Source organism: Janthinobacterium rivuli, assembly GCF_009208735.1.
Lineage (GTDB): Bacteria > Pseudomonadota > Gammaproteobacteria > Burkholderiales > Burkholderiaceae_D > Janthinobacterium.
Genome location: NZ_WFLJ01000016.1, coordinates 113639 through 170486 on the forward strand (window position 1 = coordinate 113639; position 56848 = coordinate 170486).

Sequence of the window (56848 nt, forward strand, 5' to 3'; positions counted from 1 at the left end):
TAAAATCAAAAGCGATTGTGCCGCCTGCGGCTGGAAAAACGGCAGGCGGCAATGGCAATCGGCCCACCAACTGATCGATTGCCGTTTGCGTAGTGAGCAGTCGCGGATGCCCCGGAGAAATCGACAGCGGCATTGCGGCGATATTTGCAGCAGTCAATAGCAATGAAGAAAACAATAGAGATTTCGCCTTTGCGCTTTTTCCGATATTTTCTGCAAAATACCAACGCCGGTTCTTCTCACCATGAAAAAATATGGTCATCCCCACTCCTTATTCAAAGATCCTTAAAAATTACCGCCAATAACAATGACGATATCATTTTTCTAAGTATTTGTGGTGGTGGTTATTAAATAAATAATTTCACAGGAAGAAAGTGCACCTTTCTACGGCGCTGCCACGCTATCGCCTGGATTTGTCGTCTGTATCCATCCCGCCCTCGTGCTTCAGGCGCTCTTCCTCCAGTTCGTCCATCCCCAGCTTTTCCTCGTCGATCAACGCGTGCTCGCGCCGCGCGCGCTCCAGGTCCTGTGCCAATTCCTGCTCCAGGCTGTCATCGTCGACGTCCCGCTCGATTTTCTCCGGCATGTTGTGCTCCTCCACGGTGGTTGACTACCAATCTCCGGCAAGCTGGCCCGCCTGCGCCACGGCGTCGTGCGGATGCAGGCTTTCCATATGCCGTACGGTAACACGCGCCCGCGCATACTGTGGAGCCAGTGGCGCCAGCGCCGCCTGCACACGGCGGGCCGCGTCTTCCACATACATCAGGTTAGCACCATTGAGGCGCGCGAACGCCTGTTCGTCGATCCGTTTCACGGCCATCTGCAGCGGCGTCGCCAGCGCCGCTTCCACCAGGTCGATCAAGGGAAACAGGTCCAGCTCGGCCTGTTCCGTCAAGGGTACGGTGACCGTCGCCGTGCTGCGCTGGCTGTGCGGCGTGGCCAGGCTCGCGTGTTCCCGCAGCCAGTCGCGCGCAGCCGCGCCGTCGATGCCGCCCGCGCCGAAGCGTGCCGCGAAGGCGTCGGCGAGCAGTTGCCGCGCCAGCGCCGCCGAACATGGGCAGGTCGACGAGTAGCCGATCTCCACCGTCAGGGACAGGGTAAAACCCTGCGGCGAAACACTGGCCTGCAAGCGCACGGGATACGATTTCCAGCCCGACAATCCCGCCGTCAGCAGCGCCGGCTGGCGCCGCAGCACGGGAAACGCCAGCGCCAGGCGCGCCTGCGTGCTGCCGCAATCGGCGTGGCTCTCCACCATACGCCGCAGCACGGCGGCCAGCGCGCCCGCATCGAGCGGCTGCGCGCCGGCAAACGCGTCGAGCAGCAGATACAGGCGCGACATGTGGATGCCCTTGACTGTCGGGTCGGGCAAGTCGACCTGCACGTCGACCCAGGCATGCACTTGCTGCGCCTGCCCACCCTCTTCCAGCCACAGCGGCAAGGCGATGCCCTGCATGCCCACCCACTCGAGCGGCAAGGGATGGCCCAGATGGGGGCCGGCCGCCACGTCGGGCAGGGGCGAGGAAATCGAATCGCGCTTCATGGTCAGGGCTCCATATGCAAACAAGTTGCATATCATGAAGAAGAACCGCCGCATTTGCAAGTATCTTGCATTAAATGAGAGACAGGATTTTGCTTGACGCGCCAACACATGTCAGATAATGTTGACACATGACAGACATACATACACCACCGACTGGCGACCGCTTGCTGGCCATGCTGGCGGCGCTCGACAACCCGCACCGGCTGCGCATCATCGCCGCGTTGGCCAGCGGCGGGCGCAACTACATCAGCCAGCTGGCGCGCGACCTGGGCATCAGCCGGCCCCTGCTGCATTTGCACCTGCAAAAGCTGGAACACGCTGGACTGGTCACCAGCCAGCTGGAACTGTCGCACGACGGCAAGGCCCTCAACTACTTCGAAGCCAGCCCATTCGAATTGCGGCTGACACCGGCCAGCATCGCCGCGGCGGCAGCCACGCTCACCTCCAACCCCGATCCATCCTGAACTGTAGAGGTCATCATGTCTGAGAATGTCTTTTTCGCCGCCTTCTTCTTCACCTGCACGGCCGCCGTCATCATCTTCGCCCTCAAATATGCGTCCGGCATCGTGCAGGCGCGCGCCCGGCTGGCGCAGGATGGCGCCTACCAGGAACTGGCCAGGTCCATGGCCGCCGCGCAGGCGGAAACGGCGGCCTCGCTGGCCGCGCTGAGCGCCTCCGTGGCGCAGATCCAGGCGCGTTTGAGCAGCCTAGAGACCATCCTCAAGGAAGTCGAATAAACCCTTTCGCTGCCACCCCACGACCAGGAGAACGCACCATGAATACCGTATCGACCGCCCGTCTGTATGCGCTGCGCGCCATGTATCTGCTGGTCGTCCTGGGCCTCGGCAGCGTGCTGTGGCCCGGCATCGTCACGCCGCACGCGCCGTGGGAGCTGGCGCGCGGCACCGTCAACTGCATGCTGGCCGCGTTCTCGCTGTTGTGCCTGCTTGGCTTGCGCTACCCGCTGCAGATGCTGCCCCTGCTGCTGTGGGAAGCGCTGTGGAAGACCATCTGGCTGCTGCTCGTGCCGCTGCCGCAATGGCTCAATGGCAACATCGATCCCGCCACCACGGCCACCGCCTTCGAATGCGCCTTTGTCGTGCTGGTGTACCTGGCCATTCCGTGGCGCCACGTCCATGCGCAGTATGTTCTGAAGCCGGCCACGCCCTGGCGCCAGCTCAGGCAGCCTTGCGAAACGTCAAATTGATGCGCTGCGCGCCCAGCAGCGCGTGTTCGCCCTCCTTCAGCGGCGCCACGCCGTGGAAGCGCAGGCGGTCGGCGCCGCCCCACACCACCACGTCGCCGTGCAGCAGGCCGATGCGCGCCGCCTTGTCGGCCCGCTCGGCGCCGCCGAACAGGAAGGTGGCGGGCAGCCCCATCGAGACGGAGACGATGGGCGCGTTGAAATCGCATTCGTCGCGGTCCTGGTGCAGGGCCATGCGCGCGCCGGGCGCATAGCGGTTGACCAGGCAGGCGTCGGGGGTGAAGCCCGGATAGCCGGCTGCCAGCGCCGCCTCCTGTGCCAGGCGCAGGAATACGGGCGGCATGGGCGGCCACGTAAGGCCGCTGGCCGGATCGTGCCGCGCATAGCGGTAGCCGCGCCCATCCGTGATCCAGCCCAGGGCGCCGCAATTGCTCATGGCGACCGACATGCGCAAGCCGCCCGGCGTGGCCATGTGGCGCAGGGGCGCCGCCAGCACGATGGCGTCAAGCGCCGGCAGCACCTCGTGCAGATACGGCAGCGCGAAGCCGCGCAACAGGACCGACGCGGACGACCCGGGCACCAGCGGCGCGGGAGCGGCCGGGGCCTGGTCTTCATCGGCAAACAGGGACAGGTTCATGCCAGCTATTGTAGGCCCGCCATGGAAAAAGCGCGCGCGACTGGCCCATGGTGCGCTACAGTAACGCTTCCAGCCACTACCACCCTCCTCCACGATGGATCATTACGCCGATTTGCTGCACACCCTCGCGCAGCAGGAAGAATCCCTGCAATTCGAACGCTTCGACAACGACGCCGCGCTGGCCGTGGGTCTGTGGATCGTCGAGGAAGTGCGCAAGCGGGGCAAGGCCGTCACCGTCAACATCACGCGCAACGGTCAAGTCCTGTTCCACCACGCCATGACGGGTGCCACGGCGGACCAGGCCGACTGGATACGCCGCAAGAACAACACGGTGCGGCGCTTTTGCCGCAGCTCCTACTACATGGGCATCTCGTACAAAAGCCGCGGCAGCACCTTCGAAGACGTGAAATACCTTGATGACATCGAATACGCGGGCCACGGCGGCGCCTTCCCGCTGCTGATACGCGGGGTGGGACTGGTCGGCACGGTGACCGTTTCCGGCCTGGCGCAGGCGGACGACCACGCGCTGGTGGTGGCCGCGCTGCAGGCGCAGCTCGACACGCAGCCAATCACATAGTCAGGCCGCCAGCGCGCGGCGCAAGGCGGCACGCGCCAGCAAGCGCGTGGAATCGAGCGTCGGCAGCGGCGAGTTGGCGTCGCTGATGATCAGCGGGATTTCCGTGCAGCCGAGGATGACGGCGTCGCAGCCCTGCTCGCGCAAGCTGCCGATGATGGCCTGGAAGCGCGCCACGCTGCCCGGTTTGACCACGCCCGGCACCAGCTCTCCCATGATGATGCGGTTGATCTCGTCGCGCTCGTCCTCGCCCGGCCGCACGCATTCGATGCCGCGCGCGGCCAGCCTGTCCGGATACACGGCGCTGTCGACCAGCCAGCGCGTGCCCGTCAAGCCCACGCGTCGGTAAGCGCGCGCCGCCGCTTCGGCGGCCACGACGTCGGCGATATGCAGCCATGGCAGCGGCGAACGGGGCGCCATCAGCTCGAATGCCTGGTGGATGGTGTTGTCGGGGCAGATCAGGAAATCGGCGCCGGCCGCGGCCAGCTTGCGTGCCGACGCCAGCATCAGTTCGGCCACGCCGGCCAGGTCGCCCGCGTCCAGGCAAGCCACATAGCGCGCCAGCGGCGGCGTGTGCAGCGTCACTTCCGGATGTTCATAGGCGCCCAGCGCATGCGCGCCCTCTTCGCAGATGGTGCGGTAGCACAGGGCCGCGCCTTCGGCCGAGCAGCCGACGATACCGATATGTTGGGTCATGCGATCTTCCTTTTCAATCAAATGCGCTGGCCGCCGTCGATGGGAATTTCCGCGCCCGTGATGTACGAGGCGCGCTCGCTGCACAGGAACTCCACCAGATCGGCCACTTCGGCCGTCGTGCCCAGGCGGCGCAGGGGGATTTGCGTGTCGACGATGTGCGAGGTGCCGGGCGACAGAATGGCCGTGTCGATCTCGCCCGGCGCGATGGCGTTGACGCGCACGTTCAGCGGCGCCATGTCGTTGGCCATCTCGCGCGTCAGCGACGCCAGCGCCGCCTTCGAGCTGGCGTAGGCGGAACCGGCAAACGGGTGCACGCGGTAGCCGGCGATCGAGCACAGGTTCACGACGGCGCCATGCGCGTTCGACAATTCCTGCGCGAAGCCGCGCGTCAGGGCCAGCGGCGCGAAGAAATTCGTGTTGTACATTTCCTGCCACGTCTGCATATCGGTGGTGAGCGAATTGACGCGCGAGCCGCCCGGCCCCTTCGGCGACACGCCCGCATTGTTCACCAGCGCGTGCAATTTGGCGTCGCCCAGCATCGGGCGCAGCGTCTCGACCATCTGCCCGATCTGGCTCAGGTCCGACAAATCCATGCACACATGCGTGTTGCGCTCCTGGCTGCGCGGGCAGCCGCCCGGAATCGGGCTGCGCGAGACGGTGATGACGCGCCAGCCCAGGCTGCGAAAGCGCTCGGCCACGGCATGGCCGATGCCGCGGCTGGCGCCCGTGACGATGGCGGTCTTCCGTTCGATTTTCTGTTCAATTTTTTGCTGGAGGTGCGTCATGTTCGTCCTTGTCTTGTTCGTTTGCGCCGGCGTGCATGCGCTCCTGGCGCATGACATAGGCCAGCATCTGCGTGCCGCCGTCGAGGATGTCCTGTTCGATGGCGCGCCGCGCGGCCGCGCTGTCGCGCTGGCGCAGCGCGCTGATGATGGCGTGGTGGTGGCCCACCCGCATGTCGGGCGAAAAGCTGGCGTAGCCGGCGGCGATCAGGGGCGCCGTCTGCATCCACAAATGGTCGACGAAGCGTTTTAATGTCGGCATGCCGGCCGCCTGCGCCAGGCCCAGGTGAAACGCCTGGTTGCATTGCAGGGCCGCCGCCAGGTCGTGGCGGGCGATGGCCTCTTCATTCGCCTGCAGCAGGCGTTCCAGGTCGGCCAGGGTGGCGGCGTCGATGCGCTGCGCCGCCTCCGCCGCGCCCAGGCCTTCCAGCTCCAGACGCAGCGCGCGGATTTCCAGGTAGCGCGCCACGCTCAGCACGGGCACGCGGAAGTCGCGCGGCGAGCGCAGCACCAGCGCCTCTTCCTGCACCAGCTGCAGCATGGCGTCGCGCACGGGCGTGACGCTGGTGCCCAGCTGCAGCGCCAGCTCGCGGATGCGCAGCCGGTCGTTCGGCTGAAAGCGCCCGGCCGCCAGCGCTTCGCGCAGCATGGCGTACACGGACTTGCCCAGGTTGACGTGCACCAGACTGTCCAATGGATGGTTCATGCGTGTTTTTGATCGTTGAGAAATTATGATGCATCATACATCAATGGGAAAAACAGTGTTTTTGCAGGTGTGCGCGGCAGACAGAAAGCGCCGCGAGACCGTACAATCAACCGCCACCGTATCGAAAGGAGCGCAATTGAACTGGGACTATCCGCACGCCCACACCCTGCCCGTCACGCCCGAAGCGGGCGACATCGACGGCTTGCAGCACACGAATAACGCCGTCTACGTGCGCTGGTGCGAGCATATCGCCTGGCACCACTCGGCGACCCTGGGGCTGGACCTGGACGACTACCGGCGCCTGGACCGGGCCATGGCGATCCGCCGCGGCGAATACGATTACCTGCTGCCGACGCGGGCCGGCGAAGCGCTGACCCTGGCCACCTGGCTGTGCGCCAGCGATGGCCGTTCCAGCATGGAGCGGCGCTTCCAGCTGATCCGCGACAGCGACGGCGCCACCGTCGTGCGTGGACGCTGGGACTTGATCTGCATCGAGTTGAGCAGCGGCCGCGCGCGCCGCCTGCCGCCCGAGTTCCTGGCCACGTACGAACCGGCCATCGTCGCGGCCGGCGCGTAAAAACGGATGCCTGGAGCGCCGTTTTGCGCGCCGTTCGGCGAAGATACGGGGCTTTTCTTGCGCCCCCGCAGTGCAACATGCATTTCGCTCCTGCTTTGCCCGTCCATGCTTTAGAATCAGCGACCTCAGCCCCGTAAAAACAGGACAAAACATATGACGGCAGTCGGGAATACCGAACCACAAGAGCTCAAGCGCGGCCTGAAAAGCCGCCACATCCAGCTCATCGCCCTGGGCGGCGCCATCGGCACCGGCCTGTTTCTGGGCATCGCGCAAACCATCAAGATGGCCGGCCCCTCGGTACTGCTCGGCTATGGCATCGCCGGCGTCATCGCCTTCCTGATCATGCGCCAGCTGGGCGAGATGGTGGTCGACGAACCCGTCGCCGGCTCCTTCAGCTATTTTGCCGACAAATACTGCGGCCACCTGCCCGGCTTCCTGTCGGGCTGGAATTACTGGGTGCTGTATGTGCTCGTCAGCATGGCCGAACTGACGGCCGTCGGCATCTACGTGCAGTATTGGTGGCCGGGCGTGCCGACCTGGGTCTCGGCGCTCATCTTCTTTTGCGTCATCAACGCCATCAGCCTGCTCAATGTGAAGGCCTTCGGCGAGATGGAATTCTGGTTCGCCCTCGTCAAGGTGGTCGCCATCATCGGCATGATCGTCTTCGGCGCGTATCTGCTGGCCTCCGGCGACGCGGGCCCGCAGGCGTCCGTGGCCAACCTGTGGCAGCACGGCGGCTTCTTCCCGAATGGCTGGCAGGGGCTGATGATGGCCATGGCCGTCATCATGTTCTCGTTCGGCGGCCTGGAACTCGTCGGCATCACGGCGGCCGAGGCGGACGATCCGAGCACGACGATTCCGCGCGCCACCAACCAGGCCATCTACCGCATCCTGATCTTTTACATCGGCGCGCTCGGCATCCTGCTGTCGCTGTACCCGTGGCAAAACGTCGTCACCGGCGGCAGCCCCTTCGTGCTGATCTTCCATGCGCTCGACAGCAACCTGGTGGCTACGGCCCTGAACGTGGTGGTGCTGACGGCCGCCCTGTCCGTGTATAACAGCGGCGTGTACTGCAACACGCGCATGCTGTTCGGCCTGGCCAAGCAAGGCAATGCGCCGCGCGCGCTGCTGCACCTGAACCGCCGCGGCGTGCCGCTGGTGGCCCTGGGCGTCTCGGCCCTGGCGACGGGCGCCTGCGTGGTGGTCAATTACTTCATGCCGGGCGAAGCGTTCGAAGTGCTGATGGGACTCGTGGTGTCGGCGCTGATCATCAACTGGGCCATGATCAGCTGGATCCACCTGCGCTTCCGCGCGCAGAAAAAAATCGAAGGCAAGACGACCCTGTTCCAGAGCCTGGGCTACCCGTTCACCAACTACCTGTGCCTGGCCTTCCTGGCCGGCATCCTGGTGATCATGTACCTGACGCCGGGCCTGCGCATCTCCGTCTACCTGATCCCCGTGTGGCTCGCCGCGCTGGGCGTCGGTTACTGGATCAAGCAAAGCAAGGCCAAAGCGTAAGCTGTTTGCGCCGCATCAAACAAAAAGCCCGTCTTCGCAGACGGGCTTTTTGCATTCAACGCGGTCTCGCGCCTATTTCTAAACGGCGGCGGTCTCGCCCTCTTCCGGCAACAGGTCGGCTTGCCACAGGCTGATGGTCTGGCCCGCATACGATTGCAGCAGCACGTCGTCGCTCAAGGTCAGCATCGCCTGCTGGCGCTGCTCCGCCTTCTTCTCGGGCGTCATGCCCAGCTCGCCCGTCCGATACGGCCCCAGCACGGGCAGCAAATCGCGCAGCACGGAATAATTGCCCGGCGTGGTCTTGTCCGATTCCAGCTTGCCCAGGAAATATTTCATGACATGCTCGGACTGATTGGCCTCCTGCCGCAGGCTCGCCTTGACCATCTTGCCATCCTTGTAGGCCACCTGCGCGTCGCTGCTGGCCGTATCCTCGATCTGGTGGTAGGTATAGTTCTGCGATTCCGTGTTGGCCGTCAGTCGCAGCGGCACGCCGGGGACGAGCGTCTGATGGAAGCTGGCGCTCAGCTTCGATTGCTGTTGCTGCCGCAGCGACCGCGCGTCCTGGCTGGCGCCGGCCTGCTCCGTCTTTTGCGACACTTCATAATTGAAGCCATCCTTTTCCGTGCTGCGCATGGGATTGCTGAATTTCACTGCTTGCGACACGGAGGCGCTGAAATCGGCCAGCCCCGTGAGGATGGACTTGTCCTCGGCCGCCAGGCGCCACTTGCCCGTCTCGGGACTGTCCGTGGCCGCTTGCGGCGCGGCGGTATTGCTGTGCAAGGCAGTGAAACCATCCTTGAGCATGGCCACCAGGCCCGCGTCGCCATGGCCGCGCGACGCGGCCTGGTCGAATTGCTTCATATAACTGTCCAGCGCCTTGGCTTGCCGTTCGCGGCTGCCCAGGGTATTGAGCGCGCTGGCGTCGACCTTCAGGTCCAGGCTGCCGGCCACGCCGCTGAAGCTGACCTTGCGCTGCGCGCCATCGGCCTGGAAATCCAGGGTTTGAATACTTTCCGGCTCGCCGCGCACCTTGACTTCCGCATGCAGCTTCACCGATTCCAGCACTTTCTGGTCGAACTGCATCAAGCCTTCGAGCTTGAGTTTCGGCGTACTCTGTCCCATGCCGTCGATGGCTTCCTGAAAACCTTTCGCCAGCTCGCCCAGGGCGCTCGCTTCAGCGTCGCTGAGGTCGCCGCTGGTCGTCATGTTTACGGCCAGGCCATCGCCCTGGCTGTCGAGCGACAGCTTGACTTCCACGCCGCTCTTGGTGGTGATGCTGAGGGAAACCCGGTCTTCGCCATTGCCATGCAGGCTGCCCGGCGCGATGCCGGACGCCGCATAGATGTTCGGCGTGGTGCTCGGCGGCGGCTGACGCATCGCCTGCGAGAAATTGTAGTTTCCCAGCTTGGCTTGTCCCAGCATGGCCGCGCCCAGTCCGCTGAAGCGGCCGCCAAACGCAAACGACGAGAAACTCTTCGTCATCGCCTCGCTGACCTTGTCGCGCGTTGCGCTTTCCCACACCATCGGTGGTTTCACCAACGCCGCCGGCGTGCTGTCGTTCACGCTCTCCGGGCTGAGAGCGACGATGGTGGACGGCGTGGGTGCGGGCGGCGGCGCCTGCGTGCGATTCGGCGTGACGGCGGAGGCCCGCGACGGGGTGCTATTCCAGCTGGAAAGTGGAGAAATGGAAATCATGGCGCTGTCACCTTGCAAGTGGCGGAAAGAGGCATCATAAAATATCGATATGGTTAATTTTTTTGCAATCACCTGGCGCCAGGCAAACCTTGCGTCACGTTATCTAGCGTGGTGGCAAGTACTGCATGGCAATACTGCATTAACGGCAAGAAACGGCAAAGCATGAGCGTCGGGTAAATGAAACATTTTCATGCCGCCGGCCTTGCCGACCCCAACAAGTTGAATCACTGCCGGGAATGTCCATTAAAATGCCACCATGGAACATAAGATTCTGCGCGCCCCGCTGGCCAGCTTTACCGACTTGTTGCTCGACGCCGTGTGCATGGTCGACGTGGACGGACGCTTCGTCTTCGTCAGCGCCGCCTGCGAACGCATCTTCGGCTACACGCAGCAGGAAATGGTCGGCAAGCAGATGCTCGACATGGTCGCCCCGGCCGACCGCGCCCGCACCCTGGCCGCCGCGCGCGCCATCATGGATGGCCATGCGCAGACGCACTTTGAAAACCGCTACGTGCGCAAGGATGGCAGCCTGGCGCACATCATGTGGTCGGCCCGCTGGTCCGCCGCCGACCAGTTGCGCGTGGCGGTGGCGCGCGACATCACCTTGCTGAAACAGGCGCAGGCAAAGCAGGCTGCGCTGTACGCCATTTCCGAAGCCATGCAGGCGACGCAGGACTTGCCCGCCTTGCTGCATTGCATCCAGCACATCATCGGCGAACACTTGCCGACGCACAGCCTGACCTTGCTGCTGCATGACGAACACGGCATCCAGCCGCCCATCACCTGCCACGCGGACGACAGCGCGCCACAGCCGACCTCGTCCCTGGCCAGCCTGCTGTGCGACGAAGTCCTGCGCAGCGGCCGTCCCCTGCTACTGCAGGCGGGACAACTGGCCGGCCTGCCGGCGGCGCTGCAAACGGCGGCCGGCGCCCTGTCCTCGTGCTGGCTGGGCGTGCCGCTGTATTCCTCGCTGGGCAGCATCGGCGTGCTGGCCTTGCAAGGCGAGCAGGCTGCCGTCATCGGCACGGAGCAAGACCTGGATTTGCTGCAGTTCGTTGCCAAGCAACTTGCCACCGCCATCGAGCGCCGGCAGTTGCAGACGCAAATGCAGTTCATGGCCATGCACGATGAGCTGACACGCCTGCCGAACCGCCGCCTGTTCCACGACCGCCTGCACACGGCGTTCGCGCGCGCGCACCGCCAGGAAGGCCGGCTGTCGCTGCTGTTCCTGGACTTGAACAACTTCAAGCGGGTCAACGACGAGCACGGCCATGCCTGCGGCGACCTGCTGCTGCAAACGGTGGCGAGCCGCCTGCGCGATTGCATGCGCGAAACCGACACCCTGGCCAGGATGGGCGGCGATGAATTCGTCGTGCTTCTGGAAAGCAATGTCACGCCGGCGGACGTCAAGCTGATCGAGCAAAAGATCCACGCGGCCCTGGCCGCGCCGCTGCACCTGGGCGACGGGCAGTCATTGCAGATCGCCGTCAGCATCGGCGTGGCCCACTACCCGGAAGATGGCGATAGCATGCAACTGCTGCTGCGCCATGCGGACCGGGCCATGTACGCCTCAAAAATGCTGGCCACCGCCTCGCGCTAGCGGGCGCCTGCCCTCCTGGCGACAGTGCCCCCATGCTATACTTTTGCGCGATGCTAAGACTCTTCAAAACATGGCTGATCCTGCTGCTGATCGTGGCGGTGCCGCTGCAAGCGGCGGCCGCGGGCGCCATGCGGACGTGCGCCGCGTCGCCTGCCGTCGCAGTGGCGGCGGCCTGCCAGCATCAGGCCGCGCAGTCCGCTGCCGTTCCGCACAACGCCGACACGCCAGAAGAAAACACGAAGCCTCCTGCCAAGCACGCCGCATGCGGCGCCTGTTCCAGCTGTTGCCTGGGCACGCTGATGGCGCCCTGCCCCGCCCTGCCTGCCGCCGCCTGCACCGGCGCGCAGCAAGTCGCCATCGCCACGGCCACCATGCTGACGGGCTTCATTCCCGACGGCCCGCGCCGGCCGCCGCGACCGCTTTCCGCATAAATTCCAAGCTCGTCCCAAGCAAGCCACCAAGGTGGCCACCATAGCCCTATTCCGTCTGAAAGCAACACCATGATCAAACACGTCTTACTGCGCGGCGCCTTCGCCGCCATGCTGGGCTTGCCCACATTCGCCATGGCGGCCCTGCCCGTCATTGAAGTCTACAAGAGCGCCTCGTGCGGCTGCTGCTCCGACTGGATCAAGCACCTGGAAGCGAACGGCTTCACGGTGCGCGCGAAAAACGTCGAGATGCCGGCGCAATACCGCAAGCTGGCCGGCATTCCCGACGCGCTCGGTTCCTGCCATACGGGCCTCGTCAACGGCTACGCCATCGAAGGCCATGTACCGGCCAGCGAGATCAAGCAACTGCTGCGCGAGAAACCCAAGGCGAAAGGCCTGGCCGTGCCGGCAATGCCGATGGGCTCGCCAGGCATGGAAGGACCGCGCAAGGATGCGTATGACGTCTTGCTGGTCAAAAACAATGGCGGCACCGAGGTCTACAAGCACTACAAGTAAACCTGAACGGAAATGAAAAACGCCGCCGGAATCGCTTCCGGCGGCGTTTTTTTTTAATCAGGCAGCGCTAAAAGCCCGCTGCCGATCAAGCTTACATCAGATGCTGTCGAGCACGGCATTCAGGCTGGCGCTAGGACGCATGACCGCTTCCGTCTTCGCCGGATCTGGCAGGTAGTAGCCGCCGATATCCGTTTCCTTGCCTTGTACTGCTTTCAGCTCGGCAACGATCTTTTCTTCGTTCTCGGCCAGGGCCTTGGCCACTGGCGCGAAGTGCGCCGCCAGTTCCGCGTCATCCTTCTGTGCCGCCAGGGCTTGTGCCCAGTACATGGCCAGGTAGAAATGGCTGCCGCGGTTGTCCAGCTCGCCCGTGCGTGGCGATGGCGACTTGTTGTTGTCCAGCAGCTTGCCGGTGGCTTCATCCAGGGTTTTCGCGAGGATTTTGGCCTTCGCATTGCCCGTCTTGATGCCCATGTCTTCCAGCGACACGGCCAGTGCCAGGAACTCGCCCAGCGAATCCCAGCGCAGATGGTTTTCTTCCACCAGCTGCTTGACGTGCTTCGGTGCCGAACCGCCGGCGCCCGTTTCGTACATGCCGCCACCGGCCATCAATGGCACGATCGACAGCATCTTGGCGGACGTGCCCAGTTCCAGGATCGGGAACAGATCGGTCAGGTAGTCGCGCAGGATGTTGCCGGTCACCGAGATGGTGTCCAGGCCGCGGAAGGCGCGTTCCAGGGTGTAACGCATGGCGCGCGTCTGCGACATGATCTGGATATCCAGGCCCTTGGTGTCGTGCTCCTTCAGGTAAACCTGTACCTTCTTGATGACTTCGTTCTCGTGCGGACGGTAGGAATCGAGCCAGAACACGGCAGGCATGCCCGAGTTGCGCGCGCGCGTGACGGCCAGCTTGACCCAGTCGCGGATCGGCGCGTCCTTGACCTGGCACATGCGCCAGATGTCGCCCTCTTCCACCGTTTGCGTCAGCAGCACTTCGCCCGTTTCCAGGTCGGTGATGTTGGCGATGCCGCCTTCCGGCACTTCAAACGTCTTGTCGTGCGAACCATATTCTTCCGCTTGCTGCGCCATCAGGCCCACGTTCGGCACGGTGCCCATGGTCTTCGGATCGAAGTTGCCATGCCATTTGCAAAAGCCAATCATTTCCTGGTAGATGCGCGCGAAAGTCGATTCCGGCATCACGGCCTTGACGTCCTTCGGACGGCCATCGGCGCCCCACATCTTGCCGCCGATGCGGATCATGGCTGGCATCGACGCGTCGACGATGATGTCGTTCGGCGAATGGAAGTTGGTGATGCCCTTGGCCGAATCGACCATGGCCAGTTCCGGACGGTTGGCGTGGCAGGCGTGCAGGTCCTTGAGGATTTCATCCTTTTGCGACGCTGGCAGGGTGTCGATCTTGTCGTACAGGTTGCTCATGCCATTGTTGACATTCACGCCCAGCTTGTCGAACAATTCGGCGTGCTTGGCGAACGCGTCCTTGTAGAAGATGCGCACGCAGTGACCGAAGACGATCGGGTGCGACACCTTCATCATGGTGGCCTTGACGTGCAGCGAGAACATCACGCCCGTCTTGAAGGCGTCGTCGATTTCCTTCTCGTAGAACTCCAGCAGCGCTTTCTTGCTCATGAACATGCTGTCGATGATTTCGCCCGCTTGCAGCGATACCTTCGGTTTCAGCACGATGGTCTTGCCCGAGGCCGTGACCAGTTCCATCTTGACGTCGCGCGCCTTTTCCAGCGTCAGCGATTTTTCGCCATGGTAGAAGTCGCCATGGTGCATGTGCGACACGTGGGTTTGCGACGCCTGGCTCCACTCGCCCATCGAATGCGGGTGCTTGCGCGCATACTCTTTGACGGCTTTCGGTGCGCGGCGGTCGGAATTGCCTTCGCGCAGGACCGGGTTGACCGAGCTGCCGATGCACTTGCCGTAGCGGGCCTTCAAGGCCTTCTCTTCGTCCGTCTTCGCATCTTCCGGGTAATCCGGCAGCTTGTAGCCACGGCCTTGCAATTCGCGCACGCAGGCGATCAACTGGCCTTGCGAAGCGCTGATGTTGGGCAGCTTGATGATGTTGGTGTCCGGATTCTGGGTCAATTTGCCCAGTTCAGCCAGGGTGTTCGGGACTTTTTGCGCGTCCGTCAGGAATTCAGGAAATTCAGCCAGTACACGCGACGCCACCGAAATATCGCTGGCGACCACGTCCACGCCAGCCGGCGCGGTGAATTTTTTGATAATTGGCAGCAGGGAATACGTCGCGAGCAGCGGCGCCTCGTCAGTCAGCGTGTAGATGATTTTGGATTTTTGTGTTGCCATGTTCATTCCCTTGTATGCGGTGATGCCTGGTGGTTAACTTTCTTCATTCCAAACACAGGACGGTTAGCCTTGCTTTGGACGGCTAGTGTGCCGGCGGTGACGCCGTGCTTGCCCACCGCGTATTTTAGACTGTCCTGCCGCTGTTTGTGTATCCGATGGCGACGAATCTTATATAAGACAGCAAATATCCTGAGTTGAAGGCCCAGGATGGCCATTTTCCGTGCTGAAATGCCCTCCAGCCATGCGCGCGGCATGTACGCGACCGTGGCGGCAATGGATATTTAATCATTATAAATCGTAATGATTCTCATTTATAATATCCTGAGTGCAATTCCTCCCTATCAACTTCATACGCTTGCCCCTGATGCCCATTCCACATTCCCGACTCGCCCACCCCCACCTCACCACCCGGCTGATCCTCGCCGGCCTGCTCGTCGCCAGCGTGACGCCGCAGGCGATCGCCCAGGCGACAACCGAAGCGTCCGCCCCGCTCGCCACCGTGCTGGTCAACGGACAAGCCGAAGCGGACGCCGGCGGACAAATCGCCAAGAGCGCGCGCGCCGGCATGCTGGGCGAAAAGGACTTGCTCGACACGCCGTTCAGCGTCAACAGCTACACCAGCCAGCGGATGCTGGACCAGCAGGCGCTGACCCTGGCCGAGGTGCTGGGCGGCGATCCGTCCACGCGCTTCACGGGCCAGATCGGCGGCGTCACGGATTCCTTCTTCATCCGCGGCTTTCCCCTCAACGAGGGCAATCTGAGCGAAGTGGCGTTTGACGGCGTGTATGGCGTCTCGCCCAACTACCATTTATTTACGGAGTATCTGCAGAGCGTGGAAGTGCTCAAAGGGCCGGCCGCTCTGCTGTACGGCATGTCGCCGAACGGCGGCGTGGGCGGCGTCGTCAACGCCGTGCCAAAACGCTCCTTGCCGCGCGACCTGACGCGCTTGAGCGTCGATTACGGCGCGGGCTCGCAAGCTGGCGCGGCCATCGACGTCAGCCGCCGCTTCGGCGAGGACCGGCGTTTCGGCGTGCGCTTCAACGGCTTGCACCGCCAGGGCAACACGCCGCTCGACCACCAGACGTCGCGCGCGGAAGTGGCGGCCATCGCCCTCGATTACCAGGGACAGCGGCTGCGCGCTTCGCTCGACCTGATCGAGCAATACCAGTGGATCGACGCGCCCACGCGCCCCTTCCTCGTGGCCGCGCGCCTGCCCGTGCCGGCAGCGCCCGACGGCCGCCGCAACATCGCCCAATCCTGGGGCTGGTGGAAATCGAACGACCTGGCCACCCTGGGCAAGATTGAGTACGACCTGAACGATAACGTCACCGTCTTTGCCGACGCGGGCGGCACGCGCTCCGACGTGTCGCGCTATTCGGACCAGACGCCGACCATCACCAGCGCGGCCGGCGACATGACGGTCACGCCCATGCACTGGAAATTCCGCGTGCGCCGCGCCAGCGCGGACACGGGCGTGCGCCCGCGCTTTCGCACGGGCGGCGTCGAGCATGCGCTGGTCGTGATGGGCAATGTCTACCGGGACGAATTTGGCAGCGTCAGCAATTCCGGCAAGCTGATCGCCTCGAATATCTACCACCCTGTCGCCGTGGCCGACCCCGGCATTGCCGCGCCGGCCCGCGCGCCGAAGCTGTCCGCCTCCACGCTGTCCAGCCTGGCCGTGGCCGACACGCTGGACATGCTGGACCAGCGCGTGCAGCTGACTCTGGGCGTGCGCCGCCAGCTGGTCGAAGCGAAAAACTACCATGCGACGACGGGCGCGCTGACCACGCACTACAAGCAGCGCGCCCTGACGCCGCTGGCCGGCATCGTCGTCAAGCCATTGCGCCACGTGTCGCTGTACGCGAACTATATCGAGGGCCTGAGCAAGGGCGATATCGCGCCGAACATCGCCGACAACGCGGGCCAGGTGTTCGCGCCCTACAAGAGCAAGCAGTATGAAGTGGGCACGAAGGCCGATTTCGGCGTGGTGCTGGCAACCGCGGCCGTGTTCCAGGTGAGCAAACCGAGCGGCCAGCTGTACGGCAAGGTCTACAGCATGGACAGCGAGCAGCGCAACCGCGGCCTGGAGCTGAACCTGTCAGGCGCCGCCAGCAAGGCCGTGCGCCTGCTGGCCGGCATCACCTTGCTCGACGGCCGCCTGGTGAAGACCAACAACGCCGCCACCATGGGCAAGCGCCCCGTGGGCGTGCCCACGGCCATGGCCAACCTGGGGGGCGAATGGGATGTGCCGTTCTGGCCCGGCCTGACGGCCACGGGCGCCGTCAGCTACACCGGCAAGCAGTATGTCGACCAGGCGAATCTGCAGTCGGTGCCGTCATGGACCAAGGTGGACCTGGGCTTGCGCTACCGCACTGCCATCGCCGGCAAGGCGACGACCTTGCGCGCCGGCCTGATGAACGCGTTCGACCGCCATTACTGGGCCGGCGTGGCTTCGTATGGCACGGTCTCGCAATCGGCGCCCCGCAGCGTGCAACTGTCGGCCGCCGTGGATTTCTGACGGGCACAGTCGGAAACAGTAAAAATAGCAAGAAGCAATAGCAACAAGCAGACCAAGCCACCGTCAATGGCGCCAGGACCCACCGCCGGTCCTGGCGCCATCGGCAAACGGCGACACTCGCCCAGCGGCGCGATAAGCCGCACCGCAGCGCATTTCCTACCTCCCCGCCACTGCCAGGCACACTGCCACCGCCATCGCGCCTGCCTCGCCGCGTCGACAAGGACGCAACGCCGAACGACAACTACATTGATATTTGTCAAATTGACCGCCCGAGGCCTGGGCTACTGTCGGTGCCATCTTTGATTTGAAACAGAAACTCTGCAGCCAAGAATCGACCATTCCAGAAACAACGCCAGTTCTCGCCAGGCTCTTCATTCCCCAGCCGATAGCGCTCGCCAAGTGCGGTAACACCCAGCGTCCCCACCTCCCTTGCCTACACGTGCAGGGGAAACTTTTGCTAGCGATTTTGCAACTTTTTGATTAATGAACGTTAAAAAGGAATTTCGTATGAGCACGTATTCTGACATTTGCATCGTAGGCGCCGGCATAGGCGGCCTGACTTGCGCCACCCGCCTGATCGATGCCGCCGCCAGCAGGCAGCTGCGCATCCGGGTCTTCGACCTGAATCCCACCGTCGGCGGCCGCATCCAGTCGCGAAGGATAGACGGCGAGGAAATCGCCGAACTCGGCGCCGCCCGCTACTCGCCGCAGCTGCATCCGCATTTCCAGCAGTTGATGCAGGGCAGCGGACTGCCGCATGCCGTCTACCCGTTCACCGAGGTCATTTCCCACGACAGCGTGCTGGAAGAGCTGAAGGCAACGCTGCATGGCCTGAGCCCGATGCTCAAGGAGCATCCGAACGACTCCTTCCTCGAGTTCGTCAGCCATTACCTGGGCGCCGCCAAGGCCACCCACATCATCAAGGCGACCGGCTATGACGCCCTGCTGCTGCCGATGGTGTCGGCGGCCATGGCCTACGACATCATCAAGAAACACCCGGAAACGCAGCACTTTACGGAAAACGCCGCCAACCAGTGGCGCTATGCCACCGACGGCTACCACGCGTTGCTGTGCCAGTTGCAGTACCAGGCCCAGGCCGCCGGGGTGGAATTCCGCCTCGAACACCGCTTGCTGTCCGTTGAAAAATCCGGCGCCGACCATGTGCTCGCCTTCAGCCACCTGGGCGACACGCAGATGCACCGCACGCGCCACCTGGTGATGGCCATCCCGCCGTCCGCCATGCCGCGCCTGAACCTGGATTTCCCGAACGCCTGGAGTCCGTTCCAGTACGACTCGCTGCCCCTGTTCAAGGGATTCCTCACGTTCGACACGGCCTGGTGGGAGGCGCTGGGGCTGACCGACAAGGTGCTGATGGCGGCCAATCCCCTGCGCAAGATCTACTTCAAGAGCGACAAGTATGTGCTGTTCTACACCGACAGCAAAAGCGCCACCTACTGGCGCGACAGCCTGGAACTCGGTGAAGGCGTGTATCTGCAACGCGTCCGCCGCCACCTGGAAGACGTCCTGCCGCTCGATGGCCAGCCGCTGCCGCCGATCAAGGCGCACTTCCACAAATTCTGGCCGCATGGCGTCGAGTTTTGCGTGGAGCCGGAAGCCGAGCACCCGGCCGTCCTGCTGCACCGGGACGGCATCATCTCCTGCTCGGATGCCTATACCGCGCATTGCGGCTGGATGGAAGGCAGCCTGATCAGTGCCCAGCACGCCAGCGGCCTGTTGCTGCAGCGGCTAGATCAACGGGACGACGTCGTCGCCGCCAACGATACCTTCATCACTTCCTCGACCGAGCGCGCATGAGCCTACTTGACTTCCCCCGCCTGCATTTTCGGGGTTTTGCCCGCGCCAATGTGCCGACGGGGAATCGCAATACGCACGGCAACATCGATATCGCCACGAATACGGTATCGATGGCGGGCGAGCCTGTCGACCTGAGCAGGCCGCCGGCTGAGTTCCATGCATACCTGAAACAGCTTGCTCCCCGCTTCAATGCAGCGGGCAAACCCGATCCGGACGGCATCTTCAGCCTGGCGGCAGGCCACAATTTTTGCGGCAATAATCATTTTTCGTGGGAAAACGCGAGGATCACGGGCGTCCAGCTGCGCCATGGCGAGGTCGATACGCAAGACCCGCTGGTGGGCGCCAAGCTGGGCCTGTGGGGCCACTACAACGAGTACCTGCGCACGACCTTCAACCGCGCCAGGTGGATCGACAACAACCCGGCCCAGCCGGACACCACGCTGATCTACGCCGGCCAGTTCACCTTGAGCGACAAGCTGGCCACGCCCAACACGCCCACGCTGTTTACCGCCGACATCGCGCAGGCGCACTCGGTGCGCTGGCTCGGTAGCGGCCACATCAAGGAACGCGACGGGCATTTCCTCGATGAGGAAATCGGCCGCTCCAGGCTGTTCCAGTTCTCCGTGTCCAAGCAAGACCCGCATTTCCTGTTCAATCCAGACCTGCCGCTGCCGGCCAGCATGCATGCCTTGCAGCAAGCCCTGGACGACGACGAGGTGCTGGGCCTGACGGTGCAGTATGCCCTGTTCAATATGTCGACGCCGCCAAAACCCGATTCCCCCGTGTTCTACGACCTGGCCGGCAGCATCGGCCTGTGGCGGCGCGACGAGCTGGCCACCTATCCGGCCGGCCGCCTGCTGCAGCCGCGCCAGGGCGGCCTGGGACCGGTGCTGGTGCAACTGCATGCGGACCGCGTTGCGTTCAACATGCCGACCGCCATCCCCTTCACCACGCGCGACGCGGGCGCCGTGTCGGAACAGCATCCCACGCATGCCCTGGGCGGCAAGCAGGCGCTCGGCGACCTGCTGCTGCATGACGGCGCCGGCACCGTGCTGGCCCGCATTCCGGAACCGCTATACCGCGATTACTGGCGCCATCACGGCGTCTTCGACGTGCCGCTGCAACATGCCCCCACCGCAGGTTCGCTCAGCCTGGGCAGCGCGCAGGCGCAGTGGGACGAGGCCGACTGGGTACTGCAATCGGACAGCAACCATCTGTACCTGGAAGCGCCGAACGCGAGCAAGCACGCGGCATTCCCGCAGACGATCACCGTGCAAAGCCGCTTTCGCGGCGCGCTGGCGGCGCCGGAGGCCCTGCAAGCACAGGCCGAGGACGGCGCCCTGCTGACCGTGGAGCGGCAGCCGTCGCCGCTCGGGCACGGCTACACGGCACTGACCCTGACGGGACGCCGGCCGGGCGCGACCCGCATCGTGCTGGGGGCTGGCAAGGACAAACAATACCTCGGCGTGCGCGTGCTGCCCGACGACTGGGACCTCGACGACGTGCCGGCGGAACGGGTCGACTACGCCTTCCTCTACCGGCATGTGATGAGTTACTACGAGCTCGTGTATCCCTTCATGTCGGACAAGGTCTTCAGCCTGGCGGACCAGTGCAAATGCGAAACGTATGCGCGCCTGATGTGGCAGATGTGCGATCCGCAAAACCGCGACAAGAGCTACTACATGCCCAGCACGCGCGAACTGTCGCTGCCGAAATCGCGCCTGTTCCTGAAATACCTGACGCAGATCGAGGCAAAGGCCAGGGCGGCGGTGCCGGCACCGGCCACGCCGCACGCCATCGGCAGCAAGGCGGAACTGATCGGCGAGCTGAAAAAGGTCATCGACCTGGAGCTGTCGCTCATGCTGCAATACCTGTATGCCGCGTATTCCATTCCCAATTATGCGCAAGGGGCGGCGCTGGTGCAGGCGGGCCGCTGGCTGCCGGCCGAGCTGGAGCTGGCCTGCGGCGCCGAAGACCGGCGCCGCAACAGCGGCACGCGCGGCATGTTGCTGGAAATCGCCCACGAAGAAATGATTCACTATTTATTAGTCAACAATGTGCTGATGGCGCTCGGCGAACCGTTCCATAGAGGCGCCCCGGTGCTGGGCCAGCAAGCGCGCCAGCGTTTCGGCCTGGACACGGAATTTGCATTCGAGCCATTTTCCGAGCACGTGCTGGCCCGTTTCGTGCGTTTCGAATGGCCCGACTACCTTCCCACGCCAGGCAAGTCCATCGCCACCTTCTATATCGCGATCCGCCAGGCCGTAGCCGAGCTGCCCGGCCTGTTCGAGAGCGGCGGCGGCAAGCGCGGCGGCGAACATCATTTGTTCCTGAAAGAACTGACCAACCGCGCCTATCCCGGCTACCAGCTGGAAGTGTCCGACCGCGACAGCGCGCTGTTCGCCATCGACTTCGTCACCGAGCAGGGCGAAGGCGTGGCCGTCGATTCGCCGCATTTCGCCTCTTCGCACTTCCAGCGGCTGCGCACCGTCGCCGGCAAGTTTTCGGCCTGCGGCAAGCCTTTCGAGCCGGCGCTGCCAGCGCTGAAGAATCCGGTGCTGACAGCGCGGGCGGACTGCAGCCTGGTGACGGATCAAACGGCGCGCGCGCTGATGCAGCTGTATCAAGGCTGCTACGAGCTGACCTTCCTGCTGATGGCGCACCATTTCGCGCAGCGGCCGCTGGGCAGCCTGCGCCGCTCGCGCCTGATGAACGCCTCCATCGATATCATGACCGGCCTGTTGCGTCCCCTGTCGGCGGCCCTGATGAACATGCCATCGGGCGTGCCCGGCCGCCACGCGGGACCGCCCGTGCCCGAACCGGTCGACAGCCAGGTCAGCGGCGACTACAGCCTGGGCTGCGACATGCTGGCGCAGAAATGCCAGGCGCTGGCGCAGTACGCGCGCGGCCTGGAGAGCGATGTCATCGGCATGGCGCCGATAGAAATGTTGGAGTTTTTTAATCAGCAACTTACCGATTTATCTCGGGGAAAGATGTCAAGAGAGGCCTGAAATGCATAAAATCATTATCGTCGGCGGCGGCCTGGCAGGTAGCCTCAGCGCCATTTATCTGGCGCAACGGGGGCACGATGTCCACGTGATCGAAAAACGCGGCGATCCGCTGCTGGAGCATGCCGCCAACGCCGACCCGGTCAATTCGCGCGCCATCGGCGTGAGCATGACGGTGCGCGGCATCAAGGCCGTCCTGGGCGCTGGCATCAGCAAACAGGAGCTCGACCAGTGCGGCGAACCCATCGTCGGCATGGCCTTCAGCGTGGGCGGGCGGCACCGGATACGCGAGCTGACCTCGCTCGAAGGCCTGTTTCCCCTGTCGCTGGACCGCACGGCCTTCCAGCGCCTGCTGAACCGGCATGCCGCCCTGCACGAGGTGAAGTATTACTTTGAGCACAAATGCCTGGATGTCGACCTGGAAAGAAAGATCGTGCTGGTCCAGGGTTCGGACGGCGCCGTGCAGCAACTATATGGCGACCTGGTGATTGGCGCCGACGGCGCCCACTCGGCCGTGCGGCGCGCCATGCAAAGCGGCATGCGCCGTTTCGAGTTCAAGCAGAGCTACTTCCGCCACGGCTACAAGACGCTGGTGTTGCCGGACGCGGCAGATCTCGGTTTCCGCAAGGATTTGCTGTATTTTTTCGGCATGGATTCCAAGGGCCTGTTTGCCGGCCGCGCCGCCACCATCCCGGACGGCAGCATCAGCTTTGCCCTGTGCCTGCCCTACACCGGCACGCCCAGCCTGGGCACGCTCAACCGCGAAGCCATGGCCGACTTCTTCAGCCGCTACTTCGGCAGCCTGCCGCCGGAGCGCCGCAAGGAGATGCTGGACCAGTTCATGGTACTGCCCAGCAACGACCTCATCAATGTCCGCTCCAGCACCTTCCACTACAAGGCCAATATCCTGCTGATCGGCGATGCGGCGCATGCCACCGCCCCGTTCCTCGGACAAGGCATGAACATGGCGCTGGAAGACGTCCACGTCTTCGTTTCCCTGCTGGAAAAGCACGGCAATGCCCTGGGCCCTGCCCTGTCCGAGTTCACGCAGCAGCGCAAGGTGCAGGCGGACGCCATGCAGGACATGGCGATCGCCAACTATGAAGCGCTGAGCAATCCGAATCTGATTTTCTTCCTGCAGACGCGCTACACGCGCTACATGCACAAGAAATTCCCCCGTGTTTATCCGCCGGACATGGCGGAGAAACTGTACTTCACATCGGTTCCCTACGATGAGTTGCAGCAAATCCAGAAGAAACAAAACGTTTGGTACAAACTTGGAAGGGTAAATTAATGAACATTCTCGTCATCGGCGCAGGCCCCGCAGGCCTGCTCTTCGCCAGCCAGATGAAACAGGCCCAGCCCGGCTGGAATATCAGCATTACGGAAAAAAACACCCCGGAGGAAGTGCTGGGCTGGGGTGTGGTGCTGCCGGGACGGCCGCCGCGCCATCCGGCCAATCCGCTCTCTTACCTGGAGCAGCCGGAACGGCTCAATCCGCAGTTCCTGGAAGAATTCAAGCTCGTGCATCACGAGCAGCCCAACCTGATGAGCACGGGCGTTACCCTGTGCGGCGTCGGACGCCAGGCCCTGGTGCAAGCCCTGCGCGCCAAATGCGTGGCGGCCGGCATCGCCATCCGCTACGAAACGCCGCCAGCCGATAAGGCGCAGCTGGAAGCCGGGTACGACCTGGTGGTGGTCTCGAATGGCGTCAATTACAAATCGCTGGACTTGCCGCCAGCGTTGACGCCGCACATCGATTTCGGCCGCAACAAATACATCTGGTACGGCACCACCCAACTGTTCGACCAAATGAACCTGGTGTTCCGCAGCAATGAACAAGGCATTTTCATTGGCCATGCCTACAAATATTCGGACACGATGAGCACCTTCATCGTCGAATGCAGCGAAGAAACGTATGCCAAGGCCGGGCTGGAAGCGCTTTCCGAGCGCGATGCCGCCGCGTATATCGCCAGGACGTTCAAAGCCGAACTCGGCGAGCACGGGCTGCAGAGTCAACCAGGCCAGGGCTGGCGCAACTTCATGACCCTCAGCCACGAGCGGGCCGGCGACGGCAAGTTCGTCCTGCTGGGCGATGCGCTGCAATCGGGGCATTTTTCCATCGGCCACGGCACCACCATGGCGGTGGTGGCGGCCCTGCTGCTGGTGAAAATCCTCCATACCGAAACCGGCACGGCCGCAGCCCTGGACGGTTTCAATGCCCGCGCCATGCCCTTGATGCAATTGTTCAAGGACCACGCCAACAGCAGCCGCCTGTGGTTTGAAAGCGTGGGCGAGCGTATCGGGCTGAGCAACGCAGAGCTGACCGCCAGCTTCGACGCCCGCCGCAAGGACTTGCCGTCGCTACAAGAAGCGCTGATGGCCAGCCTTGGCTACGCGCTGGGCCGCTAGGGAGCTGCCATGCCGACACACCCCGCCCCGCCGCTGCTGCCGATACAATGGAGCAGCGCCTATATTTCCTACTGGACGCCGATGCAGGAGGACGACCAGGTCACGTCCGGCTATTGCTGGTTCGATTATGCGCGCAACATCTGCCGCATCGATGGCCTGTTCAATCCCTGGACGGAAAAGGAACATGGACACCTGCTGTGGATGTCGGAAATCGGCGACGCCAGGCGCGAGCAAAGCCGCAAGCAGAAAGTGGCCTACGCAAGGCAAGCGGAGGCGGCTGGCGAGCAGCTGCAGGGCACGGCGCTGGCCGATGAGGTGACCCCGGTCCATCAGCTGTTCCTGCCGCAGGCGGTGCTGCCGGACGGCGGCGCCCGTCACGATGGCCGCCACACCGTGCTGGGCCGGGAAGCGGACGCCTGGGTGGTCGAGCGGGCGGGCAAGCCGTCATCGGTCTTTTACCTGGAGGCCGGCGGCAACCGCCTGCTGCGCATGATCACGGGCAACGACCCGCAGCACCTTTCGGTACGCGACTTCCCCAACCTGTTTGTCGGCGACATTCCCGACAGCGTCTTTACGTCTTGCAACACCTGAGCGGGGCGTGGCGCGCGCAAGGGCCGCTTGCGGCCGGGGCGCGCGCCACGCCTGGCGAGTGTTTTGGTGATTACTTTCGAAGGATATTGCTATGCCGCTGGTTGTCTACATTCTGGGGTTGACGATCTTTTCGTTGACGACATCCGAATTCATGGTGGCGGGCATGATGCCGTCGCTGGCCCTGGCCATGGACGAACCGGTGACGCGGATCGGCTATCTGATCTCGCTCTACGCCATGGGCATGGTCATCGGCGGTCCGCTGAGCACCATCGTCCTGCTCAAGCTGCGCGTGCCGAACAAGAAGGGATTGCTGTGGCTGCTGTGCCTGTATGTCCTTGCCCAATCCGTCGCCGCGTCCGCCACCAGCTATGACATCCTGGCCATCGCGCGGGTGGTCACGGGCGTGGCCGCCGCCACCTGCTTTGGCCTGTCCCTGGCGATCTGTGCCGACATCGTCGCGCCCAACGCGCGCGGACGCGCCGCCGCCGTCGTGATCGGCGGCCTCATGCTCGCTTCCGTGGTGGGCGTGCCGGTCGCCACGCTCATCGACCAGCACCTGGGATGGCGCGCCAGCTTCTGGCTGGTGGTGCTGCTGGCGCTATTGTGCCTGGCGCTCATCACCGTGCTGGTGCCGCGCGCAAAACCATCCGAAGTCGTCAGCCTCGGCAATGAACTGGGGGAATTCCGCAACCGCCACCTGTGGGCGGCGTACGCCAGCAGCGGCCTCATCATCGGAGCGATTTTCGCGGCGTTCAGCTATTTCGCGGCCATCCTGACGGAAATTACCGGTTTTCCAGCATCTTCAATCCCCTGGCTGCTGGGCGTCTACGGCGTCGCCAACGTGGTGGGTAATGCCGTGGTCGGCCGCTACGCGGACCGCTACACCACCGTCATCATGGTCTGGGGCATGGTCATCCTCAGTATCAGCCTGGCGCTGTTCGCCGTCTTTGCGCACGACAAGACCTTCAGCGTCGCCTTGCTGGTCGTCACGGGCCTGGTCGGGATGTCGATGAATCCCGCCATCATCGCCCGCGTGATGAAGACCGCCCACCCGGGGCCGCTGGTCAACACGGTGCACACTTCCGTCATCAACATCGGCCTGGGCGCCGGATCATGGTTAGGCGGCCTCGGCATCGCCGCCGGCTACGGCCTGCGCTCCCCGCTGTGGGTCGGTGTCGCGCTGGCCGTGCTCGGCCTCATCAGCTTGCTGCCTTACCTCGGGCACAGGTCGCGCGATTCGGTTCTGTCGCATTAACGGCTGGCGGCGCGGCTGGCATTGCCAACCGCCCGCTGCTGTCATCTGCACGCCTGACCGTTGCATTGTTCGACCATGCCATTCGTTTGCGGGTGCCGGGGCGGTGCCAGGCGGTGTTCGATGCCCATGGCGGTACGGACTGTATCGAAGGCCTGCTGGCCAGCTTGATTTTTCAGTGCATTCCAAACCATGCAGTAACGGATGCCCTCAAAAATACCCTCAGCGGATCAGTACTTAGCTGGTCTGTCGAAGGATTTGACAGCCGTCACTGTAGCAGCCGCTTTCCCACAATCATCTTCGATATGAATCAAGAACTTGCGCGTGATGGCCCTCTTCTTGCTCTGACACGTGCTGCAGGCATGACCTGCCTGCGATTGCGTTTCGCCTTCAGTCGCAGCACTTCAAGAGGGGACATCATGAATATCTTCGTACGACGCGTCATGCTGGCCGCCGCCAGCTTGCTGATGGTGGCGCACACCGCTGACGCCGCCAAGCCCAGGACCGAGCTCCTGAGCGGCGCCGGCAGCGGCTGGCTGGCCAGTTGCAATGGCACCGACGGCTGGATCCCCGCCTATGGGCCCTACCCCTATCCGTTCACGATGCCGAATCCCTTCATCAATCCGCTGGGGATACATGCCGACCTGATGTGGTGCTGGCCCGGTCCTGGCGTACCCGAAGCCAGCAGCCCGCCAGGCTCTGCGTACTTCCGCCACCACTTCCACCTGGAGCCGGAAAATGGCGTGAAGCCGCAAGTCGTCGCGCTGATGGCGGCGGTCGGCAACATGGTCTTGATAGTCAACGGCAAGCAGATAGCCAGCTATAACCAGCATGACCATTTGTTGCCCAACGCCCTGCAGACCCCCATCTTGGTCGACCTGACGCCGGCATTGCGGCTCGGAGACAATCAGATCGACATCGTCGCGATCAATAGAGACGCACTATATCACTGGGTATTTTTTGACAGCTACAATTTCAATCACCCGGTGGAAGACGTGCTGGTGCCGCGGGCGCCCGCCCAGATCAGCCTGGTCGGCGACGACGATGACTTCCATGCCGGCGACGAGGCCGACACGCCCCCCAAGTCACAGCACGTACTCGACATGCAACGCAATCTCGTGGCGGCGCCCGCCATCGACCTCGACCAGCCCGCAGTGAACCAGTCGGTGGGACTGACACATGGCATCAGCGTGCCGGAAGGCGCCACCATCACCTCGGCCAGAGTCAAATTGCATATCAGGATGACGGGCGACATCGTCGACAACGACCTCATCCTGTTTAACCAGAGCAACGTCTCCGACGACGGACAATCGAGCACGGTGATCGCCCTGCAGGACCTGCTGGGCTTTCCGCCGCAAGCGGGCGCCACCTATGACCTGATCTGGAATCTGGCCAAGACCCCGCTGCGCAGTTTTCTCGCCGATCCGGTGACGGGGCAGCCCGACGAGGTGCGCAACCTCTTGCCCATGCTGGCAAGCGACCAGCGCGTGGACGTGCTGGCGGCGGACGACACCATGGTCGATTACTCGGAACTGAGCGTCACCTACACCAGCGTCAGCGCCGCGCCGGGCGACTTGAATAACGATAACGCGATCGACCGCGATGACCTGAACATCTTGCTATTGAGCCTAAACACCCTGGCATCGGGCCCGAACGATCCGCGCGACCTCGACCGTGACGGCCGGATCACGGCGCTCGATGTGCGCAAACTGGTGGCCAGATGCAGCCACCCCCTTTGCAAGTAGACAGGCATCGCCATGCGGGCCGTGCACGAACGGCTTGCTCATTTTCCAGGAGAGTGATCATGAAGAAATTTTGTTTTTTAGCCATGTTCTGGCTGGCGTGCCTGAGCTGGGCGCCACTGGCCCAGGCCCTGCAAATGTCCCTGGTGCCGCGCGGCGGCGCCCATATCGCACCGGGCGGCCTGCTGCTCGTCGACCTGAACATCGCCGGCCTGGGGTCTGGCGGCCTGAACACGGAGCTGGGCGTGTTCCACCTGGACCTGTATTACGACCCGGATCTGCTGTTCTATCTGCCAGGCACCTCGGGCTGGGGCACGGCGCTGGGCCAGACGGCTGGCGGCGCCGAAGCCCTGGCGTTCGCCGACGCCAGCACGCCTGGCCTGTTGCGCCTAGACGAAGTGTCGCTGCTCGACGGCCTGACCCTGGGTCAGCTGCAAGGCGATGGCTTCCGGCTCGCCACGCTGGCCTTCCACGTGATGATACCGCCCGGACCGGCGCCGGCTAACACCATTTTGTTCGCCGATGACATCCTGCTGGCCGATGCGGGAGGCAATCTGATTCCGGTGGCGCTGGACCAGACGCCCGTGCTGATATTACAGGTGCCGGAACCGGGCACGCTGGCGTTGCTGGGCCTGGGCATGGCGGCGCTGGCCTGGCAACGGCGCAAGCCCGGCCGGCTGCCCGGGTGCGGCTGAGCGTGTACGCCGCGCGTCAGCGGGCGCCAGCGGGCCAGCGGGCTCGCCGCAGCAAGGCGCACCACGCCAGGGTCGCCGCCGCCACCAGGCCGCACAGCAGCAACGGCCCTGTCGCGGGAATGGCAAAGGCAAACAGCCGCCGCAGCCCTGGCACGCCCAGCACCACCAGCAGCAGCGACACGGCCGCGGCGGCGCTCCAGCCCACATACGGGTTCTTGCCGCCCGGCACCTCCCCGTCCCGGCCCGCCGCGTGGCGGTTGGCATGGATCAGGGCCAGGTTGGAGAGGGTCAGGGCGATGAACACGGCGGCGCGCGCCGCCTCGTCGGACTGGCCCGACAGCCGCGCATGCCAGAACAGGGCCAGCAACATGGCCAGCAGGCCGGCGCCCTGCAGCAAGCCGCGCAGCACGATGGCGCCGTCGAACAGGCGCTGCCGCGGCTGTCGCGGTGGCTGGCGCATGGCGCCCGCCTCCATCGGTTCGGCCTCGAAGACGATGGAGCAGGTGGGATCGATGATCAGTTGCAGAAACAAAATGTGCACCGGCAACAGCAGCAGCGGCCAGCCCAGCAGCACAGGCAGGATCGACAGGCCGGCGATCGGCACGTGTACGGCGACGATGAAGACGATGGCCTTGCGCAGGTTGGCGAACAGGCGGCGGCCGTGGCGGACGGCAGTGAGCAGCGATGAAAAATCATCCTTGAGCAAGACCAGCGCGGCCGCCTCGCGCGCCACGTCCGTGCCGCGCGCCCCCATGGCCACGCCGATGTGCGCCGCTTTCAGGGCGGGCGCATCGTTGACGCCGTCGCCCGTCATGGCGACGATGTCGCCGCGCGCCCGCAAGGCTTGCACCAGGCGCAGCTTTTGCGCCGGCGCGATGCGGCAGCATACGCGCGCCCCGGCCAGGCGGGCCTGCAGCGCGGCGTCGTCCATGCCATCGAGCTCGTCGCCCGTGAGCGGCACGCCGTCCGTGGCGATGCCCGCCTGGTGCGCGATCGACAGGGCTGTGGCGGGATGGTCGCCCGTGATCATCACCACGCGCATGCCGGCGTCACGGCACTGCGCCACGGCCGCCGGCACGTCGGGCCGCACGGGGTCTTCCAGCGCCAGCAGGCCGAGGAAGACGAAAGCAAAAGCATGCTGGTCCGACGGCAGGGGCGGCGCGGCGAAAGTGGCGCAGGCGACGCCGATCACGCGCATGCCGCTGTCGGCCAGGGCCGCCACCTGCGCCGCGATGCGCGCGCCATGCGCCGGCGCCAGGTGGCACAGGTCCATGATGGCTTCCGGCGCGCCCTTGGCGGCGATCACGTAGTCTTGCCGGCTGGGCGAGCGCCACACGCGCGACATGGCCAGCATCTGGCGCGACAGCGGGTAATCGTCGATCAGCGCCCAGTCCGCATGCAGGTGTTCCGTATTTGCCAGCAAGCGGGCGCCGGCCGCGCCGATGGCCGCCTCCATGGGGTCGAACGCTTGCCGGTGGCTGGCCAGCACCGCGTATTCGAGCAAACCGTGCAGTTCTTCCGGCAGGGGCGGCTCCGGCGCCTGGCCGCACGCGTAGGCCGCCTCTTCCGACCACAGGCGGCGCAGCTGCATACGGTTGCTGGTCAGGGTGCCTGTCTTGTCGACGCACAACACCGTCGTCGCCCCCAGCAATTCGATGGCCGGAATGCTGCGGGCCAGCACCTGTTCGCGTCCCAGGCGCCAGGCGCCCAGCCCCAGGAACAGCGTCAGGATCACCGGCAGCTCTTCCGGCAGCAGGGCCATGGCCAGGGTCAGCCCGACCAGCAAGCCGCGCAGGGCGTCGCCGTGCAGCCACCAGTAGGCGATGCCGAGCGCGGCCGCCAGGGTCAGCGCGCCGATGGCCACGCCGCGCACGACGCGCCGCGTTTCCTGCTGGATCGGCGTCAGTTCCCCGCCCAGCGCCGCCAGCGAGGCGCCGATGCGCCCCAGCGCGCTGTGCGCGCCCGTCGCCGTCACGCTGCCGCTGGCCGTGCCCTGCGTGATCAGGGTGCCCGCGTACACGCAGCCGGGCGGCAGCTTCATGACCGGCACCGACTCGCCCGTCAGCATCGATTCATCGGCCATCAGGTTCGACGCCGTCAGCAGGGCGATATCGGCCGGCACGCGGTCGCCTTCGGCCAGCAGCACCAGGTCGCCGCGCACCAGCTCGCGCCCGGCGATGCGCGTCTGGCGGCCATCGCGGATCACCAGGGCGCGCGGACTGGACAGGTCGCGCAAGGCGCACAGCGAGCGTTCGGTGCGCTGCCGCTGAACATAGCTGATGCCGATGACCAGCACCACGAATCCCAGCAGCATGAGGGCTTCCTGGCGGTCGCCCAGCAGCAGATAGATGGCGCCGCACGCCAGCAGCAGCAAAAACATCGGTTCGCGCAGAATATCGGCCAGCAGGCGCCAGCGCGCCAGCGGGGGCGCGGCGGGCAGCTCGTTCGGTCCATCGGCGGCAAGGCGGGCCGCCGCCTCGGCGGCATAGTCATCTTCCTGTGTCGGGCATGAAGACATCGGGACATACGGCAGGCGCAAGACTAGCATGGTTGCCGCGGCAACGGGCTCGGCACGAGATCCGCGGCCCCATGCTTTCTGCCGCCGATCGCCGCGCACATGATGTAGATCACACGCAGGGCGACGGCGCTTTGCTACGCTGGCAGTCAGTCATCCGAAAGGAGCGGGCCATGTACAAGACCATCGTTGTTCACGTGGACGGCGCGCCGCAGTGCCGCGAGCGCGAATATGGCGTCCATGGCGCCCAGCCAGGCGCCGACATCGCACTGTACCTGGCGCGCCACGGCATCCAGGTGGAAGTCCTGCGGCAAACCACGCCGCCCGACTTGCCGGTAGGCGAGGCGCTGCTGTCCCTGGCGGCGAACCTGCAGGCCGACCTGTTCGTCATGGGCGCCTATGGCCATGCGCGCTGGAATGAAATCCTGCTGGGCGGCGTCACGCGCACCCTGCTGCGCTCGATGACCTTGCCGGTCCTGATGTCGCACTAGGCGACGCGCACGCCATGAGCAGCATGCCCGGCACGCCATTTTCACTGCTGGGCAAACGCGGCCTGATCCTCGGCCTGGCCAACGCGCACAGCATCGCGTATGGCTGCGCTTGCTGTACGCAGGCGTTGGGCGCCAGGCTGGTGCTGTCGTGTGCCGATGAGCGCGCCCTGCCCTACGCCGCGCCTGCCGCCACGGGCTTGAATATTCCCCTGCTCACCTGCGACGTGCAGCAGGAAGGCGCGCTGGAAAGGCTGGTGCACGGCGCGGTGGCGCAACTGGGCGGACTCGATTTCGTCATCCATTCGATCGCCTGGGCGCCCCTGGCCGACCTGCACGGCCGCGTCACCGACAGCGGCGTGGACGGATTCCTGCGCGCCATGGATATTTCCTGTCATTCGTTCGCGCGGCTGGCCCGGCTATGCGAGGCGCACATGCCCGATGGGGGCAGCCTGCTGACCATGAGCTACCTGGGCGCGGAGGAAGCCATGCCCCAATACGGCATCATGGGCCCCGTGAAGGCGGCGCTCGAATCGCTGGTGCGCTACCTGGCCTGCGAGCTGGGGCCACGCAACATCCGCGTGCATGCGCTGTCGCCCGGTCCCTTGCCGACCCGCGCCGCGTCCGGCCTCAAGGATTTCGACGCGCTGATGGAACGCAACCGGCGTGACGCCCCGCTGCGGCGCCTCGTCACGCTGGCGGAAATCGGCCAGCTGGCCGCCTTCCTGGCCGGCGATGGCGCCTCGGGCATGAGCGGACAAACCATTTATGTCGACGGCGGCTACCATGCCATCGCGGGCGGCACATGAGCGATACGCCGCCATCGGACCTGCCGGACGTCCTCGTCAACGTCCCGTACGAGGAGCTGCGGGTGGGACAGACTGCCGAGCAATACCGCACCCTGAGCCGTGACGACATCGCGGCATTCGCCGCCATTTCCGGCGACGTCAACCCGGCCCACCTCGATCCGGCCTACGCCGAAACGACACGCTTCCATGGCGTGATCGCGCACGGCATGTGGGGCGCGGCGCTCATTTCGCGCCTGCTGGGCACGCGCCTGCCGGGCCCCGGCACCATTTACCTGGGACAGACGCTGCGTTTCCTGCGGCCGGTGCGCGTCGGCGACACCTTGCGCGTGCACGCCTGCGTGCTGTCGAAAGAGGACGACAAACGGCGCGTCGAACTGCAGTGCGACATACGCAACCAGACGGGCGCCCTGGTGCTTGATGGCGTCGCCAGCGTGATCGCCCCGGCGACGCGCGTCAGCCTGGCGCGCACGCATCTGCCGCAACTGTACCTGTTCGACAGCGCGGCGCGCTTTGCCGCCCTGCTGGCGCACGCGGCCGGCCTGGCGCCCTTTCGCTGCGCCGTCGTCCATCCGTGCGACGGCATGGCCCTCGCAGGTGGGCTCGACGCCGCCGCGCGCGGCCTGATCATCCCGGTACTGGTGGCGCCGGCGGCACGCCTGGCTGCCGTGGCCGCCGCAAGCGGGCGCTCGCTGGACGGTGTCGAGATCGTGGATGTGGCGCATAGCAGCGCCGCGGCCGAACGGGCCTGCGCCATGGCCGCCGCCGGCGAGGTCGCGCTGCTGATGCAAGGCAGCTTGCCGCTGGACGAACTGCTGCAAGCGGTGGCCGCCAGCACCGCCCTGCGCACGGGCCGCCTGCTGTCGCATATCTACCACCTCGACACCCCGGTGTCCGACAGGCCGCTGCTGCTGTCCGATGCCGTGCTGAACGTGCGGCCCGGCCTCGACGACAAGGCCGCCATCATCCGCAACGCCATCGAACTGGCGCATGCGCTGGGCATGGAAGAACCCAGGCTGGCCATCCTTGCCGCCCAGGACGCCGTCACGCCAAGGCTCGCCTCGACCATCGATGCGGCGGCGCTGTGCAAGATGGCGCAGCGCCAGCAAATTCACGGCGCGCTGCTCGACGGTCCGCTGACGCTGGCAAGCGCCATCGCGCCCGCCGCGGCACGGCGCCATGGCCTGTCGCAGCCGGTGGCCGGCCAGGCCGATATCCTGATCGCGCCCGACATGGAGTCGGGTAGCATGCTGGCGGGGCAGCTCGAATGCCTGGCTGGCGCGTGCGGCTGCGGACTGGTGACGGGCGCGGCGGTCCCCATCGCCCTCAATCATGGCAGCGACGGCAAGGAGGCGCGGATCGCGGCGGCGGCCCTGGCGCTGGTGCTGGCCCACCATCAGCGCGGCCGGCGCCTGGCGGCCGCCTGAAGCGGCGCGTCCCCCGCACACTGACCTGCGCTCACGACGGCAGGGTCGCACTCGCCTGCCGCGCCGGACTAGCCGGCCGCGCCAGCACGGCAAGCCGTCGATGCCAGCGTCGCGCACGATCGATGCGCCCGCTCGATGGCGTTGCGGATGAGGGCGGCCTTGTCGATCAGCCCACACGCCTGACGCCACGGCAAACGCCGTCGCCATGCCCACCGCTTGCCGCAGCAAGCCCCTGCCCGTCGCCGGAAGCCGCATCGTTGTCGTGCGCAAAAACGATGTCGAATTTATAATTTTAACAGCACCGGCACCAGCACGGCCGCGCCATCGATGGCGCCGTCGCGCACGGCCGCCAAGGCCCGGTTTGCCTGGGCTAGCGGAAACGTCGTCACCACCGTCCGCAAGGGCAAGCGGGCGGCCAGGGCGAGGAACCCTGCGCCGTCGGCGCGAATCAGCTTAGCCACCGAGCGCAGGCAGCGCTCCTGCCACAGCAGCGCATAGGGAAACGCGGGAATGGCCGACATGTGAATGCCGGCGCAGACGACAGTCCCGCCCTTGGCGCAGGCCGCCAGCGCGGCCGGCACGGGCGCGCCATGCTGCGCAAAGATGATGGCGGCATCGAGCGGCACGGGCACGTCGGCGTCGCTGTCGCCAACCCAGGCAACACCCAGCGACCGCGCGAAGCGCTGCGTACGTCGGTCGGCCCGGGCGGGTAAACGCATACACTTCGCGTCCTTGCGCCAGTGCCACCTGCGCGAACAACCTGCGCGAGCAAATGGGCCGCGGCGCCGAAGCCGTACAAGCCAAGGCGCCGGCCAGGACGTACACGCGGTAGCCGATCAAACCGGCGCACAGCAGCGGCGCCGCATGCGCGGCGTCATAGCGGTCGGGCATGGCCAGGCAGTACCGTGCATCGGACAGCGCATACTGCGCATGGCCCCCATCACGGTCATCGCCGGTGAACACGGACTGGTCGCACAGGTTCTCGCGCGCCGCACTGCACTATCGGCAATGCCCGCAACTGCCGCCCAGCCGTGGCACGCCCACGCGCTGGCCCACCTTGAAGCGGTCGACATGGGCGCCTGCCTGGACCAGCTCGCCGACGATTTCATGGCCCGGCACCACAGGCAGGCGATGCGGCGGCAACTCCGCATCGACGGTGTGCAAGTCCGTGCGGCACAGCCACAGGCCAGCACGCGCAGCAGCACCTCGTCCGCGACGCACACGGGAATGGGCAGACGCTGCTGCCGCAATGCCTGGCCTGGCCTGGCCCCTGCCATTGCATCGCCAGCATGCTGCCAGTCGTCGCCATGGCCATTACCGGCGCCGCGCAAGCACGGTCAACTTACCGGCACATACCGGCCCCGGCCGGATTTCTTTTTCGGCAAGCGCAGTTCCAGGACGCCGTGGTGATACCGGGCCGCCGCCGCGCTGTCATCGAGGGCGTGCTCCAGCGTGAAGTAGCGGTATTGCGCCTCCGATTGCCGTCCATCCTTCCCCCCCTGCTCCTGGCGCGGAGTCTCGGCAAAGATCAGCACGGCATTGCCATCGACTTCCACCCGCAAGGCATCCTTGTCACAACCGGGCAGTTCCGCCTGTACCAGGTAAGCGTCGTCATTTTCCGTGACGTCCAGCCGGAAACGCCGCCGCCCACGCAGGGCGTGCAGAGCATGTCGCAAACGCCATAGCCGGAAACGCTCTTCCAGGCGCGCCACGGAGGGAAAACGCCCGGCCAAAGGAGTACTCCGTTGCAAAATCGCAGCCATGTTGCTCTCCTGTAAAAAGCCACCACAGTGGCGAGCGGCGCCAGCATTCACCGGCGCCAGCATACGGGAACTATTGAATTTGCAGCGTCCTGCCACCGCCGCCCGGTTTTTTCGGCAAGGTCAGCTCCAGAATGCCATCGTGACATTTGGCCTCGGCCTTGCTCTCATCGACCTCCTGCGGCAGGCTGAAGCTGCGATACTGCTGGCCGTAATACCGTTCGCTGCGCACCATATTGCCGTTTTCCTGGCGCTCTTCCTTCTTCACCTCGGCGGTAATGGACACCTGGTTGCCATCGATGGCCACCTTGATGTCTTCCTTCTGGACACCGGGCACTTCGGCCTTGAGCACATACGCCTGCTCGGTCTCCGACATATCTACCCGGATGCGTGGGGCGGCATCGGCCATGCGCAGCCTGGGGAACGCCGCATAGTCCTGGAAAAAATCGTCGATCTCACGAAACGGATCGAAACGGGCGATGTCACGCAATGGATTAAAGGGCATTAAAGTGTTGGCCATGGAAAATCTCCTTGAATGTGAAGTGCCTGCAAGGTGGGCTGCGCGTGTTACGCGATCACACATATGCACCTGAAGGTGCACCGACAGACGACCCTTCCAGCTTATAACGCCCTGACTGTCTCACTCTGACATGCGTCAAACAAGCCGTCTTGCCATTGCTCAAACAGGCAGTTGAAAAAATCACCTTACTGTTGTGCTCGATTACACACCCTCGGGTATTAACTGCGCCTGGCATGACATCGATCAAGGTGTGCTCAGGCGGTGCCGCCACAACCAAGGTAAGCTGGAACGCACGGCTCGTCCCCTGTTCGTCCCACTCACCTATCTAGGAGCGCCATCATGCTGCTGGACCACCACACCCGACAGTTCGTGCTGCATCTGCTCGACGAGGTGCCCGACCTGACCCTGGCCACCATACGCCCGGACGGTTATCCGCAGGCGACCACGGTCAGCTATGCCCACGATGGGCTGACGCTGTATGTCGGCGTCGGCCTGGGCAGCCAGAAAGCCTGCAACATCCAGGGCAACAATAAGGTCTCGCTGGCCATCACCAAGCCGTATGCGGACTGGCAGCATATCCAGGGCCTGTCCATGGCGGCCACGGCGCGCATCGTCGATGACCTGGAAGAAACGCAGCATGCGTCCGAATGCATGTTGCGGCGTTTCCCGCACATTAAGGACATGATGCAGGGAACAAACGCCCTGCCATGGGCCGGCGCCGTCTTCCTGCGCATCACGCCCAGCGTGATCTCCGTGCTCGACTATGAGCAAGGCTTCGGCCATACCACCCTGTATGAAGTCGTGTGAGGGAAGTGAGCTGACGGGCAAGCCCCCCCTGTGCGCATGAGCGGCACCAAAAGCGCGCGGCGCGGCGCTCATGAGCGCCTGGGCCACAAGCCCGATCCCGGCAAAAAGTGGCCTGTACTGGCCACCATCACGGGCCGGTGGCGGCATTGCTCACTGAACGGGCGCTTGCCTGTCCGATAGGAGTAGCGTGCCCTGATCGCCTGGCGAGGCCCTTGCCTGGCGCTGCAGGCGTTCGCGCCAGCGCGACGCCAGCGCTGCCAACGCCTCGCCATCACATCGCGCGTCGTTGGTGACAGCCACGGCCTCGTCCAGTTCGTCCGCCGACAAACCTTGCGCGCCAGCATGCGTCATCTGATAGGCCAGCACGGCCTGGTCCGCATCGGAAGGGTCGCCGCCAGCCCGTGCCCGCGCGGCCAGACGCGCCTGCCACAATGCGCACTGCGCGAAGCGGCGCATGCGCACCGCCACCTCCAGCACCGTTCCCGTCCCGTCGATGACGGGACGCGAGCAACTGCCGCTGACGCTCGCCAGGCCCAGATACAGTTCCGGCGCAAAGCGCCGATTCAGGCGCAACTCTTCCTCGCAGGCCACGCGCCGTGCCGCCAGGCTGCCATAATCAAGCACATCGCGCCGTATGGCCTTCTTGAACTTGTAGGCCAGATCAGCCGTCAGCCGTATCCAGGAGATATCGGTCTCGATCAGTTGCGCACGCGCACCATCGTTCCCCAGGCGACGCGTAAGAAGGTGCAAGAGGCGGGCCTGTTGCATGGCCGCGCGGTCCTGCATGCCTGGCGACACAGGACCTTGCCGTACATCGAGCGAGAAATTCAATGGAGCCTCAATGGAGCCTGCCATGCAAAAATCTACCCATGTTCCATGCGCGCCCCACGGAAGCGAGGCCGCACCAGCAAACCGGCTACGGCCACTGCCAGGTAAAGCATGAGAAAGCGGTGTCTTGACGCAGCACGGCATCGCTTGCTTCCCCATGGCTGCGACCCAGGCCGCCTGCGCCTCTCCACATACGCAATCGCTGCGATGGCACACGCCGCGGGCTACCTGTCAGCGATATACAAGTACTGGCAACTTACTGTGTGTCAGCACTTTCTGTGTCTCGCTGCCCATCAACATGCCCCGCATTCCACGCCGTCCATGCGATGCCATGGCGATCAGGTCGCAGTGGCGGCTGTGCGCAGCCTCGATAATGGCCTCATGGGGATCGTCGTGCTCCATGACCAGCGTTTCATACACGACGCCTTGCGCACGAGCGGCCTCGGCCACTTGTTCCAGGCAAACCCTGGCACGCGCCTGGCTATGCGCCGCATAGGTTTCAGGCGTATCGCGCAGCATTTCCGCGCTGGTGCTGAGCACGTGGAACGGCGCCACGACATGCACGGCCGTCAGCCGTGCACCGCAGTCCTTCGCAAACGCCACGCACTGCGCCAGCGCCGTGCGGGACGGGGCTTCCCCATCCGTGGGAAACAAGATGTGTTGAAACATGACGTACTCCCTGCAGGATACTAGCGGTAACATCACCGAGCGCGTGGCGATGCCTTGCTGCCCGGCCACCTGCCAATCTGGCACAGCGGGAACAGGCAGCAAGCATGGCTACTGGCGCCACAGATGACTGGCATGGCGCCGGCAACGAGGCTGGCCCTATCTGGCAACGGTGGATGCGCTGCCCAAGGCTTGCTGCAACGGCTGGGCCTGCGGATTGCTCACGGTGCCGGCGGCGATATCCTGCGGCCACAGCGCACGGCCATAATAGGCGTTGGTCATGCGCTGATTGAAACGGATATCATTCACACCCACCGTCAGCACGTCGCCAAACAAGCCCTTGGAGGCGCTCCAGGCCACCACGTCGCCGTTGCCCGCCGTGCCCTGGGCCAGCTTGCTCCAGTTGACCACCGTCAGGCCCGCATCGGCGCTCAGCGAGAAGTTATTCTTCTTCATGAATTCCTGTACCGCCTTGTCGTTATTGAGCACCAGCGCCATCGGCCCCCCTTCGATACCGGCCTGCAGGCCGACCGTCAGGCCGCCCAGATTGTAGAAGGCGGGGCCGCTCCAGCCGCCATCGGCGCGCTTCAACAGCAAGAGTCCCGCGCCGCCATGCGCGCCGACACCCAATGCGGCCCGCCCGTAGGAAGGAACGATCAGCACGCCTTTTGCCTGCTGCAGCAGTTGCTTCATGCGCGGTTCCGCGTCGAGCTGGCGCACTACCGCCAGCGCTTCCGTCACCCGCTGCGCCGCCGTCTGCGCCGTCTCGGCGCCCGCCTCATTCCTGGCAGCCGCACCATCGCCGGACTGCGCCGTGGCGCCACCGGCGAGTGCGCCGATGAATCCGGCAAAAAGCCATGCCTTGATATGGTGCTGGATATGCATATGTCCTCCTGTGCTTGCAGCCTGTCGTGATGCGCCGTACATGACCGGCGCGGAAGCCCCATACTAGGACGGCGCGCGCTGGGCACTTTGATGTGCGACAAAGGCGCGGAAAAAGCATGAACGAGAGTTGACGCGAAACAAGACGGTAAATGCTCAGTCTGCCAAGTGTTTGGGCAAGCGCTATTCGGCGCCGCCGTGCCACGGGCCAGCAGGCGCCGCGCCATGGCGAAACAGCGCGAACTCTTTCGCCGGTCCGCAGGTCGAACCCACATCCGGAGGCAGCCGCCTCCTGGTAGCTGTCAGAACCCTGAACCTGCCATCCCTATCGGAAGGAGCATGCCATGAGTCCGGAAACGAGCCTGCTGACCAGCGATCCGCTGCTGCACAACCTGCCACTCGAGAGTGGACAAACCGCACTGACACCGCTGAGCCAGTCGCTGCGCCAGGTGCTGGAGCAACGGCGCAGCGAGCGTCTTTTCTCGTCGCGCCCGGTACCGGCGCCGGTACTGGCGCAGCTGCTGTGGGCCGCCTGCGGCGTGAACCGCCTGGAGACGGGACAGCGCACCGCGCCATCGGCGAAGAACTGGCAGGAGATCGATATCTACGTGGCCCAGGAAGACGGGCTGTTCCTGTTCGAACCCGCCGCCGGTGCACTGCGCCAACTGGGGCGGCGCGATGTGCGCGCCGCCACCGGCTGGCAGGACTTCGTCGCCGGCGCGCCCGTCAACCTGGTGTATGTCGCCGATCTGGCCAAGATGGATCACGCCCCACGCTGGGAGCAAAAATTCTATGCCGCGCTCGACACCGGCTTCATCAGCCAGAATGTCTACCTGTTCTGCGCCGCGCAGGGCCTCGCGACCGTGGCCCGCGCCTGGGTGGACCGCCCGGTGCTGGCGCACGTCCTGGGGCTGCGGGAGACCCAGCGCATCATACTGGCGCAGACGGTGGGTTTTCCCGGCCGCGCGACGTCTGCGGTCCCCATGACCGACGGGCACGCGAACGGTAGCGCCAGCTGACGCGGCCCCGCCACCCAGACCTCCCGCCACCTCGCCACCCTCTGTCCATAAAGGAGGACACCATGAAAAGCTGTCTGATCGTCTACTATTCGCGCACCGGCGTGACCGACCAGGCCGCCCATGCGCTGGCCGCGGCATGCGGTGCGGATATCGAAGCGCTGCAGCCGCTGCGCTCCTACCGCAACGCCGCCGGCTTCCTGCGCGCCGTCTGGGATGCCGTGCGTCGCATTCCCGCTCCCATCGCCGCCACGCAACGGCATCCATCCGACTACCCGTTCATCGTGCTCGGCACGCCAGTCTGGGCGGGCCATATGAGCGCCCCCATGCGCAACTATATTGAACAGCAGCGCCAGCACTTCGACCGGGTTGGCCTGTTTTGCACCATGGGCGCGCGGGGCGGCGAAGATGCGCTCGACGAAATGGCCGCGCTGTGCCACCGGGAACCGATTGCCAGGCTGTGCTTGCGCGAACACGCAGTGCGATCTGGCCACCATATCGAACAATTGACGGCACTGGCCGCGGAACTGGGTCGCCTGGGACAAGCCACGCCCGAATTCGCCACCCGGCTATCGCCCGTCTAGAAGGTACCGCTCTGAAGGCAGCCATTCCTTGCAGGCAGCCGCGATCCAGGCGACCTCCCCCCGGTAGAAATGGATAGTAGAGATCGATAGCCGCCAAAGGAAGCAGGCCAGCGCGAGATTGCAGCGGGCAGGCCCAATCCCAAGCGCGCCCACCGAGAGCGCCCATTCATCACGCCGTGCTGCAACGCTCGCAGGGAACGACGCAAGAAAGAGCCAGGGGCAGGCGGACACGCCCCTTCGCTTGCGCCCTGCTGCATCAGGCGAACGTCACTACGCCGACGGCCATGGCTATGTCAGCGTCGGATTGATTTTGACGTGGTTCTCCACTTCCGTCACGCCAGGCGCATTCCAGGCCGCTTTTTCGGCATCTTCGCGCTCCGTCCACGAGCGCACCGTGCCGCTCAGCACCACGCGCGGACCACGCGCCTCGACGGTGAGGCGGGCCGCGTCGACGGTGGCGCTGCGCTGGAAGGCCGAAATGATCTTTTGCCGCACTTCACCGGCCGAGGCACTTGGCCGCAAACTGATCTGGTTGACGACGCTGCGCACGCCGCGCACGTTATGCACCGCTTCCTCGGCCCGCTGACGCTGATAATTCCACGCCACCGGTCCCTCCAGCCGCAGCACGCCATCCTGCACCACCACCTTGATCGCCTCGGACGAACTGGGCAGCTGCGCCTTGAGGGCCGCCACGGCATCGCGCGCGATTTCAGGATCGGGCCGGGCCTGGCCGGCCAGCCTGACCTCGATATCGTTGGCCACGCCGGCCACCCCGGCCACGCCCTTGACGCAGCGTTCTGCCCGCATCTTGTCGCCGAAGCTGTGCGCGAATCCCGACAGCGTGACCACGCCATCCTTGACCGCCACGGCGATATCGCTGGCGGTCACATCAGCCGCCCAGTCCAGTTCGTGTTCGACATTCTTTCTGACTTCACTATCGCTCAGCATATGCACCTCCGTTAGCCAGTGGATGGAGGCCTCGCCGTCTGGCCAGGCCGCGTGACGCTTCCACCAGCATAGGAGCCGGTCAATGGCCACCCTTGATCCGCATCAATCGTGCATGAAGGCTTCACTACCGCCTCGCTCCAAGCAGTACAACGGGAACCTGCCGCCTCACCGGCCCCAGCGCCGCTCGAAATAGCATTTCGCCGCATACGCCAGCGCGCCGTAGGCGCACAGCAACAGCGGCAGCAGGAGCCAGTACGCAGCTGGCAAGGGCCGAAAGCCAAGAACCGGCCCCAGGGGAGAGTACGGCAGCCAGATGCCGGCCAGGCAAACGATGGCGCCAGTGGCCGACAAGGCTGCGCTGGCCCGGCTGCGCACGAAGGGCGGTCCGGCCGTACGGATGATATGGATGATCAGGGTTTGGCTCAGCAGCGACTCGACAAACCAGCCCGTCTGGAAGAGTGCCGCGTCCTGCCAGGCATCGAATAGCCACAGCATCATGGCAAAAGTGACGTAATCGAACAGCGAACTGACCGGCCCCAGCAACATCATGAAGCGGAAGATGCCCTGGATGTCCCATTGCCGTGGCAGCGCGATGTCGGCCGCGTCCACGTTGTCCGTCGGGATCGCCGTTTGCGAGAAATCATACAGCAGGTTATTCGTCAGCACCTGGATCGGCGCCAGCGGCAAAAACGGCAGGAACAGGCTCGCCCCCAACACGCTGAGCATGTTGCCGACATTCGAGCTGGCGCCCATGCGGATGTATTTGGTGATATTGACAAATACCCTGCGCCCCTCCAGTACGCCGCTGCGCAGGACCAGCAGGTTCTTTTCCAGCAGAATGATATCGGCTGCCTCCTTGGCGATATCGACGGCGCTGTCCACCGACAGGCCCACGTCGGCCGCTTGCAGCGCCGGACTGTCATTGATGCCGTCGCCGAGAAAGCCGACCACGTGCCCCTTGCTGCGCAGCAAACGCACCACGCGCGCCTTCTGCGCCGGCGCCAGCTTGGCAAAGACGCGCGTGCGCTGCGCCAGATCGGCCAGCGCCACGTCGTCCAGGCTGTCGATGCGGCTGCCCAGCACCACCTCGCCCGCGTCCAGGCCGACCTCGCGGCACACCTTGCGGGTGATGACGTCGTTATCGCCGGTGAGGATTTTCACGGCCACGCCACTGTCCGCCAGTGCCTTGAGCGCGGCGGCGGCACTCTCCTTGGGCGGATCGAGGAAGGCGATATAGCCTGCCAGGGTCAGGCCCGCCTCGTCGGCGACGCGGTAGGCATCTTTATTCTCGGCAACGTCCTTGTAGGCGATGGCGACGACGCGAAAGCCATCGTCATTCAATGCCCGTGTCTGCTCTTTGGCGGCGGCAATATGCGTGGCATCGAGCACGCCGCGCTCGCCGTCCGCCTCGTAGCCGCTGCAGACGGCCATGATTTCTTCGACCGCGCCCTTGCAGATCATCAGGTGGCGCCCTTCCGGCGTGGCCACCACCACGGACAGGCGCCGCCGGGAAAAATCGAAGGGGATTTCATCGACCTTGGCATAGCCCGCATCGACGCCCAGCAAACCATGTAGTTCGACATGTTTTAACACGGCCACATCGAGCAGATTCTTCAAGCCCGATTGAAAATGGCTGTTCATCCACGCATAACGCAGTACGCGCTCGGATTCCTTGCCGCGCAAATCCAGGTGGCGCTTGAGCAGGATGCGGTCCTGCGTCAAGGTGCCCGTCTTGTCTGTACACAAGATATCCATCGCGCCCAAATTCTGAATCGCATCGAGGCGCTTGACGATGACCTGCGTGCGCGACATCGCCAGCGCCCCCTTGGCCAGGTTGACGGTGACGATCATCGGCAGCATTTCCGGCGTCAGCCCGACGCCGACGGCCAGCGCGAACATCAGCGCCTCCAGCCAGTCATGCTTGCTCAAGCCGTTGATCAGCAAGACCAGGGGCACCATGACGGCGATGCAACGTATCATCAGCCAGGTGAATTGCCGCACGCCCACATCAAAGGCCGTGGCGGGCCGGCTGCCGGCCGCCTGGTCGGCCAGTTCGCCAAAAAAAGTCATGCCGCCCGTGCGAACGATGAGGCCGGTGGCATAGCCGCTCAGTACGTTCTCGCCCATGAAGCACATATTCGGCAGCTCGAACGGCGAATCGACGGCCAGGGCGCTGGGGCCGGCAAACTTCTCGGCGGGCATGGCTTCCCCCGTCAGCGCCGCCTGGTTGATGAACAGATCCTTCGCTTCCAGCAGGCGCAGGTCGCCGGGAACCATGTCACCCGCCGCCAGGGCGACGATATCGCCGGGAACCAGGGTTGCCATGGGCACGTCCGTGCAGGCACTTTCACCGGCCGGGCCACGGCGGCGCACGCTGGCGCTGTTCGTAACCATCGAGCGCAGGCGCGCGGCGGCGGCGCTCGATCGATGTTCCTGCAGGAAAGACATGCCGATCGCCAGCAAGGTCATCAGGACAATCAGCAGCGCCGCCCGGCCATCGCCCAGCACGTAGGCCGCAGCCGCAAGGCCCAGCAGCAAGGCATTCAGGGGGTGGCGCGCACGCTGCCACAATTGGCGTGCCATGCCGGGCGGCTCTTCCCGGCTGACGACATTCGGGCCGTAGCGCCGCAGCAGCGCCTGCGCGCCATCCCAGTCCAGCCCCGCCGGCGTGGAACCGAGCGCCGCGCAGCATGCCTCGGCATCAAGCTTGCTCAAGGCGAGCAACTGCGCCGTTTCCGCCTGCCCGCGCTGCCGTTTCGCCTGCCACCTGCGTGTCGACATGGCCCTCTCCATCGTTCCGCCGACGCACCCGTGCCGGCGCGCCGCGCGACCAACGCGCCGCTCAAGGGGAAGGCGCCCCGCCCATGGCGATGAACCACTGCGCCGTGTCGGTGTAGCGCTGCTCCTGAGCGCGCGCTACGCCGAGACGTGCTTGCTGATATTGGCGTTGCGACTCGAGCAATTGCAGCAGGCTGGCCTGGCCCGCCTGGTAGCTTTGCCGCGTCAGGTCCAGCACGGCCAGCGCCGTCCCGAGCGCCTTGCGCTGCGCCTCCAGCAAGGCGGCATCGTGGCGCAAGGAATCGAGCGTATCGGCAACCTGGCCAAACGCTTGCAGCAGGGCTTGCCGGTAGGCGCCCAGCTGCGCCGCATAGGCATCGGTGGCGGCGGCGCGCTGGGCCGCCAGGGTGCCCGCGTCGAAGACGGGCGCGACGAGATTGGCGGCGAGGTTCCACAGGCTGGCGCCGCCAAACAGGCCGCCCACGCTCGCTCCCGTCGCCGTCCACTGCGCGCTCAAGGTGATATCGGGATAAAGTTGAGCACTGGCAATACCGATCGCCGCGCTGGCCGCGTGCAGCTGCGCCCGCGCCGCGAGGATGTCGGGCCGGCGTTGCACCAGCCGCGACGGCAGCACCAGCGGCAACTCTGCCGGCAAGCTGAAGTCCCGCAGAGCGAAGGGGGACGGTTCCCACGGCGCCGTCTTGCCGGCCAGCACGGCCAGCGCATGCGCGGCTACGCTGGCTTGCTGCTGCAGCGGCGGCAACAGCGCGCGGTCGCTGTCGAGCTGGCTTTCCGCCGTCAGCACGTCGAGCCGCGCCGATTTGCCGGCCTCGCTCGCCAGGCGCACCAGTTCCAGGTTGCGCCGGTCGACGGCGATGATGTCGCCCACGGCGGCGATCTGCTCGCGTGCCGCCGCCAGGGCGATCGCCTGCAGCACGGTATTGCCGCTCAGGCTCAGCTGTGCCGCCTGCCATTGCGCCAATTGATAGTCCGCCAATGCCTGCGCCTGTTCGACGCGCCGCCGGTTTGCGCCGAATGCGTCGGTGTCAGCGCTCAATGCCGGCCCGAAGGACAGGACATTCTCGGCGCCGCCCTGCACACCGTCGCGCGCGCCATGCGTGCGGGCGGCCGAGGCCGTCAAGTCGATGCGCGGATAGCGCGCGCCGCGCGCCGCGTCAAGCACATGCCGCGCTTGCGCCACGGTCGCGCGCGCGCTTTCCAGGGTCGCGCTGCCGTCCAGGGCCATCGCGACCAGCGCGTCCAGCGCAGGCGAGCCGTATGCCTGCCACCAGCGCACGGGCACCCCCTGCCCCCTGCGCAGCGCTTGGGTGACGCCGCCATCCCCATCCGTCAGGGCGGCCGGATCTTGTCGCGTGTAATGTTCGAAAGATGGCGCTGCCGGGCGCACGAATTCGGGGCCGACGGTGCAGCCCTGCAAGCCGGACGCCAGCAGCAATGCAGCCGCCACGCCCCAAGGCCGGCGCATGGGTGGCGTCAGCGGAGGGGAAGCGTACTCATTCATAGCGCAAGGCCTCGATCGGATTGAGCCGCGCCGCCTTGCGGGCCGGGTAGTAGCCGAAAAAGATGCCGACGGCGACCGAGAACAGGAATCCGCCCGCCACGGCCGCCAGCGAGATGACGGTCGGCCATTTAGCGAGCGCCGAGATGATCACGGTGGCGATGGTTCCCGCCGCGATGCCGGCCATGCCGCCGATAACGCTCATGAATACCGCCTCGGCCAGGAATTGCAGCAGCACGTGGCTGCGATGGGCACCGACGGCCATGCGCAAGCCCACTTCGCGCGTGCGCTCCGTCACCGAGACGAGCAGGATATTCATGATGCCGATGCCGCCCACCAGCAGCGAGATCGAGGCGACGACGGCCAGCAGCGCGGCCATGACCCGGCTGCTGCCTTCGGCCGCATCAGCGATCTGGCTCAGGTTACGCACATTGAAATCCGGCGTATCGCCGGGCCGGATACGGTGCCGGCGCAGCAGGATGGCGTGCACCTCGTCGATCGCCGCAGGTACTTGCGCCGTGCTGGCGGCCTGCACGTAAATCTGATTCACATAGCCGGTCAGTCTGGCTTGCAGGCCGAAGGGATTGGGCGGGGGCGGATACGGCGACGCGGCGTTCGCCGGCTGGCTGGGCGCCGCCACGCCGAGTATCTTGCGCTCGGCCGTGCCGAACGGGATCATCACCAGGTCATCCTGGTCCTGGCCGTACGCCGTCTGGCCTTTCGGCGCATACAGCCCGACCACACGCAACGGGACGCCGCGCACGAGGATGGTCGCGCCCACAGGGCTTTCATCGGCGCCGAACAGCTGGCGATGCACGGTCGCGCCGATGACGGCGACCAGGGCGGCGCCGTGGTCATCGTCGGCGCTCAGCCCCCGCCCTTCCGCCAGATGCCAGTTGGTGACCGCCGGATAGCTGGCCGTCACGCCCTGGATGGCGGTAGTCCAGTTGTGGTCGCCATACTGCACCTGGCCGCCCTGCCGGATCAGGTAGCTGACGGCGCCGACCAGCGTGCTGTCGCGGCCGATGGCGTCGGCGTCGGCCACCGTCAGCGTCGACGCGCTGCCGAAACCGGCCCGCACCCCGCCGCTGGTGGTCGCGCCGGGCACGACGACGAACAGGTTGGTGCCCAGGCTCTCGATCTGCCTGCGCACGGCGTCATTCGCACCCTGCCCCACAGCGATCATCGCGATCAAGGCGGCCACGCCGATGAAGACGCCGAGCATGGTGAGCGCCGAGCGCGTCTTGTTGCGCAGCAGCGCCTGGGCCGCCGCCGTCAGTATCATCGAGAGAAATGACCAGGACGCCGCAATGTGCGCCGCGCTGGGCGGCGCCGGTGGCGGCGCGGCCGGGGTGGCTACGGCCGGGGGCGCTGGCACGGCGCCGCCCGCGCTGCGCACGTCGGACAGCACCGCGCCGTCGCGCATGGTCACGACGCGCTGCGCGTAGGCGGCGATGTCGGTTTCGTGGGTGACGAGCACGACGGTGACGCCCTGCTCGCGGTTCAGCGCCACCAGCGTTCGCATGATCTCGTGCGAGGTGCGCGTATCGAGATTGCCGGTCGGCTCATCGGCCAGCAACACGCGCGGCGTATTGATCAGGGCGCGCGCGATGGCCACGCGCTGCTGTTGCCCACCGGACAATTGCGCCGGCGTATTCCGCTCGCGCTCGCCCAGCCCCAGCAACGCCAGTGCGGCGCGCGCCCGCTCCACGCGCCGGCTGCCTTGCGCGGCCAGCGGCCCGGCATAAAACAGGGGCAAGGCGACATTCTCCAGTGCGCTCGTGCGCGGCAGCAGGTTGAAGCTCTGGAACACAAAGCCCAGGCTGGTGCTGCGAATGTGCGCCAGTTCCGGTTCGCTCAGTTGCGCGATGTTCCTGCCTTCAAAGAAATACTCACCGCTGCTGGGCTGGTCCAGGCAACCGAGGATCGCCATCAAGGTCGACTTGCCCGAGCCGGAGGAACCCATGACGGCGACAAATTCACCGTGCCCGATAGTCAGGTTGACGCTGCGCAAGGCGTGCACATCGACTTCGCCGACGCGATAGGTGCGCGTGACGTTGCGCAGTTCGATGCAGGCGTCGCCCATGCTAGCGTCCCGGCCCCGGCAGGCCGAAGGGCGCGACCGGAGCGCGGCTGGCGGCCGCGCCGCGTTCCGAGACGATCACCGCGTCGCCTTCGCGCAAGGGGCCGCCGATGATTTGCGCATACGCGTCATCCTCCAGGCCGATGACGACGGGCAAGCGATGCGGCTTGCCATTGGCCAGTATCCAGACCTGCCCCGCGCGGGCGCCAGCGCCGCCGGTCCGTTGCGGCGCGACCGCGCCATCCGGCTGCGCGGCTGGCGTCGTCGGACGATAGCGCAGCGCCTGGCCAGGCACGCGCAGCACATGGTCCGCGCGGCTGGTGACGATACGTATCGCCGCCGTCATGCCGGGCTTGAGCGCCAGGTCGGCATTCTGCACGTCGACGACCACGTCGTAGGTCACGACGTTCTGCACCGTTTGCGGCGCCTGGCGCACCTGCCGCACCTGCCCGGAAAACTGCCGCTCCGAGTACGCGGCGACGTTGAAGGTCACGGCATTGCCCACGGCGATGCGGCCGATATCGGATTCGCTGACATTCGTGTCGACCTGCATCTGCGTCAGGTCGGTGGCGATCAGGAACAGGGTCGGCGTCTGGAAGCTTGCCGCCACGGTCTGCCCCTGCGTGACATTGCGCGACACGACCGTGCCGTCGACGGGCGAGACGATGTCGGTATAGCCGAGATTGATGCGCGCCGCTTTCAGCTGGGCTTCATGCTGTGCCACTGCCGCCGCGTCGAGGGCTACCTGCGCCCTGGCCTGCAGCCAGGCGCTGTGCGAGGTATCGGCCGTTTCCTGCGAGACAATACCGCGCTGTAGCAGATCCGCGTTGCGCGCATCGATGCGCTGCGCATAGTCGAGACTGGCACGGTCCTTGGCCAACTGTGCGCGTGCCATGCCGAGCGACGCCGATTCCTGCTCCACGATGGTCTGGTAAGGGCGCGGATCGATCCGGGCACACAGCTGACCTGCCCTCACCCGGGTATTGAAATCGCACAGGACGGCTTGGATGACGCCCGACACATAGGTGCCGACCTGTATCGTGGTGACGGGATTGACGGCGCCGCTGGACACGACCGCCGGCGCGACGCTGCCGCGCCCGGCCACGACGGTCGCATAGTGCGGCAGCGGTCCTGTGGCATGGCGCCAGGCATAGCCCCCGACGACCAGCAGCAGGGCCAGCACGCCGATGGCGGCCAGCAGCCATGCACGGTGCCGCCTGCCATGGATAGCACTGCCCGGCCCCGCTTCAGACGGGCTGCCGATCGTGCCTGTCGGGATGGCATGCATAAGCCAGAAGGCCTCCTACGGATGAATGAAGCAGCGCCCTGTCATCCTATATCGGGGCATCGCCATGCCGCATGACGCAGATCAAGCCGCACCCGTACCACAAATGATCCAGATCATCCCCCAATATCGGCAAGCCGGCCATAATGAAAATTTCCCTAGGCGTACAGGATTAGCCTGCCATCCATGAAACGGCGAATCGGCCTCAAATCCCCTTGCCTGCCACTGCGGAGCAAAGCATGTACAAGACCATTCTCATGTATGCGGACCAGTTTTCCGGTTTCGAACGGCGTCTGGAAGTGGCGGCAGCGCTTGCGCGAGACTACGACGCCCACCTGATCGGCACGACGGCCAGCGGGGGCGCCCAACTCGACTACATTGTCTTTGGCGCGGCAACATTGGCACCGCCGCCGCCGCTCGACTATGAACCGCTGCGCGAGGCGGCCAGGGAGCAGCTGCTCCGCTTCGACAGCAGTTGCAGCCGCCTTGGCGTGCTCTCCTATGAAACCCGTTTTCAGGACAGCAGCGCCGCCGACGCATTGATACTGCAGTCCCTGTATTGCGACCTGCTCATTGCCGGCCAGAGCGATCTGAGCGATCCTGGCCTCGTCTGGTCGACACGCCTGCCCGGCTATCTGGCGCTGCACTGCCCGCGCCCCCTGCTGGTCATTCCCGACGACGGCGCTACCGCGACGTCGCCCGGCCGCAACATCGTCATCGGCTGGAACGCGAGCGCGGCAGCCAGTCGCGCCGTGGCGGGCGCCATGCCCCTGTTGCTGCGAGCACAACGCGTACACATCGCCGTATTCAATCCACGCCAGCGATTCGGGCAGCACGGCGATGAACCTGGGGCCGATCTGGCCACCTATCTGGCGCGCCATGGCGTGCGGGTGGAAGTGCACAGCAGCGTCACCGCCGAGGAATACGGTATGGCCCTATGCCGGCATGCCCGGGACAGCGGCGCCGACCTGATCGTCGCAGGGGCATACGGACACAGCCGCTTCCAGGAGTGGATACTGGGCGGCACGACGCGCCATTTACTCAGTCAAGCGAAGCTCCCCGTGCTGCTGTCACACTAAGGAGGTGGCAAAGCGAGACGATGCATGCATCCCCTGTTTAAAAATCGTTTTCATGCAGGCCATTTACTCGCTCGGCGGCTGCTGGCGTACGCCGCCCGTCAGGATGTGCTGGTGCTGGCATTGCCGCGTGGCGGCGTGCCTGTCGCCTATAGGGTGGCGCGCGCGCTGGCCGCCCCCCTCGACATTCTGATGGTGCGCAAACTCGGGCTGCCAAGTCAGCCTGAATATGCCTTGGGCGCCGTTTCGGGAGAAGGGATGTGCCTGCTCCGCCTGGACAAGATCAAGTCATCCGGGACGGAGATGGCAACGGTGCGCGCCCTGATCGACCGGGAAAGAGCGGAGCTGTCAAGGCGCGAGCTTCTATATCGCGCCGGCAAACCCGCGCTGCCGCTTCACGACAAGATAGTCATCCTGGTCGATGATGGCATTGCGACCGGCTCGAGCATGTGCATGGCGATTCGGGCCGCCCGACGCATGAAGCCGGCAAAAATCATCGTCGCCGTCCCCGTCGCTCCCCGCACAGGCCGTAAAACACTGATACGCATCGCCGACGAAGTGGTATGCCTGCACTCGCCGTTCCCGTTCACTTCAGTAGGCGAGTGGTATGCCGACTTTCGGCAAGTCAGCGACGATATAGTAATGACCTTGCTTGAGAAGCGCTGGAAGCAGGTCAATCGCGCAAGAGCAGAGCATGGGAGGGTGGCGGTACACGGAAGTAGGTGAGCTCGCCGTGGTCAAGCCAGCGTCGTCGTCGATGCGAGAGAACCGGAGCTTGCGCAACAAAGCCTGGCACAGGCTGTCGCTTGGATTGACCGCCCATATTATTCAGATTCATCCAAAAAACACCATGGAAGCGGCTAGCGTTTCGCTTGTCTTCTTTTTTCAAAGCCAATTCACAATTCACGCCCCCACAACCATCGCTGCAGTCTTTATGCAGAGTAATGCCGTCGCACATCTCCAAATCGTCCGATCTTGGAAGGCAGACTATCCTCGAGGTGCAGCAGGCTATGTCCACGCAGCACTTTCCCTCGTTCAGATATCCCCAGCTTGACGAGGTCATCATTTTTGAGCTTGTTGGCATCATCAAAAAGGCCACACACCGCTTTGCCCTTAACTAGCCCGACATTGGCCAATGCGCCATCCATGCCGTTGACGGTCGCGGCCACGCCGGTTTCAAGGGTTTTGGCAGCAACTCCCTTCAGCCTGAAAAGCTGCTCATCAGGAAAACCAGCGGCATCTTGCATTCTATATATCCAATTCAAAGATAATACACGCCCATCGGCAAAGCGGGCTTGCCTGATTTCCTTACCTTTTTTGTGCTTTTAAAAAGATCAATTTTTTCCGGTTCAGCGATCGCTAGTGCTGCCCCCAGTCTATTCATCTCCTTTGAGAACCACATAAAATCCTTCCAACTCAAACCAACAGTTAGAAATAGAATAATTGGAGTGCTAAAAGTAGCGCAAATCAACATAAACCAGACCGGGATGCCACCAAAAAGTGCTGCCAAAATGGCTAGCATATACAATGCAATAAAAGCATAGCCACAACATTTTAAAAGGTGATATTTTTTTGCAATTGTTCCACGCTCAGAATGCGGTTGCATCCATATCTTTTTTTCCTTTACATCAACGACTGCGACAGCAATAAATTCATTGATTTTTTGATACCCAACCACTTGAACCACATCCCCATCCTTAAAACCAACCTTCCAAAAACTCCCGGTCACCAGCTTACCGCCCACATTCATGGCAAAGCCAGTAACAGGATCTCCGTCACTTGTGGCAGCCTGCTCGCTGTGAATGGCGCCAGGCTCGCCCGCGGCAGCTTGGACTATCGCCGCCAAACCAGATACTTTTTTGAATTGTTCAATATTCTTAAAATAATTCACATGTGTATTGGAAGCTCTCAAATCCTCAACAATACCGTTGAGCAACGTATAGGATAATTCATGCATATATTTTTTCTCGATCACTGAACTGGTAATATCTTGCCAGCGATCTCATCAATTTCGCGTTGAGATCGGCTCAGATCGAGCCGAAAATTCACGAGACGTGTATCATTACAATAATCAGGAGGATTGAATTTTGTATTTTGACCGGTGTTTTTTCAAGGCCAATTCACAACTGTATCCAATAAAACCATAGCTATGATCTTTGAATAGTGTAGCACCCTCCCGCATATCAAAGTCTTCGGGCCTTGGAAAACCAAGGGCAACGAAAATTTTCGTCGCATATATCGAATAGTCACGCATGGTTCTGAAACTCCAACATTCAAAAGGAAAACAAAAAATCAGCGGCAAAAAAAATATGGCACCACATGCGGCAATTATGTGCTCGTTCTTTTCCAAGGACACGTCTATAGACAAGAAAAATCCGGCATATGCCACGATCCAGAAAAATAATGTCATGTTCCTTGCAAATTTCATGCAACTCCAAAAAAAAGCCCGTTCTCCGCAATAAGCATTCATTGGCATCATAAAAAAACTATCGTCAATACGGAGCAAACTGTGTACGTACAGCACATCCTTTATCTGTGTCACCACCAATTTGACGATATCACCATCCTTGATCTTGTCCGCGTCTCTAAAAACACCACATACCACTTTGCCGTTCACTATTCCGGCAAAATTGTACATATCTTCACCATCGTAAAAACTCAGCATTGCTGCATTCGCCAATGCACCTGGCATGCCATTGAGGACGGCGGAGACACCACCGGCCGAATTTTTTTCCGCAAGGCTGCTTTCGATTGCACTGAGTAAGTTTACGTTTGTTGCCGCCACATGAAATTCTGTGAGCTTCCCTTCCACTGCGAAAAAATTCTCGTCGGAAGATGTATTTTCATTATTTTCGTTGGCGATCATACATGTATACCGCTGAGTAACGCATAACATAATTCATGCATATGTTTTTCTCTATCGCTCAACTAGCTATACCTCTTCAGAAATGTAATCAATGTTGTGCAGGAAGCGACTCACATCGACCTAAAAATTAACGAGACGTGCATGAGTAAAATATCAGGCGGACTGAATCTTGTATTTCGATCTGTGTTTTTTCAAGGCCAACTCAGAACTGTATCCAATAAAACCATAGCTGTGGTCCTTGAATAAAGCTGCACCGTTTCGAATGTCAAAATCATTTGGCCTAGGAAAACCATGTGCAGCGAAAATTCTTGTTGCACATATAGCATAATCACGCATGGTTCTAAAACTCCAATACTCGAAAGGAAACCAAAAAATTAACGGCATCAAGAATATTATGCCACATGCCGCAATTAGATCTTCTCTTTTCTCCACGGATATATCGACATATGAAAAAATTGCAGCATAAGCCATCACCCACATAAACAATATCATATTCCGCGCAAATTTCATGCAACTCCAGAAAAAAGCACGCTCTCCGCAATAGATATTCAATGGCATCAGCAACAAGCTATCATCAATACGCAGCAAACTGTGTACGTACAGCACATCCTTTCTCTGTGTCACCACCAATTTTACGATATCACCATCCTTGATCTTGTCCGCGTTTCTAAAAACACCACACACTACTTTCCCGTTCACCATTCCGGCAAAATTGTACATATCTTCGCCGTCATACAAACTCATCATGGCCGAATTTGCGAGCGCTCCAGGCATGCCATTGAAGGTGGATACTACGCCACCCGCTAGCGTTTGTTCCGCAAGATTCCTTTCAATGTCATTCAGCAGATCTACCGATGTTCCAGATAAATGAAAATGCGTCAGTTTTCCTTCCAGCGTGAAAAAGGGTTCGTCAGGAAAATCTGGAGTATCTTCCATTTTATTTATCCGATTCAAAGATAATACACTCCCATCGGCAAATTCGGCTTTCCCGATGTTCTCAAATTTCTAGTATTTTTGAAAAGATCAATTTTTTCCGGCTCAGCGATCCCTAGTGCCTTGCCTACCCTATTCATTTCTTTTGAAAAAACCATAAAATCCTTCCAACTCAAGCCAACAGTCACAAACAAAATAATTGGATTCATAAAAGTAGAGCAGACCAAAACAAACCACATCGGAAAACCCGTAAAAAATCCCAATAAAATTTCAAAAACATATAATCCAATAAAAGCATAGCCACAACATTTTAAAAGATGATATTTTTTTGCGAGAGTTCCACGTTCACAATGTGGCTGCATCCATATTTTTTCTTGCTTTGCATCAACGACTGCGATAGCGACAAATATGTGGCCTTGTTCATATCCAACAACCTGTACCTCGTCCCCATCCCTGAAATCAACCTCCCAGAAGCTCCCTGCAACCAGCGTTCCGCGGACATTCATGGTGAAGCTGGTGACAGGATCGCCTTCACTGACGGCGGCCTGCGCGCTGTGGGCGGCAGTTGGTTCGCCCGCCGCAGCCTGCACGATCGAGGTCAAACCGGACATTTTCCTGAATGATTCAGCGCTCCTCAAATAATTCACATGCATGTCGGAAGTTCTTAAATTCCCAACAATGCCGCTGAGCAACGTATAAGATAATTCACGCATATATATTTTCACGATCGCTGAACTGGCAATATCTCGCCAGCGATCTCATCAATTTCGCATAGGAAGCGGCTCAGATAAAGCCAAAATTTACGAGACGTGTATCATTTCAATAATCAGGAAGATCGAATCTTGTATTTTGACCTGTGTTTTTTTAAGGCCAATTCACAGCTATATCCAATAAAACCATAGCTGTGATCCTTGAATAAAGTGGCACCCTTGCGCACATCAAAGTCTTTTGGCCTTGGGAAACCAAGGGCAACGAAAATTTTCGTCGCATATATCGAATAATCACGCATGGTTCTGAAACTCCAATATTCAAAAGGAAAACAAAAAACCAGCGGCACCAGGAATATTATTCCGAACATCGTAATTAAATTTTCATTTTTCTCCAGCGACACATCGACAGATAGAAAAAACATCAGAGAAAGAATTACCCAAACGCCGAATGTCATGTTCCTTGCAAATTTCATGCAACTCCAAAAAAAAGCACGTTCTCCGCAAAAAGCATTCAGTGGCATCATAAAAAAACTATCGTCAATGCGGAGCAAACTGTGCACGTACAGCACATCTTTTCTCTGTGTCACCACCAATTTGACGACATCGCCATCCTTGATCTTGTCCGCGTCTCTAAAAACACCACATACCACTTTCCCGTCGACTATTCCGGCAAAATTGTACATATCTTCACCATCGTAAAAACTCAGCATTGCTGCAGTCGCCAATGCACCAGGCATGCCATTGATGATGGCGGAGACACCACCGGCCAGATTTTTTTCCGCAAGGCTGCTTTCAATTTTACCGAGCAAGTTTACATTTGTGGCCGCCATATGGAACTCTGTAAGCTTTCCTTCCACAATAAAAAAAACCTCTTCGGAAGAAGTATTTTCAACATTCTCTTTTTCCATCGTGCTCTTCCCAAGAATTATGATTGGATAGTTTTTAATGCCTTCTGCAATTCCATTAATTCTCTCTCAACAGAGTCAAATGGCTTTTCACTAAGAAATCCTCTGTTTTTCCTAAAAGTACATGCTTGAAACCAGTTCTCCAATTCATCATCCATGATCCATACTCGATATCCCACTTCGATAACAGTGACCCCTACACCAATAAGGTTGAATCGAGCCAGCCTTACTAATAAAAGAGTTCTTCCGTCTCCAATATTTTTTGCAAGCGCGGCCGCCCCCAAAAAGAATTTGGCCATACTTAATGAAAAACTTGAATTTCTCGCAAATAGCGAGCCCGCCAATCGCAACATCAAAGGAGCAGAATAGGAAAATGCGGCAACCAAACCCGCAATCGCATTATAAGCACCTAATCCTGCCCGGCCTGCATAGATCCCCACAAGAATCCTATTGGTTCTTTCTTTCTTAATCTCATCATAAGCCGAAAGAATATCTAACCAAACTATTAATGAACCAGAAAGAGCCCCAAGAAAGCCCGCTGCCATTTTAAAGCCACCACGAATAATATCAGCACCTTTCTTTATTCCTGAAATCTTACTATAAGGAGAGATTTCC

At 63.0% G+C, this 56848-nt stretch carries 52 protein-coding genes and 2 pseudogenes (2 of these 54 cut by a window edge); 26 read left to right on the plus strand and 28 right to left on the minus strand.

Annotated features, from left to right (window positions below; all coding sequences use genetic code 11):
- The 3 genes from GCN78_RS20975 to folE2 form a co-directional block, all read right to left on the minus strand.
- Positions 1-259, minus strand: the 5' end (the start) of a protein-coding gene (locus GCN78_RS20975) for a heparinase II/III domain-containing protein (protein ID WP_152253420.1). Its footprint begins 2936 nt before the window's first position; the window shows 259 of its 3195 coding nt (coding positions 1-259); the start codon lies at positions 257-259; its stop codon lies off the left edge, out of view.
- A gap of 138 nt (positions 260-397) precedes the next feature.
- Positions 398-583, minus strand: coding sequence for a hypothetical protein (locus GCN78_RS20980; protein ID WP_152253421.1), 186 nt, complete (start codon positions 581-583; stop codon positions 398-400).
- 24 nt (positions 584-607) lie between these two features.
- Positions 608-1537, minus strand: a complete 930-nt coding sequence (gene folE2 / locus GCN78_RS20985; RefSeq protein WP_152253422.1) for a GTP cyclohydrolase FolE2 — start codon at positions 1535-1537, stop codon at positions 608-610.
- 128 nt (positions 1538-1665) lie between these two features.
- Between folE2 and GCN78_RS20990 the strand changes: the two genes are divergently transcribed.
- Genes GCN78_RS20990 through GCN78_RS21000 form a run of 3 tightly spaced genes read left to right on the plus strand, consistent with a single transcriptional unit; the run spans position 1666 to position 2744 of the window.
- On the plus strand, positions 1666-2001 hold the full coding sequence (locus tag GCN78_RS20990; protein WP_152253423.1) for an ArsR/SmtB family transcription factor: 336 nt from the start codon (positions 1666-1668) through the stop codon (positions 1999-2001).
- A 15-nt stretch (positions 2002-2016) separates the two neighbouring features.
- Positions 2017-2274: a hypothetical protein gene (locus tag GCN78_RS20995; RefSeq protein ID WP_152253424.1), complete on the plus strand. Its 258-nt coding sequence runs from the start codon at positions 2017-2019 to the stop codon at positions 2272-2274.
- A gap of 38 nt (positions 2275-2312) precedes the next feature.
- Positions 2313-2744, plus strand: coding sequence for a hypothetical protein (locus GCN78_RS21000; protein ID WP_152253425.1), 432 nt, complete (start codon positions 2313-2315; stop codon positions 2742-2744).
- On the opposite strand, the gene alkB is transcribed toward GCN78_RS21000, so the two are convergent.
- Positions 2716-3378: a DNA oxidative demethylase AlkB gene (alkB, locus tag GCN78_RS21005; protein ID WP_152253426.1), complete on the minus strand. Its 663-nt coding sequence runs from the start codon at positions 3376-3378 to the stop codon at positions 2716-2718. The two genes, GCN78_RS21000 and alkB, sit on opposite strands and share 29 nt — an antisense overlap.
- 94 nt (positions 3379-3472) lie before the next feature.
- Here alkB and GCN78_RS21010 point away from each other — a divergent pair, with 94 nt between their 5' ends.
- The gene (locus GCN78_RS21010; RefSeq protein WP_152253427.1) at positions 3473-3955 is read left to right on the plus strand and encodes a heme-degrading domain-containing protein; all 483 of its coding nucleotides are present in this window, start codon (positions 3473-3475) and stop codon (positions 3953-3955) included.
- On the opposite strand, the gene GCN78_RS21015 is transcribed toward GCN78_RS21010, so the two are convergent.
- Genes GCN78_RS21015 through GCN78_RS21025 form a run of 3 tightly spaced genes read right to left on the minus strand, consistent with a single transcriptional unit; the run spans position 3956 to position 6136 of the window.
- Positions 3956-4648, minus strand: coding sequence for an aspartate/glutamate racemase family protein (locus GCN78_RS21015; protein ID WP_152253428.1), 693 nt, complete (start codon positions 4646-4648; stop codon positions 3956-3958). It lies immediately after the preceding gene.
- 17 nt (positions 4649-4665) lie between these two features.
- A complete protein-coding gene (locus GCN78_RS21020; protein ID WP_152253429.1) occupies positions 4666-5433 on the minus strand; it encodes an SDR family NAD(P)-dependent oxidoreductase in 768 nt (255 codons plus the stop codon).
- The gene (locus tag GCN78_RS21025) at positions 5408-6136 is read right to left on the minus strand and encodes a GntR family transcriptional regulator (protein ID WP_152253430.1); all 729 of its coding nucleotides are present in this window, start codon (positions 6134-6136) and stop codon (positions 5408-5410) included. The genes GCN78_RS21020 and GCN78_RS21025 overlap by 26 nt, the downstream gene beginning before the upstream one ends.
- A gap of 136 nt (positions 6137-6272) precedes the next feature.
- Here GCN78_RS21025 and GCN78_RS21030 point away from each other — a divergent pair, with 136 nt between their 5' ends.
- Both GCN78_RS21030 and GCN78_RS21035 read left to right on the plus strand, forming a co-directional pair.
- Positions 6273-6713 (plus strand): acyl-CoA thioesterase, encoded by a 441-nt coding sequence (locus GCN78_RS21030; protein ID WP_226939760.1) that lies wholly within the window; start codon positions 6273-6275, stop codon positions 6711-6713.
- A gap of 153 nt (positions 6714-6866) precedes the next feature.
- Complete coding sequence (locus tag GCN78_RS21035; protein ID WP_152253432.1) at positions 6867-8231, plus strand: amino acid permease; 1365 nt, start codon at positions 6867-6869, stop codon at positions 8229-8231.
- Positions 8232-8309: 78 nt separating this feature from the next.
- Here the strand turns inward: GCN78_RS21035 and GCN78_RS21040 are convergent, their stop codons facing one another.
- Positions 8310-9926, minus strand: coding sequence for a hypothetical protein (locus GCN78_RS21040; RefSeq protein WP_152253433.1), 1617 nt, complete (start codon positions 9924-9926; stop codon positions 8310-8312).
- Between the two features lie 256 nt (positions 9927-10182).
- Here GCN78_RS21040 and GCN78_RS21045 point away from each other — a divergent pair, with 256 nt between their 5' ends.
- From GCN78_RS21045 to GCN78_RS21055, 3 genes are all read left to right on the plus strand, one after another.
- Positions 10183-11526 (plus strand): sensor domain-containing protein, encoded by a 1344-nt coding sequence (locus GCN78_RS21045; protein WP_152253434.1) that lies wholly within the window; start codon positions 10183-10185, stop codon positions 11524-11526.
- A 50-nt stretch (positions 11527-11576) separates the two neighbouring features.
- Positions 11577-11957 (plus strand): hypothetical protein, encoded by a 381-nt coding sequence (locus tag GCN78_RS21050; RefSeq protein WP_152253435.1) that lies wholly within the window; start codon positions 11577-11579, stop codon positions 11955-11957.
- Between the two features lie 69 nt (positions 11958-12026).
- Positions 12027-12470: a DUF411 domain-containing protein gene (locus GCN78_RS21055; protein WP_152253436.1), complete on the plus strand. Its 444-nt coding sequence runs from the start codon at positions 12027-12029 to the stop codon at positions 12468-12470.
- A 96-nt stretch (positions 12471-12566) separates the two neighbouring features.
- On the opposite strand, the gene GCN78_RS21060 is transcribed toward GCN78_RS21055, so the two are convergent.
- The gene (locus tag GCN78_RS21060; protein ID WP_152253437.1) at positions 12567-14798 is read right to left on the minus strand and encodes an NADP-dependent isocitrate dehydrogenase; all 2232 of its coding nucleotides are present in this window, start codon (positions 14796-14798) and stop codon (positions 12567-12569) included.
- A gap of 364 nt (positions 14799-15162) precedes the next feature.
- On the opposite strand from GCN78_RS21060, the gene GCN78_RS21065 reads away from it, so the two are divergent.
- From GCN78_RS21065 to GCN78_RS21105, 9 genes are all read left to right on the plus strand, one after another.
- Entirely contained in the window at positions 15163-17316 is a 2154-nt protein-coding gene (locus tag GCN78_RS21065; protein WP_152253438.1) for a TonB-dependent receptor, read from the plus strand.
- 507 nt (positions 17317-17823) lie between these two features.
- Complete coding sequence (locus tag GCN78_RS21070; protein WP_152253439.1) at positions 17824-19131, plus strand: FAD-dependent oxidoreductase; 1308 nt, start codon at positions 17824-17826, stop codon at positions 19129-19131.
- Positions 19128-22142 (plus strand): iminophenyl-pyruvate dimer synthase VioB, encoded by a 3015-nt coding sequence (gene vioB, locus GCN78_RS21075; RefSeq protein ID WP_152253440.1) that lies wholly within the window; start codon positions 19128-19130, stop codon positions 22140-22142. Before GCN78_RS21070 ends, vioB begins: the two co-directional genes overlap by 4 nt.
- Position 22143: 1 nt before the next feature.
- Positions 22144-23433, plus strand: coding sequence for an FAD-dependent oxidoreductase (locus GCN78_RS21080; RefSeq protein ID WP_152253441.1), 1290 nt, complete (start codon positions 22144-22146; stop codon positions 23431-23433).
- Complete coding sequence (locus GCN78_RS21085; protein ID WP_152253442.1) at positions 23433-24551, plus strand: FAD-dependent monooxygenase; 1119 nt, start codon at positions 23433-23435, stop codon at positions 24549-24551. The genes GCN78_RS21080 and GCN78_RS21085 overlap by 1 nt, the downstream gene beginning before the upstream one ends.
- A 9-nt stretch (positions 24552-24560) precedes the next feature.
- Complete coding sequence (vioE, locus tag GCN78_RS21090; protein WP_152253443.1) at positions 24561-25142, plus strand: violacein biosynthesis enzyme VioE; 582 nt, start codon at positions 24561-24563, stop codon at positions 25140-25142.
- 91 nt (positions 25143-25233) lie between these two features.
- Complete coding sequence (locus GCN78_RS21095) at positions 25234-26397, plus strand: MFS transporter (RefSeq protein ID WP_152253444.1); 1164 nt, start codon at positions 25234-25236, stop codon at positions 26395-26397.
- Positions 26398-26813: 416 nt separating this feature from the next.
- Positions 26814-28139, plus strand: a complete 1326-nt coding sequence (locus GCN78_RS21100; RefSeq protein WP_152253445.1) for a hypothetical protein — start codon at positions 26814-26816, stop codon at positions 28137-28139.
- Positions 28140-28198: 59 nt separating this feature from the next.
- Entirely contained in the window at positions 28199-28831 is a 633-nt protein-coding gene (locus GCN78_RS21105) for a PEP-CTERM sorting domain-containing protein (RefSeq protein WP_152253446.1), read from the plus strand.
- 16 nt (positions 28832-28847) lie between these two features.
- Here GCN78_RS21105 and GCN78_RS21110 read toward each other — a convergent pair whose 3' ends face one another.
- Positions 28848-31379, minus strand: a complete 2532-nt coding sequence (locus tag GCN78_RS21110) for a cation-translocating P-type ATPase (protein WP_226939761.1) — start codon at positions 31377-31379, stop codon at positions 28848-28850.
- A gap of 206 nt (positions 31380-31585) precedes the next feature.
- On the opposite strand from GCN78_RS21110, the pseudogene GCN78_RS29780 reads away from it, so the two are divergent.
- The 3 genes and pseudogenes from GCN78_RS29780 to GCN78_RS21125 form a co-directional block, all read left to right on the plus strand.
- Positions 31586-31837 (plus strand): annotated as a pseudogene (locus GCN78_RS29780) (universal stress protein); the annotation flags it as partial.
- Positions 31838-31860: 23 nt separating this feature from the next.
- A complete protein-coding gene (gene fabI / locus GCN78_RS21120) occupies positions 31861-32643 on the plus strand; it encodes an enoyl-ACP reductase FabI (protein WP_152253483.1) in 783 nt (260 codons plus the stop codon).
- Positions 32640-34067, plus strand: coding sequence for a bifunctional enoyl-CoA hydratase/phosphate acetyltransferase (locus GCN78_RS21125; RefSeq protein ID WP_152253449.1), 1428 nt, complete (start codon positions 32640-32642; stop codon positions 34065-34067). The genes fabI and GCN78_RS21125 overlap by 4 nt, the downstream gene beginning before the upstream one ends.
- A gap of 284 nt (positions 34068-34351) precedes the next feature.
- On the opposite strand, the pseudogene GCN78_RS21130 reads toward GCN78_RS21125, so the two are convergent.
- The 3 genes and pseudogenes from GCN78_RS21130 to GCN78_RS21140 all read right to left on the minus strand — a co-directional run bounded on the left by GCN78_RS21130 (position 34352) and on the right by GCN78_RS21140 (position 36347).
- Positions 34352-35344 (minus strand): annotated as a pseudogene (locus GCN78_RS21130) (zinc-dependent alcohol dehydrogenase family protein).
- Positions 35345-35404: 60 nt separating this feature from the next.
- Complete coding sequence (locus GCN78_RS21135; protein WP_193316814.1) at positions 35405-35830, minus strand: Hsp20/alpha crystallin family protein; 426 nt, start codon at positions 35828-35830, stop codon at positions 35405-35407.
- 70 nt (positions 35831-35900) lie between these two features.
- The gene (locus tag GCN78_RS21140) at positions 35901-36347 is read right to left on the minus strand and encodes an Hsp20/alpha crystallin family protein (RefSeq protein WP_152253451.1); all 447 of its coding nucleotides are present in this window, start codon (positions 36345-36347) and stop codon (positions 35901-35903) included.
- 339 nt (positions 36348-36686) lie between these two features.
- On the opposite strand from GCN78_RS21140, the gene GCN78_RS21145 reads away from it, so the two are divergent.
- A complete protein-coding gene (locus GCN78_RS21145; protein ID WP_152253452.1) occupies positions 36687-37154 on the plus strand; it encodes a pyridoxamine 5'-phosphate oxidase family protein in 468 nt (155 codons plus the stop codon).
- Between the two features lie 150 nt (positions 37155-37304).
- Here GCN78_RS21145 and GCN78_RS21150 read toward each other — a convergent pair whose 3' ends face one another.
- From GCN78_RS21150 to GCN78_RS21160, 3 genes are all read right to left on the minus strand, one after another.
- Complete coding sequence (locus tag GCN78_RS21150; protein ID WP_152253453.1) at positions 37305-38009, minus strand: hypothetical protein; 705 nt, start codon at positions 38007-38009, stop codon at positions 37305-37307.
- Positions 38010-38213: 204 nt separating this feature from the next.
- Positions 38214-38651 carry a universal stress protein gene (locus GCN78_RS21155; protein ID WP_152253454.1) on the minus strand — a complete coding sequence of 146 codons (438 nt, stop codon included), beginning with the start codon at positions 38649-38651 and terminating at the stop codon, positions 38214-38216.
- Between the two features lie 156 nt (positions 38652-38807).
- A complete protein-coding gene (locus GCN78_RS21160) occupies positions 38808-39533 on the minus strand; it encodes a lipid-binding SYLF domain-containing protein (protein WP_193316815.1) in 726 nt (241 codons plus the stop codon).
- Between the two features lie 341 nt (positions 39534-39874).
- Here GCN78_RS21160 and GCN78_RS21165 point away from each other — a divergent pair, with 341 nt between their 5' ends.
- Both GCN78_RS21165 and GCN78_RS21170 read left to right on the plus strand, forming a co-directional pair.
- Positions 39875-40549, plus strand: a complete 675-nt coding sequence (locus GCN78_RS21165; RefSeq protein ID WP_152253456.1) for a nitroreductase family protein — start codon at positions 39875-39877, stop codon at positions 40547-40549.
- Between the two features lie 62 nt (positions 40550-40611).
- On the plus strand, positions 40612-41130 hold the full coding sequence (locus tag GCN78_RS21170; RefSeq protein WP_152253457.1) for a flavodoxin family protein: 519 nt from the start codon (positions 40612-40614) through the stop codon (positions 41128-41130).
- A gap of 288 nt (positions 41131-41418) precedes the next feature.
- Here the strand turns inward: GCN78_RS21170 and GCN78_RS21175 are convergent, their stop codons facing one another.
- From GCN78_RS21175 to GCN78_RS21195, 5 genes are all read right to left on the minus strand, one after another.
- Positions 41419-42078 carry a BON domain-containing protein gene (locus GCN78_RS21175; protein WP_152253458.1) on the minus strand — a complete coding sequence of 220 codons (660 nt, stop codon included), beginning with the start codon at positions 42076-42078 and terminating at the stop codon, positions 41419-41421.
- A 165-nt stretch (positions 42079-42243) separates the two neighbouring features.
- Positions 42244-44859 (minus strand): magnesium-translocating P-type ATPase, encoded by a 2616-nt coding sequence (mgtA, locus tag GCN78_RS21180; protein ID WP_226939762.1) that lies wholly within the window; start codon positions 44857-44859, stop codon positions 42244-42246.
- 61 nt (positions 44860-44920) lie between these two features.
- Positions 44921-46342 carry an efflux transporter outer membrane subunit gene (locus GCN78_RS21185; RefSeq protein WP_193316816.1) on the minus strand — a complete coding sequence of 474 codons (1422 nt, stop codon included), beginning with the start codon at positions 46340-46342 and terminating at the stop codon, positions 44921-44923.
- 28 nt (positions 46343-46370) lie between these two features.
- A complete protein-coding gene (locus GCN78_RS21190; protein WP_152253461.1) occupies positions 46371-48461 on the minus strand; it encodes an ABC transporter permease in 2091 nt (696 codons plus the stop codon).
- A gap of 1 nt (position 48462) precedes the next feature.
- Positions 48463-49746, minus strand: a complete 1284-nt coding sequence (locus GCN78_RS21195) for an efflux RND transporter periplasmic adaptor subunit (RefSeq protein WP_152253462.1) — start codon at positions 49744-49746, stop codon at positions 48463-48465.
- A gap of 236 nt (positions 49747-49982) precedes the next feature.
- Here GCN78_RS21195 and GCN78_RS21200 point away from each other — a divergent pair, with 236 nt between their 5' ends.
- Together GCN78_RS21200 and GCN78_RS21205 are read left to right on the plus strand one after the other, a co-directional pair.
- Positions 49983-50822, plus strand: coding sequence for a universal stress protein (locus tag GCN78_RS21200; RefSeq protein WP_152253463.1), 840 nt, complete (start codon positions 49983-49985; stop codon positions 50820-50822).
- Positions 50823-50846: 24 nt separating this feature from the next.
- Positions 50847-51545 carry a phosphoribosyltransferase gene (locus GCN78_RS21205; protein ID WP_152253464.1) on the plus strand — a complete coding sequence of 233 codons (699 nt, stop codon included), beginning with the start codon at positions 50847-50849 and terminating at the stop codon, positions 51543-51545.
- 206 nt (positions 51546-51751) lie between these two features.
- On the opposite strand, the gene GCN78_RS21210 is transcribed toward GCN78_RS21205, so the two are convergent.
- The 7 genes from GCN78_RS21210 to GCN78_RS21240 all read right to left on the minus strand — a co-directional run.
- Positions 51752-52066 carry a hypothetical protein gene (locus GCN78_RS21210; protein WP_152253465.1) on the minus strand — a complete coding sequence of 105 codons (315 nt, stop codon included), beginning with the start codon at positions 52064-52066 and terminating at the stop codon, positions 51752-51754.
- A 14-nt stretch (positions 52067-52080) separates the two neighbouring features.
- Positions 52081-52776 carry a putative type VI secretion system effector gene (locus GCN78_RS21215; RefSeq protein WP_152253466.1) on the minus strand — a complete coding sequence of 232 codons (696 nt, stop codon included), beginning with the start codon at positions 52774-52776 and terminating at the stop codon, positions 52081-52083.
- 114 nt (positions 52777-52890) lie between these two features.
- The gene (locus GCN78_RS21220) at positions 52891-53685 is read right to left on the minus strand and encodes a hypothetical protein (protein ID WP_152253467.1); all 795 of its coding nucleotides are present in this window, start codon (positions 53683-53685) and stop codon (positions 52891-52893) included.
- A 153-nt stretch (positions 53686-53838) separates the two neighbouring features.
- Positions 53839-54621, minus strand: a complete 783-nt coding sequence (locus GCN78_RS21225) for a hypothetical protein (protein WP_152253468.1) — start codon at positions 54619-54621, stop codon at positions 53839-53841.
- Positions 54622-54635: 14 nt separating this feature from the next.
- The gene (locus GCN78_RS21230; RefSeq protein WP_152253469.1) at positions 54636-55331 is read right to left on the minus strand and encodes a putative type VI secretion system effector; all 696 of its coding nucleotides are present in this window, start codon (positions 55329-55331) and stop codon (positions 54636-54638) included.
- A 113-nt stretch (positions 55332-55444) separates the two neighbouring features.
- Positions 55445-56236, minus strand: a complete 792-nt coding sequence (locus GCN78_RS21235; protein ID WP_152253470.1) for a hypothetical protein — start codon at positions 56234-56236, stop codon at positions 55445-55447.
- 17 nt (positions 56237-56253) lie between these two features.
- A protein-coding gene (locus GCN78_RS21240) for a T6SS effector BTH_I2691 family protein (protein WP_152253471.1) crosses the window boundary here: on the minus strand, positions 56254-56848 show its end. 2309 nt of this gene lie beyond the right edge of the window; 595 of the gene's 2904 nt are visible here — the last part of the coding sequence; its start codon lies beyond the right edge, outside the window; it ends in the stop codon at positions 56254-56256.

Excerpts from the sequence above, each read along its gene's own strand:
- GCN78_RS20980 (WP_152253421.1), bottom strand. The coding sequence starts at position 583 with ATGCCGGAGAAAATCGAGCGGGACGTCGACGATGACAGCCTGGAGCAG.
- folE2 (WP_152253422.1), bottom strand. The coding sequence starts at position 1,537 with ATGAAGCGCGATTCGATTTCCTCGCCCCTGCCCGACGTGGCGGCCGGC.
- GCN78_RS20990 (WP_152253423.1), top strand. The coding sequence starts at position 1,666 with ATGACAGACATACATACACCACCGACTGGCGACCGCTTGCTGGCCATG.
- GCN78_RS20995 (WP_152253424.1), top strand. The coding sequence starts at position 2,017 with ATGTCTGAGAATGTCTTTTTCGCCGCCTTCTTCTTCACCTGCACGGCC.
- GCN78_RS21000 (WP_152253425.1), top strand. The coding sequence starts at position 2,313 with ATGAATACCGTATCGACCGCCCGTCTGTATGCGCTGCGCGCCATGTAT.
- alkB (WP_152253426.1), bottom strand. The coding sequence starts at position 3,378 with ATGAACCTGTCCCTGTTTGCCGATGAAGACCAGGCCCCGGCCGCTCCC.
- GCN78_RS21010 (WP_152253427.1), top strand. The coding sequence starts at position 3,473 with ATGGATCATTACGCCGATTTGCTGCACACCCTCGCGCAGCAGGAAGAA.
- GCN78_RS21015 (WP_152253428.1), bottom strand. The coding sequence starts at position 4,648 with ATGACCCAACATATCGGTATCGTCGGCTGCTCGGCCGAAGGCGCGGCC.
- GCN78_RS21020 (WP_152253429.1), bottom strand. The coding sequence starts at position 5,433 with ATGACGCACCTCCAGCAAAAAATTGAACAGAAAATCGAACGGAAGACC.
- GCN78_RS21025 (WP_152253430.1), bottom strand. The coding sequence starts at position 6,136 with ATGAACCATCCATTGGACAGTCTGGTGCACGTCAACCTGGGCAAGTCC.
- GCN78_RS21035 (WP_152253432.1), top strand. The coding sequence starts at position 6,867 with ATGACGGCAGTCGGGAATACCGAACCACAAGAGCTCAAGCGCGGCCTG.
- GCN78_RS21040 (WP_152253433.1), bottom strand. The coding sequence starts at position 9,926 with ATGATTTCCATTTCTCCACTTTCCAGCTGGAATAGCACCCCGTCGCGG.
- GCN78_RS21045 (WP_152253434.1), top strand. The coding sequence starts at position 10,183 with ATGGAACATAAGATTCTGCGCGCCCCGCTGGCCAGCTTTACCGACTTG.
- GCN78_RS21050 (WP_152253435.1), top strand. The coding sequence starts at position 11,577 with ATGCTAAGACTCTTCAAAACATGGCTGATCCTGCTGCTGATCGTGGCG.
- GCN78_RS21055 (WP_152253436.1), top strand. The coding sequence starts at position 12,027 with ATGATCAAACACGTCTTACTGCGCGGCGCCTTCGCCGCCATGCTGGGC.
- GCN78_RS21060 (WP_152253437.1), bottom strand. The coding sequence starts at position 14,798 with ATGGCAACACAAAAATCCAAAATCATCTACACGCTGACTGACGAGGCG.
- GCN78_RS21065 (WP_152253438.1), top strand. The coding sequence starts at position 15,163 with ATGCCCATTCCACATTCCCGACTCGCCCACCCCCACCTCACCACCCGG.
- GCN78_RS21070 (WP_152253439.1), top strand. The coding sequence starts at position 17,824 with ATGAGCACGTATTCTGACATTTGCATCGTAGGCGCCGGCATAGGCGGC.
- vioB (WP_152253440.1), top strand. The coding sequence starts at position 19,128 with ATGAGCCTACTTGACTTCCCCCGCCTGCATTTTCGGGGTTTTGCCCGC.
- GCN78_RS21080 (WP_152253441.1), top strand. The coding sequence starts at position 22,144 with ATGCATAAAATCATTATCGTCGGCGGCGGCCTGGCAGGTAGCCTCAGC.
- GCN78_RS21085 (WP_152253442.1), top strand. The coding sequence starts at position 23,433 with ATGAACATTCTCGTCATCGGCGCAGGCCCCGCAGGCCTGCTCTTCGCC.
- vioE (WP_152253443.1), top strand. The coding sequence starts at position 24,561 with ATGCCGACACACCCCGCCCCGCCGCTGCTGCCGATACAATGGAGCAGC.
- GCN78_RS21095 (WP_152253444.1), top strand. The coding sequence starts at position 25,234 with ATGCCGCTGGTTGTCTACATTCTGGGGTTGACGATCTTTTCGTTGACG.
- GCN78_RS21100 (WP_152253445.1), top strand. The coding sequence starts at position 26,814 with ATGAATATCTTCGTACGACGCGTCATGCTGGCCGCCGCCAGCTTGCTG.
- GCN78_RS21105 (WP_152253446.1), top strand. The coding sequence starts at position 28,199 with ATGAAGAAATTTTGTTTTTTAGCCATGTTCTGGCTGGCGTGCCTGAGC.
- GCN78_RS21110 (WP_226939761.1), bottom strand. The coding sequence starts at position 31,379 with ATGCTAGTCTTGCGCCTGCCGTATGTCCCGATGTCTTCATGCCCGACA.
- fabI (WP_152253483.1), top strand. The coding sequence starts at position 31,861 with ATGCCCGGCACGCCATTTTCACTGCTGGGCAAACGCGGCCTGATCCTC.
- GCN78_RS21125 (WP_152253449.1), top strand. The coding sequence starts at position 32,640 with ATGAGCGATACGCCGCCATCGGACCTGCCGGACGTCCTCGTCAACGTC.
- GCN78_RS21135 (WP_193316814.1), bottom strand. The coding sequence starts at position 35,830 with ATGGCTGCGATTTTGCAACGGAGTACTCCTTTGGCCGGGCGTTTTCCC.
- GCN78_RS21140 (WP_152253451.1), bottom strand. The coding sequence starts at position 36,347 with ATGGCCAACACTTTAATGCCCTTTAATCCATTGCGTGACATCGCCCGT.
- GCN78_RS21145 (WP_152253452.1), top strand. The coding sequence starts at position 36,687 with ATGCTGCTGGACCACCACACCCGACAGTTCGTGCTGCATCTGCTCGAC.
- GCN78_RS21150 (WP_152253453.1), bottom strand. The coding sequence starts at position 38,009 with ATGGCAGGCTCCATTGAGGCTCCATTGAATTTCTCGCTCGATGTACGG.
- GCN78_RS21155 (WP_152253454.1), bottom strand. The coding sequence starts at position 38,651 with ATGTTTCAACACATCTTGTTTCCCACGGATGGGGAAGCCCCGTCCCGC.
- GCN78_RS21160 (WP_193316815.1), bottom strand. The coding sequence starts at position 39,533 with ATGCATATCCAGCACCATATCAAGGCATGGCTTTTTGCCGGATTCATC.
- GCN78_RS21165 (WP_152253456.1), top strand. The coding sequence starts at position 39,875 with ATGAGTCCGGAAACGAGCCTGCTGACCAGCGATCCGCTGCTGCACAAC.
- GCN78_RS21170 (WP_152253457.1), top strand. The coding sequence starts at position 40,612 with ATGAAAAGCTGTCTGATCGTCTACTATTCGCGCACCGGCGTGACCGAC.
- GCN78_RS21175 (WP_152253458.1), bottom strand. The coding sequence starts at position 42,078 with ATGCTGAGCGATAGTGAAGTCAGAAAGAATGTCGAACACGAACTGGAC.
- mgtA (WP_226939762.1), bottom strand. The coding sequence starts at position 44,859 with ATGTCGACACGCAGGTGGCAGGCGAAACGGCAGCGCGGGCAGGCGGAA.
- GCN78_RS21185 (WP_193316816.1), bottom strand. The coding sequence starts at position 46,342 with ATGCGCCGGCCTTGGGGCGTGGCGGCTGCATTGCTGCTGGCGTCCGGC.
- GCN78_RS21190 (WP_152253461.1), bottom strand. The coding sequence starts at position 48,461 with ATGGGCGACGCCTGCATCGAACTGCGCAACGTCACGCGCACCTATCGC.
- GCN78_RS21195 (WP_152253462.1), bottom strand. The coding sequence starts at position 49,746 with ATGCATGCCATCCCGACAGGCACGATCGGCAGCCCGTCTGAAGCGGGG.
- GCN78_RS21200 (WP_152253463.1), top strand. The coding sequence starts at position 49,983 with ATGTACAAGACCATTCTCATGTATGCGGACCAGTTTTCCGGTTTCGAA.
- GCN78_RS21205 (WP_152253464.1), top strand. The coding sequence starts at position 50,847 with ATGCATCCCCTGTTTAAAAATCGTTTTCATGCAGGCCATTTACTCGCT.
- GCN78_RS21210 (WP_152253465.1), bottom strand. The coding sequence starts at position 52,066 with ATGCAAGATGCCGCTGGTTTTCCTGATGAGCAGCTTTTCAGGCTGAAG.
- GCN78_RS21215 (WP_152253466.1), bottom strand. The coding sequence starts at position 52,776 with ATGCATGAATTATCCTATACGTTGCTCAACGGTATTGTTGAGGATTTG.
- GCN78_RS21220 (WP_152253467.1), bottom strand. The coding sequence starts at position 53,685 with ATGATCGCCAACGAAAATAATGAAAATACATCTTCCGACGAGAATTTT.
- GCN78_RS21225 (WP_152253468.1), bottom strand. The coding sequence starts at position 54,621 with ATGGAAGATACTCCAGATTTTCCTGACGAACCCTTTTTCACGCTGGAA.
- GCN78_RS21230 (WP_152253469.1), bottom strand. The coding sequence starts at position 55,331 with ATGCGTGAATTATCTTATACGTTGCTCAGCGGCATTGTTGGGAATTTA.
- GCN78_RS21235 (WP_152253470.1), bottom strand. The coding sequence starts at position 56,236 with ATGGAAAAAGAGAATGTTGAAAATACTTCTTCCGAAGAGGTTTTTTTT.